48 protein-coding genes and 1 pseudogene (1 of these 49 running past the window's edge) are annotated in these 57,671 nt (G+C 73.9%); 39 read left to right on the forward strand and 10 right to left on the reverse strand.

Annotated elements, in window-relative coordinates; all coding sequences use genetic code 11:
• Positions 1 to 1,351, forward strand: a pseudogene (locus ACFI33_RS06985) (AAA family ATPase); the annotation flags it as partial.
• 174 nt (positions 1,352 to 1,525) lie between these two features.
• Here ACFI33_RS06985 and ACFI33_RS06990 read toward each other — a convergent pair.
• Complete coding sequence (locus ACFI33_RS06990; protein WP_049146961.1) at positions 1,526 to 2,047, reverse strand: adenine phosphoribosyltransferase; 522 nt, start codon at positions 2,045 to 2,047, stop codon at positions 1,526 to 1,528.
• A 100-nt stretch (positions 2,048 to 2,147) separates the two neighbouring features.
• On the opposite strand from ACFI33_RS06990, the gene ACFI33_RS06995 reads away from it, so the two are divergent.
• The 8 genes from ACFI33_RS06995 to ACFI33_RS07030 all read left to right on the forward strand — a co-directional run bounded on the left by ACFI33_RS06995 (position 2,148) and on the right by ACFI33_RS07030 (position 11,897).
• Positions 2,148 to 3,683 carry a peptide MFS transporter gene (locus ACFI33_RS06995; RefSeq protein ID WP_080981706.1) on the forward strand — a complete coding sequence of 512 codons (1,536 nt, stop codon included), beginning with the start codon at positions 2,148 to 2,150 and terminating at the stop codon, positions 3,681 to 3,683.
• 85 nt (positions 3,684 to 3,768) lie between these two features.
• Positions 3,769 to 4,155, forward strand: a complete 387-nt coding sequence (gcvH, locus tag ACFI33_RS07000) for a glycine cleavage system protein GcvH (protein WP_002854607.1) — start codon at positions 3,769 to 3,771, stop codon at positions 4,153 to 4,155.
• 101 nt (positions 4,156 to 4,256) lie between these two features.
• On the forward strand, positions 4,257 to 4,682 hold the full coding sequence (locus ACFI33_RS07005; RefSeq protein WP_049146965.1) for an FHA domain-containing protein: 426 nt from the start codon (positions 4,257 to 4,259) through the stop codon (positions 4,680 to 4,682).
• A 12-nt stretch (positions 4,683 to 4,694) separates the two neighbouring features.
• Positions 4,695 to 5,438 (forward strand): transcriptional regulator FtsR, encoded by a 744-nt coding sequence (gene ftsR / locus ACFI33_RS07010; protein ID WP_049146966.1) that lies wholly within the window; start codon positions 4,695 to 4,697, stop codon positions 5,436 to 5,438.
• Positions 5,431 to 5,946, forward strand: a complete 516-nt coding sequence (locus ACFI33_RS07015; protein ID WP_049146968.1) for a bifunctional nuclease family protein — start codon at positions 5,431 to 5,433, stop codon at positions 5,944 to 5,946. The genes ftsR and ACFI33_RS07015 overlap by 8 nt, the downstream gene beginning before the upstream one ends.
• Positions 5,947 to 6,158: 212 nt before the next feature.
• On the forward strand, positions 6,159 to 6,722 hold the full coding sequence (locus ACFI33_RS07020; RefSeq protein WP_012750924.1) for a MerR family transcriptional regulator: 564 nt from the start codon (positions 6,159 to 6,161) through the stop codon (positions 6,720 to 6,722).
• A gap of 110 nt (positions 6,723 to 6,832) precedes the next feature.
• On the forward strand, positions 6,833 to 10,351 hold the full coding sequence (locus ACFI33_RS07025; protein WP_127445857.1) for a pyruvate carboxylase: 3,519 nt from the start codon (positions 6,833 to 6,835) through the stop codon (positions 10,349 to 10,351).
• Between the two features lie 82 nt (positions 10,352 to 10,433).
• A complete protein-coding gene (locus tag ACFI33_RS07030) occupies positions 10,434 to 11,897 on the forward strand; it encodes a mycothione reductase (protein WP_049146974.1) in 1,464 nt (487 codons plus the stop codon).
• Between the two features lie 61 nt (positions 11,898 to 11,958).
• Here the strand turns inward: ACFI33_RS07030 and ACFI33_RS07035 are convergent, their stop codons facing one another.
• Positions 11,959 to 13,797 (reverse strand): AMP-dependent synthetase/ligase, encoded by a 1,839-nt coding sequence (locus ACFI33_RS07035; protein ID WP_127435373.1) that lies wholly within the window; start codon positions 13,795 to 13,797, stop codon positions 11,959 to 11,961.
• Between the two features lie 114 nt (positions 13,798 to 13,911).
• On the reverse strand, positions 13,912 to 14,682 hold the full coding sequence (locus ACFI33_RS07040) for an alpha/beta hydrolase (RefSeq protein ID WP_363931766.1): 771 nt from the start codon (positions 14,680 to 14,682) through the stop codon (positions 13,912 to 13,914).
• A 68-nt stretch (positions 14,683 to 14,750) separates the two neighbouring features.
• Between ACFI33_RS07040 and ACFI33_RS07045 the strand changes: the two genes are divergently transcribed.
• Both ACFI33_RS07045 and ACFI33_RS07050 read left to right on the forward strand, forming a co-directional pair.
• Positions 14,751 to 15,458: a lysophospholipid acyltransferase family protein gene (locus ACFI33_RS07045; RefSeq protein WP_036316678.1), complete on the forward strand. Its 708-nt coding sequence runs from the start codon at positions 14,751 to 14,753 to the stop codon at positions 15,456 to 15,458.
• A 71-nt stretch (positions 15,459 to 15,529) separates the two neighbouring features.
• The gene (locus tag ACFI33_RS07050) at positions 15,530 to 16,942 is read left to right on the forward strand and encodes a class II 3-deoxy-7-phosphoheptulonate synthase (protein ID WP_002854593.1); all 1,413 of its coding nucleotides are present in this window, start codon (positions 15,530 to 15,532) and stop codon (positions 16,940 to 16,942) included.
• 24 nt (positions 16,943 to 16,966) lie between these two features.
• Here the strand turns inward: ACFI33_RS07050 and pknB are convergent, their stop codons facing one another.
• Together pknB and ACFI33_RS07060 are read right to left on the reverse strand one after the other, a co-directional pair.
• Entirely contained in the window at positions 16,967 to 18,904 is a 1,938-nt protein-coding gene (gene pknB, locus ACFI33_RS07055; protein WP_233569948.1) for a Stk1 family PASTA domain-containing Ser/Thr kinase, read from the reverse strand.
• Between the two features lie 54 nt (positions 18,905 to 18,958).
• Entirely contained in the window at positions 18,959 to 20,131 is a 1,173-nt protein-coding gene (locus tag ACFI33_RS07060) for a LysM peptidoglycan-binding domain-containing protein (RefSeq protein ID WP_127445903.1), read from the reverse strand.
• Positions 20,132 to 20,345: 214 nt separating this feature from the next.
• On the opposite strand from ACFI33_RS07060, the gene ACFI33_RS07065 reads away from it, so the two are divergent.
• Positions 20,346 to 20,744 carry an Rv2175c family DNA-binding protein gene (locus tag ACFI33_RS07065; RefSeq protein ID WP_049158988.1) on the forward strand — a complete coding sequence of 133 codons (399 nt, stop codon included), beginning with the start codon at positions 20,346 to 20,348 and terminating at the stop codon, positions 20,742 to 20,744.
• A 42-nt stretch (positions 20,745 to 20,786) separates the two neighbouring features.
• On the opposite strand, the gene ACFI33_RS07070 is transcribed toward ACFI33_RS07065, so the two are convergent.
• The gene (locus tag ACFI33_RS07070) at positions 20,787 to 21,902 is read right to left on the reverse strand and encodes a polyprenyl synthetase family protein (protein ID WP_041104747.1); all 1,116 of its coding nucleotides are present in this window, start codon (positions 21,900 to 21,902) and stop codon (positions 20,787 to 20,789) included.
• 56 nt (positions 21,903 to 21,958) lie between these two features.
• On the opposite strand from ACFI33_RS07070, the gene dinB reads away from it, so the two are divergent.
• The 24 genes from dinB to nrdR all read left to right on the forward strand — a co-directional run bounded on the left by dinB (position 21,959) and on the right by nrdR (position 49,492).
• Entirely contained in the window at positions 21,959 to 23,254 is a 1,296-nt protein-coding gene (gene dinB, locus ACFI33_RS07075) for a DNA polymerase IV (protein WP_095347341.1), read from the forward strand.
• 133 nt (positions 23,255 to 23,387) lie between these two features.
• Positions 23,388 to 23,774 (forward strand): DUF3040 domain-containing protein, encoded by a 387-nt coding sequence (locus tag ACFI33_RS07080; RefSeq protein WP_012750919.1) that lies wholly within the window; start codon positions 23,388 to 23,390, stop codon positions 23,772 to 23,774.
• 322 nt (positions 23,775 to 24,096) lie between these two features.
• Positions 24,097 to 24,528: a division/cell wall cluster transcriptional repressor MraZ gene (gene mraZ, locus ACFI33_RS07085; protein ID WP_002854575.1), complete on the forward strand. Its 432-nt coding sequence runs from the start codon at positions 24,097 to 24,099 to the stop codon at positions 24,526 to 24,528.
• 142 nt (positions 24,529 to 24,670) lie between these two features.
• On the forward strand, positions 24,671 to 25,666 hold the full coding sequence (gene rsmH / locus ACFI33_RS07090; RefSeq protein WP_036314148.1) for a 16S rRNA (cytosine(1402)-N(4))-methyltransferase RsmH: 996 nt from the start codon (positions 24,671 to 24,673) through the stop codon (positions 25,664 to 25,666).
• Positions 25,663 to 26,256, forward strand: a complete 594-nt coding sequence (gene ftsL, locus ACFI33_RS07095) for a cell division protein FtsL (protein WP_036314150.1) — start codon at positions 25,663 to 25,665, stop codon at positions 26,254 to 26,256. Before rsmH ends, ftsL begins: the two co-directional genes overlap by 4 nt.
• A gap of 68 nt (positions 26,257 to 26,324) precedes the next feature.
• Positions 26,325 to 28,079 (forward strand): peptidoglycan D,D-transpeptidase FtsI family protein, encoded by a 1,755-nt coding sequence (locus tag ACFI33_RS07100; RefSeq protein WP_230594441.1) that lies wholly within the window; start codon positions 26,325 to 26,327, stop codon positions 28,077 to 28,079.
• Between the two features lie 38 nt (positions 28,080 to 28,117).
• On the forward strand, positions 28,118 to 29,875 hold the full coding sequence (locus ACFI33_RS07105; protein WP_036314155.1) for a Mur ligase family protein: 1,758 nt from the start codon (positions 28,118 to 28,120) through the stop codon (positions 29,873 to 29,875).
• The gene (locus tag ACFI33_RS07110; RefSeq protein ID WP_095347343.1) at positions 29,872 to 31,386 is read left to right on the forward strand and encodes a UDP-N-acetylmuramoyl-tripeptide--D-alanyl-D-alanine ligase; all 1,515 of its coding nucleotides are present in this window, start codon (positions 29,872 to 29,874) and stop codon (positions 31,384 to 31,386) included. Before ACFI33_RS07105 ends, ACFI33_RS07110 begins: the two co-directional genes overlap by 4 nt.
• Positions 31,383 to 32,510 carry a phospho-N-acetylmuramoyl-pentapeptide-transferase gene (mraY, locus tag ACFI33_RS07115; RefSeq protein WP_095347344.1) on the forward strand — a complete coding sequence of 376 codons (1,128 nt, stop codon included), beginning with the start codon at positions 31,383 to 31,385 and terminating at the stop codon, positions 32,508 to 32,510. Before ACFI33_RS07110 ends, mraY begins: the two co-directional genes overlap by 4 nt.
• The gene (murD, locus tag ACFI33_RS07120) at positions 32,507 to 34,102 is read left to right on the forward strand and encodes a UDP-N-acetylmuramoyl-L-alanine--D-glutamate ligase (RefSeq protein ID WP_170748249.1); all 1,596 of its coding nucleotides are present in this window, start codon (positions 32,507 to 32,509) and stop codon (positions 34,100 to 34,102) included. Before mraY ends, murD begins: the two co-directional genes overlap by 4 nt.
• 44 nt (positions 34,103 to 34,146) lie before the next feature.
• Positions 34,147 to 35,439 carry a putative lipid II flippase FtsW gene (ftsW, locus tag ACFI33_RS07125; protein ID WP_095347345.1) on the forward strand — a complete coding sequence of 431 codons (1,293 nt, stop codon included), beginning with the start codon at positions 34,147 to 34,149 and terminating at the stop codon, positions 35,437 to 35,439.
• Complete coding sequence (gene murG, locus ACFI33_RS07130; RefSeq protein WP_095347346.1) at positions 35,436 to 36,566, forward strand: undecaprenyldiphospho-muramoylpentapeptide beta-N-acetylglucosaminyltransferase; 1,131 nt, start codon at positions 35,436 to 35,438, stop codon at positions 36,564 to 36,566. Before ftsW ends, murG begins: the two co-directional genes overlap by 4 nt.
• Positions 36,563 to 38,050: a UDP-N-acetylmuramate--L-alanine ligase gene (murC, locus tag ACFI33_RS07135; protein ID WP_462623907.1), complete on the forward strand. Its 1,488-nt coding sequence runs from the start codon at positions 36,563 to 36,565 to the stop codon at positions 38,048 to 38,050. Before murG ends, murC begins: the two co-directional genes overlap by 4 nt.
• Positions 38,047 to 38,826: a cell division protein FtsQ/DivIB gene (locus tag ACFI33_RS07140; RefSeq protein WP_230956237.1), complete on the forward strand. Its 780-nt coding sequence runs from the start codon at positions 38,047 to 38,049 to the stop codon at positions 38,824 to 38,826. Before murC ends, ACFI33_RS07140 begins: the two co-directional genes overlap by 4 nt.
• A gap of 317 nt (positions 38,827 to 39,143) precedes the next feature.
• Positions 39,144 to 40,367 (forward strand): cell division protein FtsZ, encoded by a 1,224-nt coding sequence (gene ftsZ / locus ACFI33_RS07145; protein ID WP_049146932.1) that lies wholly within the window; start codon positions 39,144 to 39,146, stop codon positions 40,365 to 40,367.
• On the forward strand, positions 40,364 to 41,185 hold the full coding sequence (locus ACFI33_RS07150) for a purine nucleoside phosphorylase YfiH/LACC1 family protein (protein WP_060974345.1): 822 nt from the start codon (positions 40,364 to 40,366) through the stop codon (positions 41,183 to 41,185). Before ftsZ ends, ACFI33_RS07150 begins: the two co-directional genes overlap by 4 nt.
• Positions 41,182 to 41,970, forward strand: coding sequence for a YggS family pyridoxal phosphate-dependent enzyme (locus ACFI33_RS07155; protein ID WP_144825524.1), 789 nt, complete (start codon positions 41,182 to 41,184; stop codon positions 41,968 to 41,970). Before ACFI33_RS07150 ends, ACFI33_RS07155 begins: the two co-directional genes overlap by 4 nt.
• Positions 41,971 to 42,080: 110 nt before the next feature.
• The gene (locus ACFI33_RS07160; RefSeq protein WP_144825525.1) at positions 42,081 to 42,713 is read left to right on the forward strand and encodes a cell division protein SepF; all 633 of its coding nucleotides are present in this window, start codon (positions 42,081 to 42,083) and stop codon (positions 42,711 to 42,713) included.
• A 7-nt stretch (positions 42,714 to 42,720) separates the two neighbouring features.
• On the forward strand, positions 42,721 to 43,017 hold the full coding sequence (locus tag ACFI33_RS07165) for a YggT family protein (RefSeq protein ID WP_010078509.1): 297 nt from the start codon (positions 42,721 to 42,723) through the stop codon (positions 43,015 to 43,017).
• Between the two features lie 139 nt (positions 43,018 to 43,156).
• Positions 43,157 to 43,756 (forward strand): DivIVA domain-containing protein, encoded by a 600-nt coding sequence (locus tag ACFI33_RS07170; protein WP_036314182.1) that lies wholly within the window; start codon positions 43,157 to 43,159, stop codon positions 43,754 to 43,756.
• A gap of 56 nt (positions 43,757 to 43,812) precedes the next feature.
• Positions 43,813 to 44,283 carry a signal peptidase II gene (lspA, locus tag ACFI33_RS07175; protein ID WP_036314214.1) on the forward strand — a complete coding sequence of 157 codons (471 nt, stop codon included), beginning with the start codon at positions 43,813 to 43,815 and terminating at the stop codon, positions 44,281 to 44,283.
• Between the two features lie 4 nt (positions 44,284 to 44,287).
• Positions 44,288 to 45,250, forward strand: coding sequence for an RluA family pseudouridine synthase (locus ACFI33_RS07180; protein ID WP_078025836.1), 963 nt, complete (start codon positions 44,288 to 44,290; stop codon positions 45,248 to 45,250).
• A 107-nt stretch (positions 45,251 to 45,357) separates the two neighbouring features.
• The gene (dnaE, locus tag ACFI33_RS07185) at positions 45,358 to 48,954 is read left to right on the forward strand and encodes a DNA polymerase III subunit alpha (protein WP_036383050.1); all 3,597 of its coding nucleotides are present in this window, start codon (positions 45,358 to 45,360) and stop codon (positions 48,952 to 48,954) included.
• A gap of 43 nt (positions 48,955 to 48,997) precedes the next feature.
• Positions 48,998 to 49,492, forward strand: a complete 495-nt coding sequence (nrdR, locus tag ACFI33_RS07190; protein WP_002855838.1) for a transcriptional regulator NrdR — start codon at positions 48,998 to 49,000, stop codon at positions 49,490 to 49,492.
• Between the two features lie 158 nt (positions 49,493 to 49,650).
• Here the strand turns inward: nrdR and ppgK are convergent, their stop codons facing one another.
• A complete protein-coding gene (gene ppgK, locus ACFI33_RS07195) occupies positions 49,651 to 50,475 on the reverse strand; it encodes a polyphosphate--glucose phosphotransferase (RefSeq protein WP_036383052.1) in 825 nt (274 codons plus the stop codon).
• A 21-nt stretch (positions 50,476 to 50,496) separates the two neighbouring features.
• Positions 50,497 to 51,441, reverse strand: a complete 945-nt coding sequence (map, locus tag ACFI33_RS07200) for a type I methionyl aminopeptidase (RefSeq protein ID WP_036383054.1) — start codon at positions 51,439 to 51,441, stop codon at positions 50,497 to 50,499.
• Between the two features lie 36 nt (positions 51,442 to 51,477).
• Between map and ACFI33_RS07205 the strand changes: the two genes are divergently transcribed.
• Positions 51,478 to 51,690 carry an SPOR domain-containing protein gene (locus ACFI33_RS07205; protein ID WP_036314191.1) on the forward strand — a complete coding sequence of 71 codons (213 nt, stop codon included), beginning with the start codon at positions 51,478 to 51,480 and terminating at the stop codon, positions 51,688 to 51,690.
• 67 nt (positions 51,691 to 51,757) lie between these two features.
• On the opposite strand, the gene panB is transcribed toward ACFI33_RS07205, so the two are convergent.
• Positions 51,758 to 52,621, reverse strand: coding sequence for a 3-methyl-2-oxobutanoate hydroxymethyltransferase (gene panB / locus ACFI33_RS07210; protein WP_036383056.1), 864 nt, complete (start codon positions 52,619 to 52,621; stop codon positions 51,758 to 51,760).
• 36 nt (positions 52,622 to 52,657) lie between these two features.
• Between panB and glnA the strand changes: the two genes are divergently transcribed.
• Positions 52,658 to 53,998: a type I glutamate--ammonia ligase gene (glnA, locus tag ACFI33_RS07215; RefSeq protein WP_036383058.1), complete on the forward strand. Its 1,341-nt coding sequence runs from the start codon at positions 52,658 to 52,660 to the stop codon at positions 53,996 to 53,998.
• Between the two features lie 10 nt (positions 53,999 to 54,008).
• Positions 54,009 to 57,131 (forward strand): bifunctional [glutamine synthetase] adenylyltransferase/[glutamine synthetase]-adenylyl-L-tyrosine phosphorylase, encoded by a 3,123-nt coding sequence (locus tag ACFI33_RS07220; RefSeq protein WP_462623908.1) that lies wholly within the window; start codon positions 54,009 to 54,011, stop codon positions 57,129 to 57,131.
• Positions 57,132 to 57,197: 66 nt separating this feature from the next.
• On the opposite strand, the gene ACFI33_RS07225 is transcribed toward ACFI33_RS07220, so the two are convergent.
• A protein-coding gene (locus ACFI33_RS07225) for an LLM class flavin-dependent oxidoreductase (protein ID WP_095347511.1) crosses the window boundary here: on the reverse strand, positions 57,198 to 57,671 show its final stretch. The gene runs 531 nt beyond the window's last position; only the last 474 of its 1,005 coding nucleotides appear in the window; the start codon falls outside the window, past its right edge; the stop codon is at positions 57,198 to 57,200.

The raw sequence follows: 57,671 nt of genomic DNA on the forward strand, positions 1-57,671 counted from the left end.
GCGACTCACAGAACGTCCGGACCGAATGAAGGGGGCGGCTCAGAACCTGATGGCCGAGGCCGCCCGGCAGACCACCGGCTACAGGTTCGCCTCCACCGAAGACCGGGAAGCGATCGTCGGCCTCGTGGTCGACGCCGCCGAGTCCGTGTCGCTGCGGCTGACCCCGCCCGAGCTCGCTTCGAGCCCCGCGGCGTTCCGCCGCCCGGATGGCACATCAGTGTTCCGGCCGAAGCACTCGGCCGTGTTCTCCTCCGAGGTTCTGCTGGCGGCCGAAGACCGCCTCCTCGAGCGCGCCCGCACCACTACCGGCCCGACCGTGCCGTTGGCGACGGTAGAGCGGATCACGGCCCGGCCCGACCGGGAGGGCCGCACCCTCGGCCCGGACCAGGCGGACGCGTTGGCGAGGATCGCGCTGTCAGGCCGGATGATCGACGTGCTCGTAGGGCCGGCCGGGGCTGGGAAGACGACGGCGATGAACGCGCTGCGCCGAGCGTGGGAGCACGAGCACGGCCGAGGCTCTGTCGTCGGCCTCGCTCCGTCCGCGGTCGCGGCGCACGTCCTCGCCGACGACCTCGGGATTGCCGCCGAGAACACGGCGAAGTGGCTGGACACCCACGACCGCACCGGGGCCACGTTCCGCCGGGGGCAGCTCGTCATCGTCGATGAGGCGTCGATGGCCGGCACCCTCGCCCTCGACCGCATCACCGCCCTCGCCACCGCGGCCGGGGCGAAGACGTTGGTCGTCGGGGACTACGCTCAGCTCCAGTTGCCGACCGCGGCCGGCGCCTACGCGATGCTCGTCCACGACCGGGATGACGCCCCCGAGCTCACCGCCGTGCACCGCCTCGCCCACGCCTGGGAGAAGACTGCCTCCCTCGGCCTGCGCCACGGCGACACCAGCGTCATCAACGCCTACGCGGACCACGGCCGCATCGCCGAAGGCGACAGCGAGGCGATGGTCGAAGTCGCCTACCGGGCGTGGCGCGCCGACACGCTGGCCGGGCGGGCGGCGGTGCTCGTGGCCGACTCCAACGAAGCCGTGCTCGCCCTCAACCGGCGAGCCCGCGCCGAGCTGATCCTTGACGGCATCGTGAACGCCCTCCGCGAAGTCGAACTGCACGACGGCACCCGCGCCGCCGCCGGGGACACCGTCATCACCCGACACAACGACCGGCGCCTGCGCTCCGGGCGTGGCTGGGTCAGCAACAGCAACAGGTGGACGGTCACCGACGTCCGCGACGACGACTCCCTCGCCCTCCGCCGTGCTGGCCGGAAGCGAGGTGGCTCCGTCGTGATCCCGGCCGACTACGCGGCCGAGCATCTGGAGCTCGGCTACGCCGTCACGTCGCATTTTCGGAGAAGTATGAACGGTCTGGACGCCTGGGGGTCAAGAGGTCGTGGGTTCAAATCCCGCTAGCCCGACCACGTCGACGAAGCCGGAGTTCAGCAGTTCGGGGCTCCGGCTTCGTCGTACCCGGCGCGGAGCAGCCTGGTCCGCCACTCTCCGTCGGTCGGGCGGGGCGGTTCAGGACGCGAACAGCACGTGCGTGTCCGGCACGACGGCCCGGCCGCCGAGGGCCCTGAGTTCCAGCAGGCAGGCCGCGCCCACCACCTCCGCACCCCGTGCCTCGATGAGCCGTCGGCCGGCGGCGAGGGTGCCGCCCGTGGCGAGGACGTCGTCGAGCAGGAGCACCCGTGACCCGGCCCGCAGGTCCTCGGAGACCTCGATGCTCGCGGTCCCGTACTCCAGCGTGTAGTCCGCGCGGGCTGCGGGCGCCGGGAGGCGCCCGGCCTTGCGCAGCGGCACGAGGCCGGTGCCTGTCAGGACGGCGGCCGCCCCGGCGAGCAGGAACCCGCGGGCCTCGAGGCCGGCCACGAGGTCGAACCGCCCCTCGAACGGCGCCACCAGGGCCTCAACACACTCCCTCAGGGCGCGGGCGTCGGCGAGCAGGGGCGTGATGTCCTGGAAGGCCACGCCCGGGCTGGGATGGTCGGGGACCACACGGATGAGCGAGCGGGCACGGGCGATCTCGGAGGTGACGGACACGGCCTCCACTCTAGGACGTACGCCGCCCGGGCCGCGGATGTGATCGGCGTCATCGGGCGGGGAGTTTGCTCTGGCTCCCTCAGGGGAGGACAGTAGATCGGTGGAAAATCCCCAGAATCCTCTCGCGGGCCGCGTGCCCGACGTCGAGCCGTCCGCCCGCGTGGCGGCGTCGACGGCCACCCGTCCCGACGACGCCACCCCCGACTGGCGCGGCCGCCCGTTCCTCGGCCAGCCCGGCCCGCTGGCGAACCTGTTCTCCGTGGAGCTGTGGGAGCGCTTCTCCTTCTACGGCATGCAGGCGATGCTCGTGTACTACATGTCCTGGACCGCCGCGGAGGGCGGCCTCGGGATCGACCCGGCCGTGGCCACGGGCATCGTCGGCGCCTACGGCGGCATGGTGTACGTGTTCTGCATCCTCGGCGGCTGGGTCGCCGACCGCCTGCTCGGTTCCGAGCGCACCATGTTCGTCAGCGCCGTCGGGATCATGTTGGGCCACATCGCGCTGGCCCTCGTCCCGGGCGTCCCGGGCCTGACCCTGGGCCTCGTGCTCGTCGCCGTCGGTTCGGGCGGCCTCAAGGCCAACGCCACGAACCTCGTCGGCTCCCTGTACTCCCGCGAGGACCCCAAGCGCGATGCCGGCTTCTCCATCTTCTACATGGGCGTGAACATCGGCGCCCTCTTCGGCCCGCTGCTCACCGGCCTGGCACGCGACACGATGGGCTTCCACGTGGGCTTCGGCCTCGCCGCCGCCGGCATGGCCATCGGCCTGACGCAGTACGCCCTGACCCGCAAGAACCTGCCCACGGACGTGCACCGGGTCCCGGATCCGCTGCCGCGGTCGCAGTACGGCCGCTGGGGCCTGATCGGCCTGGGGATGGTCGCCGTCGTCGTGGCCCTGTTCCTCACGGACGTCATCACCCTGGACAACCTCTCCGACGCCGTCGTCGTGCTCGCCGCCGTCGCGGCCATCGCGATCTTCGCGGTCCTGCTGACCTCGACGAAGGTCTCGGAGGAGGAGCGCTCGCGCGTGAAGGCGTTCATCCCGCTGTTCATCGGCACGTCCGTGTTCTTCGCCCTCTTCCAGCAGCAGTTCACCGTGATCGCGCTGTACTCCGAGCACCGCCTCGACCGGAACCTGTTCGGCTGGCTCATGCCCATGGAGTGGGTCAACTCCATCAACCCGATCTTCATCATCGTGTTCGCCCCGGTGTTCGCCGCGCTGTGGACCAAGCTGGGCGCCCGCCAGCCCGCCACCCCGGTGAAGTTCGGCATCGGCATCGTCCTGATCGGCATCGCCTTCCTGCTGTTCATCCCGGTGGCCGACGTCGTCGCCGTGCCGCTGCTGTGGCTGACGCTGATCCTCTTCGTCTGCACCATGGGCGAGCTGCTCGTCTCCCCGGTGGGCCTCTCCCTGGCCACCAAGGTCGCCCCGCGCAGCTACCCGGTGATGATGGTGTCGCTGTACAACCTGTCCGTCGCCCTGGGCACGGCCCTGGCAGGCTCCCTGGCCGGCTCCTACTCGGAGCAGAACGAGGTGGGCTACTTCGGCATGATCGGTGCGGTCACCCTGGGCGTGGGCCTGCTCGTGCTGGCCATCGCCAAGCCGGTGCGTCGCGGCATGCGCGGCGTGCTCTGAGCGCGCCAGTGGCGCGAATCACGCGCCGCTCGGTAGTCTGCGAGACGACGTCATCACTCCCGACCACACAAAGGACGCGCACTCCATGAGCTCCATCCCCGAAGGCCTGAAGTACTCCGCCGAGCACGAGTGGATCGCCGAGGCCGGTGCCGCCGGCACGGTCCGCGTGGGCATCACCGACTTCGCCCAGGATGCGCTGGGTGACGTCGTCTACGTGGACCTGCCGGAGGTCGGCACCGAGGTCACCGCGGGCACCGCGGTGGGCGAGGTCGAGTCCACGAAGTCCGTCTCGGACATCTACGCCCCGGTCTCCGGCACCGTGGCCGCCGTCAACGACGAGCTCGACGGCGAGCCCGGCCTGGTCAACTCTGCCCCCTACGAGGGCGGCTGGCTGTTCGAGATCACCCTCGCGGACGAGGCCCAGCTCGAGGGCCTCATGGACGCCGAGGGCTACGCCTCGCACACCAGCTGAGCCCCGTCCGCCGTCGCCCCGTCGCTGGCCGGCGGGGCGACGGCGTCCCCTTCGTCTCTCCATCCGGCGCCGCGGCGCCGGCCCCCGCACAGGAGCACCCCATGAACCAGCCCGGACGTGAACCGGACCTGTCCACCTCCGCCATCAACCTCACCGAGCTGGCGCCGCTGGTCTCGGCGGACCTCACCCGCGAGGAGTCGGACGCGATCCGCGCCCTCCCGGCCGGTTCCGCGCTGCTGCTCGCCCACGAGGGCCCGGACCAGTCCGCCCGCTTCCTGCTGGACGAGGACGTGGTCTCCGTGGGGCGCCACCCGGACGCGGACATCTTCCTCGACGACGTCACGGTCTCCCGTCGTCACGCGGAGTTCCGGGCCGAGGACGGCGGCCATCGGCTCGTGGACCTGAACTCCCTCAACGGCACCTTCGTGAACCACGACCGCGTGGACGAGATCCTGCTGCGCTCCGGGATGCACGTGCAGATCGGCAAATACCGGCTCACGTACTACGCCGCACCGGCGCGGGGCTGAGCCGTCATCCCCGTGACCGATCCGCGCCCGCGACCCGACGCCGTCCCCGCCGCCCGCCCTGCGGGCCGGCTGGGCATCGGCGAGGTCGTGGCCGCCCTCGAAGCCGAATTCCCCGGCGTCACCGCGTCCAAGGTGCGCTTCCTGGAGGAGCGTGGCCTCGTCCTGCCCGAGCGGACTCCCGCCGGCTACCGGCGCTTCCGGCCCGGGGACGTGGACCGGCTCCGGTTCGTCCTCGCCCTGCAGCGCGACCACTTCCTGCCGCTCAAGGTCATCGCCGACCACCTGGCCGCGCTGGACCGCGGCGAACGCCCCACCGGCCTGCCCGGAACCGCGGCGGTCCCGGCGTCCTCGGACGCGGAGCGGCTCGGCCGCGAGGTCGCCGGGGGTCGCCGGTCGTGGACCCGCGCCGAGCTCGCCGCCGAATCCGGTGCGGGCGAGGAGCTGCTGGCCGAGCTGGATCAGTACTCGCTCCTGCCCGTCGATCCCGACGGCGGCTACCCGAGCCACGCGATGGACGTGGCCCGGGCCGCCGTCGTGCTCGCGGGCCACGGCCTGGAGCCCCGGCACCTCCGCCCGCTGCGGGCCGCGGCCGACCGCGAACTGGGCCTGGTGGAGCGCGCCGTCGCCCCGCTGCAGGCCCGCCGCGACGCCGGCACCCGCCCCCGCGTGGCCCGCTCGGCACGCGAGATCGCGCAGGCCAGCCTGCGGCTGCATGCGGCCCTCGTGGCCGTGGGACTGGAGCAGTGGGATGACTGAGCCGCGCCCCGTGCCCGCCGCCGACGCCGGCGACGTGCCGCTCTCCGTGCTCGGCGTGCGTGTCGAGCTGCCCGAACAGCACCACGTGATCCTGCTGGTGGATCCGCCCGGCCGCACGATGGTCCCGCTGTGGGTGGGCGCGCCCGAGGCCGCCGCCGCCGCGCTCGCGCTCGAGGGCGTCCGCGCGCCCCGGCCCCTCACCCATGAGCTGCTCCTGGCCGCCGTCGACGCCCTGGGCGCCGAGGTCGTGCGGGTGCGCCTCACCGAGGTCCGGGACGAGGTCGTGCACGCCGAGCTCGTGCTCTCCACGGGCGCCCGGGTCGACGCCCGCGCGTCGGACGCCGTCGTGGTCGCCCTGCGCGCCGACGCCCCCGTGCTCGGCAGCCCCGCCGTGCTCGCGGACGCCGGCATGCCGGCGCGGACGGGGGAGGAGGACGCCGGCCAGGAGCGCGCCGTCGAGGACTTCCGCGACTTCCTGGACACGGTGCGCCCCGAGGACTTCGCCTGAGCGGAGCCGGCGCGACACGGCGCGGTCTCGCCGCCGGCTTCGTTGACCGTCCCCGGACCCGCGCGTACCTTCGAGGGGAAGAGGGCCCCGCCACCCGGAGCGCCTCCGTCGCCCTCCCCACGGTCACCGGGGAGCGCCGCCACGGTCACCGGCGGCACACGACGGTCGCGTCCCCCTCCCCGCACCGGGGGCCCCGCACCAGGAGGTTCCCCGTGACACCCACTGCAGGTCCTGGCCGGCCCCCCGCGCTCGGCGCCCAGGGCACGCTCTTCGACGAGGGCAGGACCCAGGGCGACGACGTCGGCTTCCGCGGTCCCACCGCGTGCAAGGCCGCCGGCATCACCTATCGCCAGCTCGACTACTGGGCCCGCACGGATCTCGTGGCCCCCACGGTCCGCAGCGCCTCCGGCTCCGGCTCCCAGCGGCTGTACTCGTTCCGCGACATCCTCGTCCTCAAGGTGGTCAAGCGCCTCCTGGACACCGGCGTCTCGCTCCAGCAGATCCGCACCGCCGTGGGCCACCTGCGCGAGCGGGGTGTCGAGGACCTGGCGCAGATCACCCTGATGAGCGACGGCGCCTCGGTGTACGAGTGCACCTCGGCAGACGAGGTCGTGGACCTCGTCCAGGGCGGCCAGGGCGTCTTCGGGATCGCCGTCGGCCGCGTGTGGCGCGAGGTCGAGGGCAGCCTCGCCGAGCTGCCGCGCGAGAGCGTGGTGGGCGCCCCCGAGCCGGGGGACGAGCTGGCCGGGCGGCGTCGGGCCCGCCGCTCCGCCTGACCCTCCACCGCGGGCGCCCCGGAGGGCCGAGCCAGTCATCTTTCGTCTCGCAACGGTGACTGTGCGCGACATGAGGCGGAACTCCGGCGCGGTGTGACACACTGCCAACCATGACCGCACCTGTCGAGAACTTCACCCCTCCAGAGGACGCGGCCGGGTCGACCGGAGCCGGCGCCGTCTTCTCCAAGGTCTTGGTGGCCAACCGCGGCGAGATCGCCGTCCGCGCCTTCCGCGCCTGCTACGAGCTGGGCGCCCGCACCGTCGCCGTCTTCCCCTACGAGGACCGCAATTCGATCCACCGCCAGAAGGCGGACGAGGCCTACCGCATCGGCGACGAGGGCCACCCCGTGCGCGCCTACCTCGACGTGGACGAGATCATCCGCGTGGCCAAGGACGCCGGGGCCGACGCGATCTACCCGGGCTACGGCTTCCTGTCGGAGAACGCCGGCCTGGCCCGCGCCGCGGCCGAGAACGGGATCACCTTCGTCGGCCCGCCCGCCGACGTCCTCGAGCTGACCGGCAACAAGGTCGAGGCCCTGCGCGCGGCCAAGCGCGCGGGCATCCCCACCCTGGCCTCCTCGGACCCGAGCGCCGACGTCGAGTGGCTCCTGGAGCAGGCCGAGGAGATCGGCTTCCCCATCTTCGTCAAGGCCGTCGCCGGCGGCGGCGGCCGCGGCATGCGCCGCGTCGAGCGCCGCGAGGACCTGCGCGGCTCCCTCGAGGCCGCGATGCGCGAGGCGGACACCGCCTTCGGCGACCCCACCGTGTTCCTCGAGCAGGCCGTCCTGCGGCCGCGGCACATCGAGGTCCAGATCCTCGCCGACGGCGAGGGCAACGTCGTGCACCTCTTCGAGCGGGACTGCTCGCTCCAGCGCCGCCACCAGAAGGTCATCGAGATGGCCCCGGCCCCGAACCTGGACGAGGAGATCCGGCAGGCCCTGCACCGGGACGCCGTCGCCTTCGCCAAGGAGATGGGGTACGTCAACGCGGGCACCGTCGAGTTCCTCGTGGACACGGCGGGCGAGCGTGCGGGCCAGCACGTGTTCATCGAGATGAACCCCCGCATCCAGGTGGAGCACACCGTGACTGAGGAGGTCACGGACGTGGACCTGGTGAGCGCGCAGCTGCGCATCGCCGCCGGCGCCACCCTGCCCGAGCTGGGCATCACCCAGGACGCCCTCCAGGTCCGCGGCTTCGCCATCCAGTGCCGCATCACCACCGAGGACCCGGCCAACGGCTTCCGCCCGGACACCGGCACCATCACCGCCTACCGCTCGGCCGGCGGCTCCGGTGTGCGCCTCGACGGCGGCACCATCTACGCCGGTGCGGAGATCAGCCCCCACTTCGACTCCATGCTGGTCAAGCTCACCTGCCGCGGACGCGACTACGCCACGGCGGTGCGCCGCGTGCGCCGCGCCCTGGCAGAGTTCCGCGTGCGCGGCGTGGCCACCAACATCCCGTTCCTGATGAACGTGATGGACGACCCGCAGTTCCTCAGCGGCGACGTCGCCACGGACTTCATCGACAAGCACCCCGAGCTGGCCACGGTGAACCGCTCCCAGGACCGCGGATCCAAGGCCCTGCAGTATCTCGTGGACGTCACCGTCAACCAGCCGCACGGCCCGCGCGTCGAGGGCATCGACCCTCGCGACCGCCTCCCCGAGCACCCGGGCGACAAGCACCAGGAGCCGGACCGCTCGCCCTTCGACGGCCCGAGCCGGAACGAGGACGCGGTGCCCCCGCGCGGCTGGCGTCAGGTGCTGCTGGAGCAGGGCCCCGAGGGCTTCGCCCGCACCCTGCGTGAGCAGACCGCGCTGGCCGTCACGGACACCACGTTCCGCGACGCCCACCAGTCCCTGCTGGCCACCCGCGTCCGCACGCGCGACCTGCTGGCCGCCGCCCCCGCCGTCGCGCACACCCTGCCGGGGCTGCTCTCCGTGGAGGCCTGGGGCGGGGCGACGTACGACGTCGCGCTGCGCTTCCTCCACGAGGACCCGTGGCAGCGCCTCGAGCTGCTGCGCGCGGAGCTGCCGAACATCCCGATCCAGATGCTGCTGCGCGGCCGCAACACGGTGGGCTACACGCCGTACCCCACCGAGGTGACGGACGCGTTCGTGGCCGAGGCCGCGGCGTCCGGCGTCGACGTGTTCCGCATCTTCGACGCCCTCAACGACGTCGAGCAGATCACCCCGGCCATCGAGGCGGTGCGTGCCACGGGCACCGCCGTGGCCGAGGCGGCCCTGTGCTACACGGGCAACATGACGGACCCGAAGGAGACGCTCTACACGCTCGACTACTACCTGGGCCTCGCCCGCCGGATGGTCGACGCCGGCGCCCACGTCCTGGCGATCAAGGACATGGCGGGCCTGCTGCGGCCCGCGGCCGCGCGCGAGCTCGTCACCGCCCTGCGCGCCGAGTTCGACCTGCCCGTGCACCTGCACACGCACGACACCGCCGGCGGCCAGCTGGCCACCCTGCTCGCGGCGGCGGAGGCCGGCGTGGACGCCGTCGACGCGGCCACCGCGTCCATGGCGGGCACCACCAGCCAGGTGCCGCTGTCCGCCCTGGTCGCGGCGCTCGAGCACACCGAGCGGGACACCGGTCTCGGCCTCGAGGCCGCCACCGCGATGGAGCCCTACTGGGAGTCCGTCCGCTCGGCGTACGCGCCCTTCGAGGCGGGGCTGCCCGCCCCGACCGGCCGCGTGTACCACCACGAGATCCCGGGCGGCCAGCTGTCCAACCTGCGCACGCAGGCGATCGCGCTCGGCCTGGGGGAGCGGTTCGAGGCCATCGAGTCGATGTACGCCGCGGCCGACGACCTGCTCGGCCACCTCGTCAAGGTCACCCCGTCCTCCAAGGTGGTGGGCGATCTGGCGCTGCAGCTGGTCGGCTCCGGCGTGGACCCGAAGGAGTTCGCGGAGCGTCCGCAGGAGTTCGACATCCCGGACTCCGTGATCGGCTTCCTGCGCGGCGAGCTCGGCGACCCGCCCGGCGGCTGGCCGGAGCCCTTCCGGACCAAGGCCCTCCAGGGTCGCCGCGAGGGCGCGGGCATGGTGGAGATCTCCGCGGAGGACTCGAGCGCCCTCGCCGAGGCCGGACAGACCCGCCGCGCGGTGCTGAACCGCCTGCTCTTCCCCGGCCCCACGAAGGAGTTCGAGGCGCACCGCGAGGAGTTCGGGGACACCGTCACCCTGCACACCCGCGACTTCCTCTACGGCCTCGTCCCCGGGCGTGAGCACGTCATCTCGCTCGGACGCGGTGTCCGGCTGCTCGCCACCCTCATGTCCGTCTCCGAGCCGGACGAGAAGGGCATGCGCACGGTGATGGTCACCCTGAACGGCCAGCTGCGCCAGATGACCGTCCGGGACCGCTCGATCGAGTCCACCGTGCGGACCGCGGAGAAGGCGGACCCCGGCACCCCCGGCCACGTCGCCGCCCCGTTCGCGGGCTCGGTCACCGTCCAGGTGGCCGAGGGCGACGCCGTCGAGGTCGGCCAGGCGGTGGCCACGATCGAGGCGATGAAGATGGAGGCCACGATCACGGCCCAGGCCGCGGGCACCGTGCGCCGCGTGGTCACGGAGGGCGTCACGCCCGTCAACGGCGGAGACCTGCTGCTCGTGATCGAGTGAGCCCCGCGTGAGCCCGCCGCCGGCGGGCCGCCCCACGGGCCCGGACGCCACCGCGTCCGGGCCCGTGCCTATCCTGGGAGGCATGGCCACCTCTGCGGAACACCACGACCTGCTCATCATCGGCTCCGGATCGGGGAACTCCCTGATCAGCGAACACTGGAAGGGCCGGAGCGTCGTGATCGCCGACTCCGGCACGTTCGGCGGCACCTGCCTGAACGTCGGCTGCATCCCCACCAAGATGTACGCCTACCCGGCCGGCCTGGCCGCGCTGCCCCCCGAGGCCCGGAGCCTCGGGGTGGGGCTGGAGTTCACGGGCGCCGACTTCCCGGCCATCCGGGACCGCATCTTCACGCGCATCGACGGCATCAGCCGGGACGGGCTGCGCTACCGCCGGGACGATCTGGACTACACGAGCGTGATCCAGGAGGAGGTGCGCTTCGTCGGTCCCCGCCGCGTGCGCACCGCCTCGGGCCGGGAGATCACGGCGGACCAGGTGGTGGTCGCCGCGGGGTCGCGGCCCACCCTCCCGGAGATCCCGGGCCTGGACCTGCCGTCGGTGCACACCTCGGACACCGTGATGCGACTGGATCGGTTGCCGCGGCGGCTGCTCGTGGTGGGCGGCGGGTTCATCGCCTGCGAGTTCGCCTCCGTCTTCGCCGGGCTGGGGACCGAGGTCGTCCAGGTCAACCGCGGCCACCGGCTGCTCAAGCAGCACGACATGTCCGTGTCCACGACGTTCACGAAGATCGCTGCCCGACGGTGGGACCTGCGCACGGGGTGGACCCCGGCCGGGATCGAACCGGTCGAGGACGCCGAGCGGGCCGCGGACGGCTGGGTCCGGGTGCGCCTGGATCGCGCGGAGGGCCAGGAGCAGACCGGCATCGTGGAGGAGGCCATCGAGGCGGACACGGTGCTGATCGCGGTCGGCCGGACGCCGAACACGGACCGCCTCGACCCCGCCGCCGCGGGACTGGACGTCACCGACGACGGCGTCCTGGCCAGCGACGAGCATCAGCGCGCACTCTCCGACGGTGCTCCGGTGGAGGGGGTCTACGTGCTCGGGGACGTCGCCAACACGTGGCAGCTCAAGCACGTAGCCAATCACGAGGCCCGCGTCGTCGCGCACAACCTGGAGCATCCGGACGATCTCCGCGCCAACACGCTCGGCCCCGTGCCGGCGGCCGTGTTCACCCATCCGCAGGTGGCCTCCGTCGGTCTCACGGTGGAGCAGGCGCTCGCCGACTACGGCGCGGACGCGATCACGGTGAAGACCCAGTCCTTCGGGGACGTCGCCTACGGCTGGGCCATGGAGGACACCGAGGGCGTGTGCACCGTCGTCGCGGAGAAGGCCACGGGACGGATCCTGGGCGGGCACATCCTGGGGCACGAGGCCGCGAACCTCATCCAGCCGCTCGTGACCGGCATGGCGTTCGGCATCGACGCCCACCGGCTCGCGCGGGGCCAGTACTGGCCCCACCCGGCCCTCACCGAGGTCGTCGAGAACGCGCTGCTGGGCCTGGACGTGCCGGACTCCGGTCTGCTCTGACCGGAACCGCGGGGACGACGACGCCCGGCCGCGGGGCCGGGCGCCGTCGTCGAGGGGGCGTTCAGTTGTGCGGGGCGGGCTCCCCGTAGATGTCCGCGATCTGCGCGGCGAAGTCCTTCATGATCGCCGACCGGCGCATCTTCAGGGACGGGGTCACATGGCCCTCCTCCAGGGAGAAGTCGCGGTCGAGGATGCGGAACTCCCGGATCCCCTCGGCGCGCGAGACCAGGCTGTTGGCCTTGTCCACGGCCTCCTGGATGTGGCGGCGCACCGCGTCCTCGCGTGCGGCCGCAGCGACGTCGAGGTCCTTCGGCAGCCCGTTCGCGGCGAGCCACGCGGGCAGGGTGTCGGTGTCGAGGGTGACGATCGCCGCGATGAAGGGCTTGCCGTCGCCGACCACCATCACCTGGGAGACGAGCGCGTCGCTGCGGATCGCGTCCTCGAGCATCGCCGGTGCCACGTTCTTGCCGCCGGCCGTCACCAGCAGCTCCTTCTTGCGGCCGGTGATCGTGAGGAAGCCGTCGTCGTCCAGGGCCCCGAGGTCGCCGGTGCGGAACCAGCCGTCCTCGAAGGCCTCCTCGTTCGCCTCCGGCCGGTTGTGGTAGCCGCGCATCAGCGAGGTGCCGCGCGTGAGGATCTCGCCGTCCTCGGCGATCCGCACCTGGTTGCCGCCGAGGGGGTGTCCGACCGTGCCGATCTTCAGCCGGTCCGGCCGGCCCACGGTGATGGGGGCCGTCGTCTCGGTGAGGCCGTAGCCCTCGAGGATGGTCACGCCCACGCCGCGGAAGAAGTGCGCCAGGTCGGTGGAGAGGGGGCCGCCGCCGGAGACCGCGTACGCGAGCCGGCCGCCCATGGCCGTCCGGATCCGGCGGTAGATCAGCGCGGAGTAGAACGCGCGCTGCAGCCGCAGGGGCGCCGTCATCTGGCCCGAGTCCAGCGCCCGGGACCAGCGGATCGCCACGTCCGCGCCACGGCGGAAGATCTTCTCCTTGCCGCCGCTCTGCGCGTTGAGCAGCGCCGCGTTGTAGATCTTCTCGAACACGCGCGGCACGGCCAGCACGAAGCTCGGCTGGAAGGTCTGCAGCGAGACCGAGAGCCGCTTGATGTCCGAGACGTGCCCGCAGCGTGCGCCCGCGGCGACGGTGAGCACCGAGACGAAGCGCGCGAACACGTGCGCCAGGGGGATGAACAGCACGGTGGAGGTGTCCTGGCGGACGACGTCGCCGAGCGAGGAGGACAGGGTCTGGTTGACGAGCTCCGCGAAGTTCTCGTGCGTGAGCTCGCAGCCCTTGGGCCGGCCCGTGGTGCCGGAGGTGTAGATGATGGTCGCCAGGTCGGCCAGGCCGGCGGAGGACCGGCGCGTCTCGAGCTCCTCATCGGTGACGTCCGTGCCCAGGGCGACGAGCGCCTCGAGACCGGAGCCGGGGGCGCCGTCGGCCGGGTCCATCGTCCACAGGCCGATCAGCTCCGGCAGGCCCTCGCGCTGCACCGCGTCCCGCACCGTCTTGGCGAGGTCCTCGTTCCCGGTCACGACGGCGCGCACGTCCGAGTCCTCGATGATCCAGGACACCTGGCTGACGGAGGAGGTCTCGTACACGGGCACGGTGACCGCGCCGGCATACCAGATGGCGAAGTCGACCAGTGTCCACTCCAGGCGGGTGGAGGCCAGGAGACCGACCGTCTCCCCGGGCTGGATCCCGGCGGCGATGAGCCCCTTGGCCAGGGCCCGCACGCGTTCGCGGGCGTCCCGGGCGGAGACGTCCGTCCACTGGTCCTGCGCGTCGGGCACCGCGAAGAGGCCGTGGTCGGGACGCTCCGTGGCCTGGCGTTCCAGGAAGTCCGTGATGTTCGCCTCCGGGGACAGGCGGGGGTGGTGGTACGGCTCGCTGATCTCGTGCATGGGACTCCTCGGGCGTCGGGTCGGTCCCGCCGACCGATGGTCGGCGGAACGGAAGTATGTGTGAGTCGTGTCACGCACACTCTACAACCGGCAGCGGCAGGGTCCGGGCGCGACTCAGTGCGTCGTCATGGCGGCGACCGCGCTCCGGCCGTGGTCGATCAGCAGCGGCAGGTCGTAGTCGAGCGTGGCGACGTGGCGGCTGCGGGGCAGTCCCACCACCTCCACGGGGGCCTGGCGCAGGCCCCGCACCAGGGTCCGGTGGCTCGAGGCGGGCACGACGGCGTCGCGGGCGGACCGGTAGACCGTCACGGGAGCGGTGATCCGCGGCAGGGCGCGGCGGGCGGCCCGCTGGATGCGGCCGAGGGCGGCGACGCCGGCCACCGGCGTGCGGGGGTAGGCGCGCTCGCGCACCGTCGGGTCCGCGATGTCGTCCGCGATCGGGGCGACCGTGGGGACGAACGGGGCCAGCAGCGGGGCGAAGGGGGCGAGCGGGCTGGCGAAGCGCAGCGAGGGGTTCACCACGAGCACCCCGGCCACGGGTCGGTGGGCGGCGGCGTCGAGCGCGAGGGCGCCGCCCATCGAGATGCCCGCCATGACCACGCGGCCGTGTCGGGCGAGCTCGAGGTCCACGACGGCCCGGACGGCGGCGCGGATCTCGTCCGCACCGGTGGCGGCGAGGTCCTCCCACCGGGTGCCGTGCCCCGGCAGCAGGGGCACGCTCACGGGGGAGCCGCCTGCCGCGAGCCCCTCGGCCCAGGCGCGGACGGAGGCCGGAGTCGAGGTGAACCCGTGCAGGAGCACGACGCAGTGGTCGCGCCGGGCGGGAGCGGCGGGCATGAGGCGCAGGGGGAGGTCTTCGGGGGCGACGGCGACGGGGCGGGGCATGGTGCCAGGGTAAGGCAGGCGGACCATACGATGGGCAGGCACCCGACCGCCCCGACCGGAAGGCCCTCGTGTCCACGTTCTACTGGTCCGCCAAGACGTTCGCCGTGGCTCCGGCCACCCGCCTGCTGTTCCGCCCCTGGGTGAAGGGCCTCGGGAACGTGCCGGCCGAGGGCCCGGCGATCCTGGCCAGCAACCACCTGTCCGTCTCGGACTCGGTGTTCATGCCGGCCATGCTCGACCGCCAGGTGCACTTCCTGGCCAAGCACGAGTACTTCACCGGCCCGGGCGTGAAGGGCTGGGTCACCCGCCGGTTCTTCGAGGCGGCGAACCAGCTGCCCATGGACCGCTCCGGCGGAGAGGCGTCCCTGCGCTCGCTGGACGCGGGCCTCGAGGCGCTGCGGGAGGGCCGGCTGCTCGGGATCTACCCGGAGGGCACCCGCAGCCCGGACGGGCGGCTGCACCGCGGCAAGATCGGCGTGGCCAAGCTCGCGCTGGCCTCGGGCGCGCCCGTGGTGCCCATCGCGATGATCGGCACGGACCGGGTGCAGCCGATCGGCCACGTGCTGCCGCGGATCCGGCGCCTGGGCATGATCTTCGGCGAGCCGCTGGACTTCTCCGACCGTGCCGAGGCCGCCGGCGACCCCCGGGTGCTGCGGGAGGTGACGGACGAGATCATGGAGGCCATCCGGCGCCTGTCGGGCCAGGAGTACGTGGACACCTACGCGGCGGACGTGAAGGCGGGCCGTACGGCCGCTCCGCCACGCGCCCGCGACTGAGCGGGGCCCGCGCGTCGTCATCCGGGGACGCTCAGACCGGGGCGCGGCACGCGGCCCCTAGCCTGGTGCACATGACTGAAGACCCCCGCGAGAAGATCCTGGCCTTCGGCACCGCCATCTCGGAGGGCGCCGCCGACATCCCCGGCCTGGACCACTGGCGCTCGCTGCCGATCGCACAGGCGCCGTCCTGGGCGGACGAGGCCGATCACCGCGCCGCCGTCGCCGAGCTGAGCGCCCTGCCCCCGCTCGTCTTCGCGGGCGAGGTCGACCTGCTGCGCGCCCGTCTGGCCGACGTCGCCCAGGGCCGCGCGTTCCTCCTGCAGGGCGGCGACTGCGCCGAGACGTTCGCCGGGTCCACCGCCAACCGGATCAGCGCCCGGGTGAAGACCATCCTGCAGATGGCCGCGGTGCTGACCTACGGCGCCTCCATGCCGGTCGTGAAGATGGGCCGGATCGCCGGCCAGTTCGCCAAGCCGCGGTCCTCGGACACGGAGACCCGCGACGGCGTCACGCTGCCCAGCTTCCGCGGCGAGATCGTGAACGGCTACGAGTTCACCGAGCAGGCACGCCGGCACGACGCCCGACGGATGGTGCAGGCCTACCACACCTCCGCCTCCACCCTGAACCTGGTCCGCGCCTTCACCCAGGGCGGCTTCGCCGATCTGCGCAGCGTGCACCAGTGGAACCAGGGCTTCATGGCCAACCCGGCCTACGCCCAGTACGAGGAGATGGCCGCCGAGATCGACCGCGCGGTCCGCTTCATGAACGCCGCGGGCGTGGACTTCGAGGCCATGCGCCGCACCGAGTTCTACTCGGCCCACGAGGCGCTCCTGCTCGACTACGAGCGCGCCCTGACCCGCGTGGACTCACGCAGCGGCGACCCCTACGCCACGAGCGCCCACTTCCTGTGGATCGGCGAGCGCACCCGCCAGGTGGATGGCGCCCACGTCGACTTCCTCTCCCGGGTCCGCAACCCGATCGGCGTGAAGCTCGGCCCGACCACCACGACCGCGGATGCCCTCGAGCTCGCGGAGCGGCTGGACCCGGAGCGCGAGCCGGGCCGCCTGACCTTCATCACCCGCATGGGCGCGGAGCGGATCCGGGACGTGCTCCCCGGCATCGTCGAGGGCGTCCGGGACGCGGGGCTGGAGCCGGTGTGGGTCACCGACCCCATGCACGGCAACACCGTGACCGCGGCCAACGGCTACAAGACCCGCCGGTTCGAGGACGTGATGGACGAGGTCAGCGGCTTCTTCGAGGTGCACCGCGAGCTCGGCACGCACCCGGGCGGCATGCACGTCGAGCTGACCGGCGACGACGTCGCCGAGTGCCTGGGCGGCTCCGACCCGATCAACGAGGCCGACTTCGACGCCCGCTACGAGACGCTGTGCGACCCGCGGCTGAACCACCAGCAGTCCCTGGAGATGGCGTTCAAGGTCACCGAGGCCCTCTCCCACCCCGAGCGCCGCGCGCCGCGGGCCTGACCGCGCGGCCGGGCACGCCCCGGCTCAGCCGACCCAGACGTGGACCGCGGTGCCCTCGGGCAGGGCGGTCCCGGCGGCGGGGGACTGGTGCAGGACCCGGGACTCGCCCCGGCCGGAGAGCGGCAGCGGCAGGCGATGCACGCGGGCGTCCCAGCCGTCGTCCGCCAGCGTCGTGCCCGCCATCTCCGGATCCTGCCCGGTCGCGTCCGGCACCGGGCGCACGGCGCGGCCTTCGGAGAGCACCACGCGGACCGCGGTGCCCGGCGTCGCCTGCTCGCCGGGGGCCGGGTGCTGCTCGAGCACGGCCCCGGCCGGCACCGCGGGATCGGTGCGGCGCTCCGCGACCTCCACGGTGAATCGGGCGCCCCGGGCCACGCCGTGGGCCCGCCGGATCACGACGCCGGTCAGGTCCGGCACCGGCACCGGCGCGGGGCCGGCGGAGACGGTGAGCTCGACGGGGGTGCCGCGCCCCGCCGGCTCCCCGGCCGCGGGCGAGCTGGCGACGACCGTGCCCTCCGTGCGGAGTTCGTCGTGCCGGGCCGTGACCGCCGCGGTGAAGCCCGCGGCGGTCAGCCGTTCCTCCGCCGCCTCCCGGGCCAGCCCGTCGAGGTCGGGGACCACCGCCACGCCGCCGACTCCGAGGCCGCCGGAGCCCAGCGTCCAGCCCAGCAGCAGGGCGACGCCGGTGAGCAGCAGGGTCACGGCCGCGCCGATCGCGGCGGCCCGGCCGGTGCCCTGGCCGAGGTCGAGCGCGGGACGGCGGGCCGCCCGACGCAGCCGCCGCTGGGAGCTGCGCCCCGGATGCCGGTCCGCCGGAGCGGGGTCGAGCCCGAGCGGGCCGATCGGCTCCGCCGGGTGCGCGGCGGGCCGCGGGTCGCCCCCGTGCGTCGCCACACGGGTGTCGATGACGTCGGTCATGTCCTCGTCGAGGTCGGACTCGGCCAGGGCGGGGAGCAGGCGCGTCGCGTGGTGGTCGCCGGCGTCGAGGGCCCGGGTCTCCAGGTTCCCGTCCGGGGCTGCGTCCTCGGGGCCATCGGCGGCGGGGGCGCCCGCCGCCGGCTCCGCATCCGGGCCCTCGGCGGGGTGGCGGTCCGGTTCGTCGGCGTCCAGGCCCGCCGCCACGGCGTCGATGCGGTGCAGGAGCTCGCCGGCACCGGCGGGCCGGTCGGCCGGGTCCGGCTCGGTGCACCACAGCACGAGGTCGTCGAGGTCCTCGGGGAGCCCGGGGTGCAGCGTGGACGGCACGGGGACCCGCTCGTGGACGTGTCGGTAGGCGACCTGCAGCGCGGTCGCCGCGGTGTACGGCTGGCGGCCCGTGAGCAGCTCGAACAGGATGATGCCCACGGCGTACACGTCGGAGCGGGCGTCGGCGGGCGCCCCGGCGATGTGCTCGGGGGCGAGGTAGGCGGGCGTGCCCACGACGGCCTGCCCGGCCATGGTGTGGGCCGTGGCGGCGCGGGACAGGCCGAAGTCCGCGACCGTCACCCGGCCGTCGTCGCGGACGAGCACGTTCTCGGGCTTCACGTCCCGGTGCACCAGCCCGGCGCGGTGCGCGGCGGCCAGGCCGTCGACGAGCGGACGCAGGAACCGCAGCGCCTCCCGGGGCGAGAGCGGGGCCCGGTCCCGGATGACGGTGCGCAGCGTGCGGCCGGGCACGTGCTCCATCACGAGGTAGGCCAGCACGTCGCCGTCCTCGGCCTCGGTGTGGCCCTGGTCCAGGACCGCGACGACGTGCGGATGGGACAGCCGCGCCGTCGTCTTGGCCTCCTGCTCGAACCGGCCGACGAGGACGGGGTCCTCCGCCAGGTGCGGGTGCATGACCTTGAGCGCCACCTGGCGGTCGAGACGCTCGTCCACGGCCAGGTAGACGGTGGACATGCCGCCCCGGGCCAGCCGCTCGACGACCCGGTAGCGGCCGTCGACGATGCCCCCCACGAGGGGGTCGCGGCGTGCGCTGCTCATCGTCCCAGGGTAGGACAGGCGGCGGACCCCTCGGGGCGGTCCGCCGCCGGCGGATCAGAACATCGCCATCGCGGCGCGCACCTTGGCCACGTAGTCCCGTGCCTCCGGGTTCAGGCCGCTGTCCAGCACCCCGCCGAGGCCCTGGTAGTAGGCCCCGATGCCCTCATCGAGGGTGGGGGTGCGGTCCTGCACGTACTTGATGAACGCGACGCCGGCCACCGCGTTGTCGTGGGGGTCCAGCAGGTTCAGCTCGCGGCCCACCAGCTCCGAGGCGAACTCGCCCGTGATCGGGATGACCTGCATCGCCCCCACGGCGTTGCCGGGGGAGACCGAGGCCATGCGGAAGCGGGACTCGGTGTACGCGTGGCCCAGGGCCAGGCGAGGGTCCACGCCCATCCGCTCGGCGGTCTCGCGGACGATCTGCTGCATCTGCTCGGGGGTGGGCTGCGGGACGGAGCGCAGCAGGCGCAGGTTCTCGTTCGCCGAGGCCGTCACGTGCGGCGCGTAGGTGCGCCCGAGGAAGGTGTCGCCGACCGCCTGGACGGCGGAGACCGGCTCCACCTCGAGGGTGCCGTCGGAGATCACGAGCACGTCGCCGGGGTGCAGCGTCGAGGCCCGCGTCAGGCCGTTGAGCTCGCGCAGACGGGGGATGGAGACCTCGAACCGCTGGGAGATCCCCCAGAGGGAGTCGCCGGAGACCACGGTGTACCGGACCGTCCCGCCGGCCGCCGTCGGGGTCTTCGATGCCGGCGCGGTGGCGGGGGTCGTGGTCGGGGCGGGCGACGCGGGGGCCTTCGGTGCGGCGGCCGTGCGCTGCGTGGTCAGGACCATGCCCGGGTGGAGCATGCTCGACGCGCTCATGCCGTTGAGCCGCTGCAGCTGCGCGGCGGAGACGCCGGTGCGGCGGGCGATGACCCACCACCCGTCGTTCGGCTGCACCGTGTAGGTCCCCGCGGCCGGGGCCGGGGCCGCCGCGCCGGTCAGGCGGAGCTCGTCACCCGGGTAGAGCACGGTCTCCAGGCCCAGGCCGTTGAACCGCAGCAGGTCGGCGACGGAGACGCCGCGGGCGGCCGAGATCCGGGTGAGGGAGTCGCCCGGGCGCACGGTATGCACCGCCGCCTCCTGGGCGTGGGCCTGGGCGGGCAGACCGGTGAGCAGCAGCAGGGGCACCGCGCCGCCGGTCAGGACGGAGCGCAGGCGGCGGGAGCGGACGGGGGTGTGGGGCACGGCAGACCTCGGCATCGGATCGGATGGATGGATGGAACACGACGGGGAAGTGACGGGTGGGACCCGTGGCCCCCGCGGTCGACCGACGACGTCGGCGCCCGGCCATGGAGCCTCGGCGATGTTATCGGAATGTGATCTTCGTGACCATACTGAGATCTATGCCGTCCGGGGCGCGATGGGCCGGGCCCGTCGGCGGCCACGTAGGCTGGCGCCTGTGAGCACCACTTCCTCCGACACCCCGGTCCCCGCTGACGCGATCCCCGCCGAGCTCGACGCCCTCGTGGGCGAGTGGCTCTCCGTGCCCGACGTGGCGGAGCGCCTCGACCAGCGTGTGACCCGCGTCCACAACCTCGTGCATGATCGCCGCCTGCTGGCCGTGCGTCGCCCCGAGCCCGCGGTGCGGTCCGTGCCGGCGCTGTTCCTCACCGAGACCGGCGTGCTCGATTCCCTGCAGGGCACGCTCGTGCTGCTGGCCGACGCCGGCTTCTCCGACGAGGAGGCCCTCCGTTGGCTGTTCACCGAGGACGAGTCGTTGCCCGGCCGGCCCATCGACGCGCTCCGGGACGGTCGGAAGACCGAGATCCGGCGCCGCGCCCAGGCCCTGGCCTGGTGAGCCGACCCGCGGGCGGCCATCCGCCCGCGGGGTTCGTGCGGCTCAGTGGCGGCGCGACGTGTATGCGTCGATCAGCCGCGTGAGCTCGGCGCTCACATCCTCGGGGACGCCGTGCGCGAGCAGGCCCGCCACGGCGCCGGCCGCCTCGTGCGAGAGCACCGCGACCCGCTCTTCGACGGCCTGGCGCGCACCGCATGCTTCGAGGACGGCCTGCCAGTGGGCCACCCGGTCCGCGCCGAGGTCTGGATCGCCGAGGTCCGCGTCGAGCGCGGCGACCTCGTCCGGGGCGAGCAGCTCGACGGCGCGGGCGATGAGCACCGTCTGTTTCCCCTCCCGCAGGTCGTCGCCCGCGGGCTTGCCCGTGGTCGCCGGATCGCCAAACACGCCGAGCAGGTCGTCCCGGTACTGGAACGCCATGCCGAACGGCAGCGACACCCGGGCGAACGCGGTCACCAGCCCGTCGTCCGCCCCCGCCAGCAGCCCGCCCAGGGCCAGCGGGTGCACCGCCGAATAGCGGGCCGACTTGTGCTCCACCACCGCCTCGGCGGCCGCCTCGGCTTCGCGGGCATCGCGCGCCGCCGGGGCCATCTCGGCCACCACGTCGAGGTACTGACCCGCCATCACGCCGAAGCGCATCCGCTCGAGCTCGGCCCGCGCCCGATCCTCCCGGGGCGTGCCGGCGAGGACGCGCGCGAAGGCCGTCTCGCTCATCCCCAGGGCGACGTCGCCGGCGAGGATCGCGGCGGAGACGCCGAAGTGCTCCGCGGCGTGGCGCCAGCCCGCCTCCCGGTGGAGGGACTCGAAGCGGCGGTGCACGCTGGGCATCCCCCGGCGGGTGTCCGAGCGGTCCAGGATGTCGTCGTGGATCAGCGCCGCGGCCTGGAACAGCTCGAACGCCGCGCCCGCCTCGGCGATGCGGGGGTCCTCCGCCTCGCCGCCGGCCGCCCGCCAGCCGAGCCAGGCCAGGACGGCGCGCAGGCGCTTGCCGCCCGCGGTCAGGTCCGCGATCGCGTCCACGAGGGGCGCCGTCAGCGGGTGGACGTCCCGGGCGCGTTCGCGGTGCTCCGCCAGCAGGCGGTCGAGGGCGTCGGCGACGGCGGCGCGGAAGCGGTCCTGGTCGGCGGGACGGGGGCGGGGGACGGCGACGTCGGCGGGCATGGCCCCACCCTAGCCGCGCCGCGCGGCGGCTCGCCGGTCCCGGATAGGCTCGGTCCATGTCCGAGACCGCGCCCGCTGCACCCCGCGATGAGGCGACGATCCTGCACGTGGACATGGACGCGTTCTTCCTGTCCGTCGAGCTGCGCGAACAGCCCGACCTCGAGGGGCGTCCCGCCGCCGTCGCCGCCCCGAGCGGCCGGTCCGTGGTGCTCTCCGCCTCGTACGCGGCGCGGGCCTACGGGGTCCGCTCGGCGATGCCCCTGGCGCACGCCCGCGCCCTGTGCCCGCCCCTCGTGGTCATCCCGCCGCGCCAGCAGCTCTACCGGGCCGTCTCCGCCGAGGTGATGGCCGTGCTCGCGGACGTGACCCCCGTGATGGAGCAGCTCAGCGTGGACGAGGCGTTCCTCGACGTCGCCGGCGCCCGCCGCCGGCTCGGCCCGCCCGAGCACATCGGCCACCTGATCCGGGAGCGCGTCCGCTCCGAGCTGGGGCTGCCGTGCACCGTGGGCGGCTCGGCCGTGAAGTTCGTGGCCAAGACGGCGTCCACCGCGGCCAAGCCAGACGGCCTGCTGATCGTGCCGCCGGAGCGCACCCTGGACTTCCTCCATCCGCTGCCCGTGGGCCGGCTGTGGGGCGTGGGCCCCAAGGCGGCCGAGCGGCTCGCCCGGCGGGGGGTGGCGACCATCGGCGACCTCGCCCGGGTGGACCCCGCGCGGCTGGAGGCGTCGTTCGGGGCCGCCGGCCGGGAGTGGGCGTCGCTCGCCCGGGGCATCGACCCGCGCCCCGTCGCCCCGCGCCCGGCGGCCCGCAGCATCGGCGCGGACCACACCTTCGACGTCGACCCCGTCGACGTCGCGGGCGTCGACCGGGAGGTCCTGCGCCTGTGTCACCGGGTCGCGGCCCGGCTGCGCGCGGAGGGGGTCACCGCCGGCGCGGTCACGGTCCGCCTCAAGGCGCCGGACGGGTCGGTCCGCAGCCGCACCGCCCGCCTCGCCCGGCCGACCGCCACGGGCCACGACCTCCTCGGCCCGGCGCGGCGGCTCGTCCGCGAGCTGCACGCCGAACGGCCGCATCCGATCCGGCTCGTGGGCGTGCGCGCCGAGCGCCTCGGGGGCGAGGCCGATCAGCCCCCGGCCCAGGAGGCGCTCTTCGGCGGTCCCGCCTGGGGGACGGAGGGCGAGGCGTCGGAGGCGGGCGACTGGGCCGGTGCCGAGGCCGCCCTGGACGCCGTCGCCCGGCGCTTCCCGACGGCGGCCGTGCGGCCGGCGTCGCTGCTGGGTCGCCGCGAGGCCCGCGCCGACGCCCGCCGGGACGCGCCGCGGCCGGGCCCCGGAGGCCCGGACCGGGAGTGAGGGGTTCCGGGGCCGGCGACGTCGCCACCTGGCTAGGGTGGGGCGGCAGGTCCTATCCTGGAGGGCAAGTCGGACGCGCGGGCGTCCCCTCCCGGTCCCGGAGGTGTCGGAGGCCGCGTTCGAAGGAGTCGCCATGCCCCTCTCAGAGCATGAGCAGCGGATGCTGGACCAGCTGGAGCAGCAGCTGCGCACCGAGGACCCCCGGCTGGCCACCCAGATGGCGGACACGGGGCGGCATCGGCTGCCCGTGGGTCGCGTCGTGGCCGGGGCCGTCCTCGCAGTGGTCGGGCTGCTCGTCGTGGTCCTCGGGGTCGCCAACCACGCGATCCTCCTGGGCGTGCTCGGCGTCGTCGTCATCGGGGCCGGCATCTTCCTGCTGACCACGCGGCCGCGCGCTGTCGCCTCCGGGGCCTCGGGCCCGGAGGCCCGCCGGTCGGGCGCACCGCGACGGCAGGGAGGCGGCGACTTCATGGGCCGCCTCGAGCGGCGCTGGGACGAGCGGCGCGCCGGAGGCGACTGAGCGCCTGGCCCGCCGGGCCCCCACTATCCTCCACTCCAGGCCCCGATCCGCTCCGGATCGGGGCCTTTCCGCTGCCCGAGGCTCCGTCATCGCCGAGGCCCTCCACCGGGGCCCACCGGTCCTCCACGTCCCTCCACGGCGACGCCGGCCCCGGGACCCGCGGGATGGCGCGCCGGACTCGGGGGGCCTCGACACGCCCGTGGCGCCGGGACCCGCGTCCGGGGTTGATGGTGGAGGGAAGTGGGGTAATGTGGAGGGAAGGAGAGAGCATGGGTCCCGACCTTGGTCGGGAGGGACCGCTTGACGAGCCAGGGGGTCTGCCGTGTTCTTGGGCACGTACACCCCCCGGCTCGACGAGAAGTCCCGGCTGATCCTCCCCGCCAAGTTCCGCGAGGAGCTGGCGGAGGGGCTGGTCCTGACCCGGGGTCAGGAGCGCTGCATCTACGTGTTCAGCGCTCGTGAGTTCGAGCGGGTCCACGAGCAGATGAGGTCGGCTCCACTGTCCTCCCGCCAGGCCCGTGACTACATCCGCGTCTTCCTCTCGGGGGCGTCGGACGAGGTCCCGGACAAGCAGGGTCGGGTGACCGTGCCGGCGCCGCTGCGACAGTACGCGGGGCTGGACCGGGACGTGACCGTGATCGGCGCGGGGACGCGAGTGGAGATCTGGGACTCGGAGTCCTGGAACACCTACCTCGCCGAGCAGGAAGCCGCCTTCTCCGAGACCGACGAGGACGTCCTGCCCGGCGTCTTCTGACCATGACCACCCGACCTCGAGCGAGACCTCCAGCCGACGCCGCCGCACCTGACCCGTCTTCCCCTGGGCCAGGCGCGGCGGCGGACGGATGGGGATCCCGCCCGAGGTCCGCCAGGACCGCGATGTGAGCAGGAGGTCGAGAGTGGACGCAGGCCAGCCGCGCCCCGAGGACCGCCACCTGCCCGTGATGCGGGACCGCGTCGTCGACCTCCTCGCCCCCGCCGTCCAGGCCGCGCTCGAGGCCGGCCGTACGCCCGTCGCCGTCGACGGCACGCTGGGCATGGGCGGGCACACCGAGGCCCTGCTGACCCGGTTCCCCCACCTGCGCGTCATCGGCATCGACCGCGACGTCCACGCCCAGGCCATGGCCGTCGAGCGCCTCGGCCCCCTCGCCGAGCGCCTGATCCCCTTCCACGGCACCTACGACCGGGTGCCCGAGGCCATGGCCGCCGCGGGCGTCACGAAGGTCGACGCCGCGCTCTACGACCTCGGTGTGTCCTCCTACCAGCTGGACGACCGGGAGCGCGGCTTCGCCTACTCCTACGACGCTCCGCTGGACATGCGCATGGACGACACCGCCGAGCGCTCCGCCGCGACGCTCGTGGCGGAGCTGGACGAGCAGGAGCTGCGCCGCATCATCCGTCGCGACGGCGAGGAGCGCTTCGCCGGCCCCATCGCACGGGCCATCGTCCGGGCCCGCGACGAGGCCCCCATCGAGACCACCGGCCGCCTCGTCGAGGTGATCCGCTCGGCCGTCCCCGTCGCCGCGGGGGCAACCGGCGGGCACCCGGCCAAGCGCACCTTCCAGGCCCTGCGCATCGCCGTGAACGAGGAGCTCGACATCCTCGACGCCGCCGTGCCCGCCATCCTCGACGCCCTCCACGTGGGCGGGCGCCTCGTGGTGATGAGCTACCACTCCCTCGAAGACCGCATCACGAAGCGGCACCTGAGCGCGTGGGCCACGTCCACGGCGCCCCCGGGGTTCCCAGTGGTGCTGGAGGAGCACGAACCCGTGGTGCGGGTGCTCACCCGCGGCACCGAGAAGCCCACCGAAGAAGAAATCTCCGAGAACCGTCGCGCCTCCTCCGCGAGAGTGCGTGCGGTTGAGAAGATCAGGACGTCCAGGACCACGGCATGACGCTGCACGAGGAGATGAGCATGGCCGCACACGCACGGATCGCAGAGTCGCTGCGCCCCGGGTCGACCCCCGTCGCCCCTGCGCGGCCGACTCCGCAGGAGCGCACGCCGCTCTCGGTGGTGCCCGCCCCGCTGCCCCGATCCCGCTCCGGGGTGACCGTGCTGTGCGTCCTCGTGGTGCTCGCCGCGCTCGCGGCGGTGCTCGTCATGAACATCACGATGTCCAACCGGCAGTACGCCCTCCTGGACCTGCGCCAGGAGCAGCAGGCCGTCACCGAGACCAATGAGCGGCTGGCCGAACAGGTGGGCCACCTCGAGGCGCCGCAGAACCTGGCCGCGCGCGCCGACGCCCTCGGGATGGTCGCCCCCGCCGGCACCGCCTCCGTGGACGCGGGCACGGGCCAGTTCAGCGGCGAGGCCCAGGCGGCCCAGGACGGCGACATCTCCGCCACCTACGTCGCGCCGCCGGCGGACGCGGACGCGGTCCGCCAGGGGACGGCCGGCGACGGCCAGGACGAGATCGAGGGACCGCGCACCCTCGGCGGCGAGGACGCCTCCGCCGCCCCCGACCAGGACGCCGCCGACCGTTGATCGACCGTCCCGCCTCGCACCTTCCCCGCGGCGGATCGACGGTCGGGCCCGCTCCCGGGCACCCCGCCGTGCGCACCCGCATCCTTCTCCTGCTCGTCTTCGTCCTGCTCGGCGGGCTCGCACTGCGGCTCGTCTACGTGCAGGGCATCGACCCCACGGGGCAGGCCGCGGCGGCCATGGACCAGCGCCTGACACACCAGGAGACCCTGCCGCAGCGCGGGTCCATCCTGGACCGCGACGGCGACGTGCTGGCCGCCAGCGTGCGCCGCTACGACATCGTCGTGGACCAGCGCCTCGTCAAGGACTTCAACGAATGGGACCGCGAGGCCCGGGAGACCGTGCTGGTGGACGTGGACTCCCGCCTGGCCAGCCTGGCCGAGGTGCTCGGCATGTCGGAGGAGGAGGTGCGCGAGGCCACCATCGGCTCCCGCCCGTACGCCGTGGTGCGTCGCTCCGTGACCCCGGAGGTGCGGGATGCGGCCATGGCCCTCAACGTGCCGGGCCTGCTCTCCGAGGCGGTGGACCGCCGCACCTACCCGAACGGGTCGGTCGCCGGCAGCATCATCGGCTTCATGGGTGGCGACGGCACCGCCCTCGAGGGCCTCGAGCTCAGCCAGGACGACGTCATGACCGGCACCCCGGGCACCCGCACGTTCGAGGTGGGCGCAGACGGCATCCGCATCCCCAACGCCCCGCTCGAGGAGGTTCCGGCCGTGGACGGCGCCGACCTGCGCCTGACCGTGGACAAGGACGCCCAGTGGTTCGCGCAGGAGACCCTCGGCGCCCTCGCCGCCGAGTACGAGGCGGAGTGGGCGAACGCCGTCGTGATGGACGTGAAGACGGGCGACGTGATCGTCATGGCGGACTCCACCACGGTGGACCCCGCCGACCCCGACGCCACCGAGGGGAACTTCCGCACCTCCACCGTGATGAGCACGCCGTACGAGCCGGGCTCCACGGGCAAGGCGCTGCCGATCGCGGCCGCCGTCGACGCCGGGAAGGTCACCGCCACGGACGGCTTCACCGTCCCCGGCAGCCAGGACTTCGACGGGCAGACCATCCGGGACTTCTCCCCGCACCCGACGTTCGACATGACCGTGGCAGGCATCTACGCGCGCTCCTACAACACGGGCACGGTGCAGATCGCCGAGAAGATCACGGACGAGCAGCGCTACGAGTACATGCGCTCCTTCGGGGTCGGCCAGCCCATCGACCTCGGCCTGCCGCAGCAGGCGGGCAGCGTCCTCGTCCCGCCCGAACAGTGGGACGGCCGCCAGCGCCTGACCACGGCCTTCGGCCAGGGCTACACCCAGACCACCCTGCACACCGCCCAGATGTACCAGGCCCTCGCCAACGGCGGCGTGCTGATCCCGGCCCGGCTGATCGACGCCACGGTGGACGGCGACGGCGCGGAGAAGCGCTGGGAGTCGTCCGCGGAGCCCCACCGCGTGGTCTCCGAGGAGACGGCGGCGCAGATGCTCCGCATGATGGAGACCGTCGTGACGCAGGGCACCAGCAAGGCCGCCGCGATCCCCGGGTATCGCGTGGGCGGCAAGTCCTCCACCGCCGAGGCCGCGAGCGACACCGGCACGTACGACGGCTACAACCTCGGCTTCACCGCCGTCGCCCCGCTCGACGACCCCCGCTTCGTGGTGTCCGTGTCCATGCATCGGCCGCCGTCGAAGCAGGGCTCCCGAGACGTGTCCGTCGCGGCCGCCACGATCATGGAGTACATGCTCCGCCAGGCGGACGTGCCCGCCACCGGAGCCGAGCCGAACGACTACCGCGTCTTCGTGGACGATCCGCAGGACCGGCCGTGGTGACCCACGCCTCCGGCCCCGAGCACCCCAGGAGCACCCCCATGACCACTCCGAGCGACCCCCCTGCGCCGCTGACCCCGGCCCAGCAGGACGCCGCCTTCCGGCCCTCCCACACCCCCGCCGCGGCCTGGCCCGCCCTCGCACAGGCGCTGGCCGAGGCGGGGATCGCGGCCCACGTCCACGGCGCGGCCCCGGCCGACGGCGTCACGGGGGTCAGCCTCGACTCGCGTGTCGTGCGCCCGGGCGACCTCTACGTCGCCGTTCCGGGGGCGCGCGCCCACGGCGCGGCGTTCGCGGCCACGGCACTGGAGGCCGGCGCCGTCGGCGTCCTGACGGACGCGGCGGGCCGCGCGCTCCTGGCGGAGCAGGGCCTGGCCGACGTCCCGGTGCTCGAGGTCGACGCCGTGCGCACCGCCGCCGGCACCGTGGCGGCCCGCGTCTACGGCGGCGGGGGCGACACCGGCCCGCGCCTGCTCGGCGTGACCGGCACCAACGGCAAGACCACCACGAGCTTCCTCGCCGCCGCCCTGCTCGAGGCCCTGGGGCGCCGGTCGGGCATCGTGGGCACGATCCTGATCCGCGCGGGGGAGCGGGAGGTCCCCTCCACGCTCACCACGCCCGAGGCCACCCAGCTGCACGCCCTCATGGCGCTCATGCGCGAGGAGGAGGTGGACACCGCCGTCATGGAGGTCTCCTCCCACGCCGTGGCGTACCAGCGGATCGCCGGCCTGCGCTACGCGGTGGCCGGGTTCACCAACCTGACCCAGGACCACCTGGACATGCACGGCTCGATGCAGGAGTACTTCGCGGCCAAGGCCGGTCTGTTCGACCCCGCTCGCACCGACCACGCCGTCATCACGCTCGACGGCGGCGAGGGGCCCCGCTGGGGCGTCGCCATGGCCCGGGCCGCCGGCGCTCCCGTCACCACGCTCGCCCTCGGGCCGGCCGCGCCGACGCCGGGCGCCCTGGCCGAACACGACCCCGGCCTCCGGGCGGACTGGGAGGTCGCCGAGCTCGCGCCGGACGGCCTCGGCCACCGCTTCACGCTGCGCCACGCGGCCACGGGCCGGGAGCTGCGGGCCTCCGTCGGTCTGCCGGGCCGCTTCAACGTGGCCAACGCGGCCCTCGCGGTTCTGCTCGTGCTGCACGCCGTGGGGGAGGAGCACCTGGACGCGCTCGCCGCGGTCCTGGACGTGCCCGCGGGGGAGGGCCCTCTGGCTGCCGCCGTCCCGGGGCGGATGGAGGTCGTGGGCCGCGAGCCGGACGCCGTCGTCGACTTCGCGCACAACCCGGACGGCATGGTCCAGGCGCTGCGCTCCCTCGCCGACGCCCGGGCGGCGGCCGGGACGCGCGGCCGCACCCTGATCGTGTTCGGCTCCGCCGGCGACCGTGACCGTGACAAGCGGCCCGTGATGGGCGCGATCGCGGCCCGGGCGGCGGATGTGCTGATCGTCACCGACGACACCCCCCACTCGGAGGACCCGGCCCCGATCCGCGCCCACATCCTCGCCGGCGCCCGCGCCGAGGCCGACCGCATCGCGCGGGAGGAGGGCCGCACGGTCGTGATCGAGGAGGTGGCCGACCGTGCCACGGCCATCCGCCGCGCCGTGGAGCTGGCGGGGCCGCAGGACGGCATCCTCCTGGCCGGCCGCGGGCACGAGACCACGATGGACTACGACGGCGAGCTCGTCCCGCTGGACGACCGGGTGGCCCTGCGCGAGGCCCTGGCCGCCCGTGTCGCGGCGGCCTCCGCCTCGGGCTCCGGCCCCGCCCGCGAGGGTAAGGTCATCGAGTCATGATCGCTCTCACCGCAGCCCAGATCGCCGAGGCCGTGTCCGGCACGCTCTCGGCCACCCTCGACCCCGCCACCGTGCTGGTGCACGTCACCCCCGACTCGCGGGAGGTCACCGCCGAGGGCACGCTCTACGTGGCGAAGCCGGGGGAGCGCGCCGACGGCCACGACTTCATCGACGCCGCGCTGGGTGCCGGCGCCGCCGCCGTGCTCGCCGAGCGCGCCACGCACGCCCCCGACGGCGCCGCGCACCCGGCGATCATCGTCGAGGACGCCGTGCTCGCGATGGGCGCGCTCGCCCGGGAGGTCGTGCGCCGCATCCGGGGGCACTCCCCGACCACCGTCATCGGCATCACCGGCTCGGCCGGCAAGACCACCACCAAGGACCTGCTCGCCGCCCTGATGGCCACCCAGGGCCCCACCGTCGCACCGGTCGGCTCGTACAACGGCGAGGTCGGCGTGCCGCTCACGGTGTTCCGGGCGGAGCTGGACACGCGCTTCCTCGTGGTCGAGATGGGCGCGGACCACGTCGGCAACATCGCGTACCTCTGCGACATCGTGCGCCCGGACATCGGCGTCGTGCTCATGGTGGGCACCGCCCATGCGGGCAGTTTCGGCGGCGTGGCGAACATCGCGCGCACCAAGGGCGAGCTCGTGGAGGCCCTCGGCCCCGACGGCGTCGCCGTCCTCAACCTCGACGACGAGCGTGTCGCCGGCATGGCGGCACGGACCGCCGCCCCGATCACCTGGTTCACCGCGGACGAGCGGGGCGTCGCCCGCGCGGCCGAGGACGTGGCCGCCGGCCGCGCGTCGGGACTCGTCGCCGCACGGGACGTGCGAGCCGACGACCAGGAGCGCCCCGTCTTCGACCTGCAGGTCGGGACGGATGAGGCCGCCGTGCGGCATCCGGTGGCCTCCGGACTGACCGGCCTGCACCACGTGCACAACGTGCTGGCCGCCGCCGCGGCCGCCCACGCCGCCGGCATGGACCCGGCCGAGATCGCCCGTGGTCTCGACGGGCTCGGGCCCGCCAGCCGCTTCCGGATGGAGCGCACCGACCGCGCGGACGGCGTCACGATCATCAACGACGCGTACAACGCCAACCCCGAGTCCATGCGCGCCGCGCTGCGGACGCTGGCCACCCTCGGCCGCTCCAGCGGCCGCCGCACCTGGGCCGTCCTGGGGGAGATGCTCGAGCTCGGCGATGCCCGCGTCCGTGAGCACACCCTCGTGGGCGAGTCCGTGGTGCGCCTGAACATCGCCCAGCTGCTGGTGGTGGGCGCCGGAGCCCGGCCGCTCTACATCGGCGCCCTCAACGAGGGCAGCTGGGGCGAGGAGGCGCACTTCGTCGACGACGCCGCGCAGGCCGAGGCGTTCCTCGCCGAGCACCTGCGCCCCGGCGACCTCGTCCTCGTCAAGTCCTCCAACGGCGTCGGGCTCGCGGCCCTCGGCGAGCGCCTCGCCACGGCCGACGCCGTCGCCGCCCCCTCCGCCTCCCCGAAGGAGTCCCGACCGTGATCGGACTGCTCATCGGCGGCGTGCTCGGCCTGGTCCTCTCGGCCGTCGGCACCCCGCTGTTCATCAGGTTCCTCGTCAAGCGCGGATACGGCCAGTTCGTCCGCGACGACGGCCCGACCACCCACAAGACCAAGCGCGGCACGCCCACGATGGGCGGCGCGGTCATCATCGGCTCCATGGTGCTGGCGTACCTGATCACCCACGGGCTGCTCGCGGTGCTCGGCGTCGACTTCGGCGGGCCCACGGCCTCCGGCCTGATCCTGCTGCTGCTCACCGTGGGCATGGCCTTCGTCGGTTTCGTGGACGACTTCACGAAGATCACGAAGCAGCGCTCGCTCGGCCTGACGCCGCGCGGCAAGATCATCCTCCAGGCCCTGATCGGCACCGCCTTCGCCGTCCTCGCCCTGAACTTCCCGGACGAGCGGGGCCTGACCCCCGCCTCGACGGCGATCTCCTTCGCCCGGGACATCCCGTGGCTCGACCTGGCCTTCGCCGGACCCGCGATCGGCGTCATCCTGTTCGTGATCTGGTCGAACCTCATCACCACCGCCACCACGAACGCCGTGAACCTCACGGACGGCCTCGACGGGCTCGCCACGGGTGCCACCGCCATGATCACGGGCGCCTACGTTCTGATATCGCTCTTCCAGTCGAGCCAGTCCTGCGCGCTCGAGGGCACCCGCGGCTGCTACGAGGTCCGCGACCCCATGGACCTGGCCCTGCTCGCGGCGATCCTCACGGGCAGCCTGCTGGGTTTCCTCTGGTGGAACACCTCGCCGGCCAAGATCTTCATGGGGGACACCGGCTCCCTGGGCCTGGGCGGCGCCCTGGCCGGCTTCGCGATCTTCACGCGCACCGAGATCCTGGTGGCCGTGCTGGCCGGCCTCATGGTCGCGATCACGCTCTCCGTCATCATCCAGGTGGGCTGGTTCAAGGTCTCCGGCGGCAAGCGCGTGTTCCTGATGGCGCCGCTGCAGCACCACTTCGAGCTCAAGGGCTGGGCCGAGGTGACCGTCGTGGTCCGCTTCTGGCTGCTGTCCCTGATGTGCGTCACCGTGGGGCTCGCGATCTTCTACGGCGACTGGCTCATCCGCCAGGGCGGCCTCGCGGGGGTGACCCCGTGACCGGCCCCGCGTCCGACGCCGCGCTCGCACCGGTGCGCCGGCCTCGCGCCGACACCGCCCGCACCGCCGACCTCACGTCCTGGGACGCCCCGGGGTGGGCCGGCCTGCGCGTCGTCGTCACGGGCCTGGGCGTCACCGGCTTCTCCGTGGCCGACACCCTGGCCGAGCTGGGCGCCGCCGTCGTGGTGGTGGACGGCGATGACGGCCCCGAGAACCGGGCGCGTGCGGAGACCCTGCGGATCGTGGGGGTCCGCGAGGTCCTGCTCGACCGGGCGGCCACGCAGGTGCTGCCCGAAGTCGACGGCGCCGCCGCGGACCTCGTCGTGACCTCCCCGGGCTGGCGGCCGGACCAGCCGCTGCTGATGGCCGCCCATGCGGCGGGCCTGCCGATCTGGTCCGACGTCGAACTGGCCTGGCGGCTGCGCGAGCGCGCCGGCCGGAAGACCGCCGACTGGGTGTGCCTGACAGGCACGAACGGCAAGACGACGACCGTGACGATGGTCGAGGCCATCCTGCGGGCGGACGGCCGTCGGGCGGTGGCCTGCGGCAACGTCGGCACCCCCGTGCTCGACGCGATCCGCGACCCGGAGGGCTTCGACGTGCTCGCCCTCGAGCTCTCCAGCTTCCAGCTGCACTGGACGCACGGCCTGGCCCCGGCGTCATCGGCGGTGCTGAACCTGTCCGAGGACCACGTGGACTGGCACGGCTCGATGGAGGAGTACGCCGCCGCCAAGGGCAAGGTGTACGCGAACACGCGGGTGGCCTGCGTGTTCAACGAGCAGGACCCGCTGACCCGCACCCTCGTGGAGCGCGCGGACGTCCAGGAGGGCTGCCGCGCGATCGGCTTCACCACGGACACCCCGGGCCTGTCCGACATCGGCGTCGTGGACGGGATCCTCGTGGACCGTGCGTTCCTGGACAACCGGCGCCACGAGGCGATCGCCCTGGCCGAGCGCGCCGACCTGGGCCCGGTGGCGCCGCGCCACACCATGGCCAACGCGGCCGCCGCGGCGGCGCTGACCCGGGCCGTCGGGGTGAGCCCCGCGGCCGTGGCCGAGGGCCTGCGCTCCTACGACCGCGGGGAGCACCGCATCCAGCTCGTGGCCACCTCCCGCGACATCATGTGGGTCAACGACTCCAAGGCGACGAACCCGCACGCCGCAGACGCGTCGCTGGCGGCGTTCAGCTCCGTGGTGTGGCTGGCCGGCGGCCTGCCCAAGGGCGTGACCTATCACGAGCTGGTGGCCGCGCACGCCCACCGGCTCCGGGCGGTGGTGCTCCTGGGCAGGGACACCTCGGCCCTGCGCGCGGCCCTGGCCGCGCACGCCCCGGACGTCCCCGTCCACGCCCCCCTCGCCGCGGCCGACGGCACCGGCCCCGCCGACGGCGCGGCCGTGATGACCGAGGCGGTGCGCGTGGCCGACGGCCTGGCCCGCCCCGGCGACACCGTGCTCATGGCGCCCGCCGCGGCGTCGATGGACCAGTTCCGCTCCTACGCGGCCCGCGGCGACGCATTCATCGAGGCCGTCGCCGGGCTGATGCGCGAGCACGGCTGGGACGTGCACGACGACGCCGCCCCCGACACCGACTGACCCGCCGCCCACCCGACCGTCTCGCTTCCCCCGTGAGGAGGGCCATGTCCCCGATCGAGCTCCGCCCGGTCCGCCCCCGCGCGGACGACGACGCCCCCGAGCACCGGGAGCGTCTCCTGCACCGGATGTGGCGGGTCCTGGAGGGTCGCCGCGCCCTCGACCTGTCGGTCCTGCTCATCAGCGGCTGCACCGCCCTGCTCACCGTGCTGGGGCTCGTGATGGTGCTCTCCTCGTCCTCCGTCGAGGCGATCGGCACCGGCGGCGGCTCGTACGCCCTGTTCCTGCGCCAGAGCGCCTGGGCGGTGGCGGGCGTGGCGGCCCTGCTCGTGTTCTCGCGCCTGCCGGTGCGCGTCTTCAAGGCGCTCGCCTGGCCGGCGTTCGGCGTGGCCGTGATCCTGCTCGCGCTGGTCGCGTTCTCCCCGCTCGGCGTCACCGTGGGCGGCAATCGCAACTGGCTGGGCATCGGCGGGTTCCGGATGCAGCCCTCCGAGGCCGCCAAGCTCGCCCTGGCCCTGTGGGCGGCGGCGGTCCTGGAGCGCAAGCACCGCCTCGTCACCCAGGTGCGGCACGCGCTGATCCCGGTGCTGCCCGGCGGCCTGCTGCTGCTGATCCTGGTGATGGCGGGCAGCGACCTCGGGACCGCGATCATCCTCGCGATCGTGCTGGCCACGGTGCTGTACGTGGCCGGCACCCACTGGGGGGTCTTCCTCACCTTCCTGGCGCTGAGCATGCTGGGCATCCTGGCCCTGACCCTCCTCGCCCCGCACCGCATGGTCCGGGTGCAGGCCTGGATGGGGGACTGCTCCGACGCCACCGACCCCTGCTTCCAGCCGGCGCACGGGATGTACGCCCTGGCCTCGGGCGGCTGGTGGGGCGCGGGCCTCGGCCAGTCCCGCCAGAAGTGGAGCTACATCCCGGAGGCCGAGAACGACTTCATCTTCACCATCCTCGGCGAGGAGCTCGGGCTCGTGGGCACGCTGGTGGTGCTGCTGGCCTACCTCGGCCTGGCGATCGGCATCTACCGCGTCGCCGCCGGGACCACGTCCACGTTCATCCGCCTGTCCACGTGGGGGATCCTGGCCTGGCTGGTGGGCCAGGCGGCCGTCAACATCGCGATGGTCTCCGGGATCATCCCCGTGGTGGGCGTCCCCCTGCCCTTCATCTCCTATGGTGGTTCCGCGCTCACCCTGTCCTTGAGCGCGGTCGGCATCGTGCTGGCCTTCGCCCGTCACGAGCGCCGCCGTGCCGCGCAGCCGGACGCCCGCCCGCAGGCGGACGAGCCGGACACCGACCCCCTCCCCGTGATCCCCACCCCCGCCCTCCAGGAGCCCCGATGACGCAGACCTCTCATCCCTCCGGACCCCTGCGGGTGGTGCTGGCCGGCGGCGGCACCGCCGGCCACATCTCCCCGATGCTCGCGATCGCCCGCGCCCTGGAGGACGACGGCGGCGGCCCCGTCGAGTGCACCATGGTCGGCACCGCCTCCGGCATGGAGACGCGTCTCGTCCCCGAGGCGGGCTACGAGCTCGACCTGATCGACCGGGTCCCGATGCCGCGCCGCCCGTCGATGGACGTCGTCCGCTTCCCGGCCCGCTTGCGCGCCGCGGTCGCCACGGCGGCCCGGATCCTGCGGGACCGGCGCGCCGACGTCGTCGTGGGCGTGGGCGGCTACGTCGCCACGCCCGTGTACCTCGCCGCGTTCCGGGCCGGTGTGCCCGTGGTGGTCCACGAGGCCAACGCCCGCCCCGGCCTGGCCAACCGCATCGGCGCCCTGCGGGCCGCGCACGTCGGCACCGCCCTGCCGGACACCCGCCTCCGCGGCGCCCGCTGGGTGGGCATGCCGATGCGCCCCGAGATCTCCGGCCTGGACCGGGCGGCCGCCCGCCGTGCCGCCCGTGAGGCCCTCGGCCTCGATCCGGACCGGACCACCGTCGTGGTGACCGGCGGCAGCTCGGGTGCGCTGGCCATGAACCGCACCGTGCGCGCCGCGCTGGGCGACCTCCTGGACGCCGGTCTGCAGGTGTTCCACCTGACCGGTCGGGACAAGGCCCTCACCGAGGACGACGGCGGCCTGCTGGTCCGGGACGGCTACGTCCAGCGGGAGTACCTGGCGGGCATGGAGCAGGCCTACGCCGCCGCCGACCTGATCGTCGCCCGCTCGGGCGCCGGCACGGTCTGCGAGGTGTCCGCGGTCGGCCTGCCCGCCGTCTACGTCCCCCTGCCCATCGGCAACGGCGAGCAGGCGCTCAACGCCCGCCCCGTGGTGGAGGCGGAGGGCGCGCTGCTCGTCCGCGACGACGCCTTCGGGCGCGCGTGGGTGCAGCGTCAGCTGATCCCGCTGGCGACCGACCCTGAGCGTCTCGCGCGCATGGGGGAGGCGGCCGCCCGCTTCGGCGTCCGGGACGCGGACGTCACCATGGCCGGCCTCGTGCGCTCGGCCGCCCAGGAAGGAGCCCGGCGATGAGCCGAGACGAGAGCACCCGTCCCGCGGCCGAGGGCCGCTTCGCCGACCTGGGCCGCGTGCACCTGCTGGGGATCGGCGGCGTCGGCGTGTCGGGGGTCGCCCGCATCCTCCAGGAGCAGGGCGTCGCGGTGTCCGGCTCCGACGCGAAGGACCTGCCCGTGATGCGCGAGCTCGCCGCGGGCGGTGCCCGGATCACGGTCGGCTACGATGCCGCGCATCTCGGCCGGGACGTCACCACGGTGATCGCCTCCTCGATCGCCGGGCCGGGCAACCCGGAGCACGACGCCGCCGTGGCGCGCGGACTGCGCGTGCTGCACCGTTCCGAGGGCCTCGCCCTGGCCATGCGCGGCCACCGGGTGCTGGCCGTCGCCGGCACGCACGGGAAGACCACCACGTCCTCCATGGCCGCCATGGCCTTCTCCGACGCCGGCTGGGACCCCACGTTCGCGGTCGGCGCCGCCGTCGCCGGGCTCGGCACCAACGCCCGGGCGGGCCGGGGCGAGTGGTTCATCGCGGAGGCCGACGAGTCCGACGGCACCCTGGTGAACTACCCGAGCACGATCGGGATCGTCACGACCGTGGAGGCCGACCACCTGGACCACTACGGGACCGAGGAGGCGGTGCACCAGGTCTTCCGGGACTTCGCGGGCGGGCTGCCGGCCGCCGCCCAGGGCGGGGTCCTCGTGGCCTGCCTCGACGACGCCGGCGCGGCGGACCTGGCCGCCTGGGCACGGGAGCACGCGGCCGCCGACGTCGTGACCTACGGCACGGCGCCCCGCGACGGCGTGGTGCCGGACCTGCTGGTCACCGACCTCGCGGTGGAGCCGGGCGAGACCGGAGTGGGCCAGCGCGCCACGTTCCGGATGGCGGACGGGCCGGAGCGCACCCTGCACCTGCAGGTGCCCGGCCGGCACAACGCGCTGAACGCCGCCGCCGTGGTCCTGGCCGCCGTCCGGGCGGGCATGGCCTTCGAGGCCGCCGTGCGGGGCGTCGAGGCCTTCCGGGGCACGGCCCGCCGATTCGAGTTCCGTGGCGCCGCGCGCGGCGTGCGGGTCTTCGACGACTACGCGCACCATCCCACGGAGGTGGCCGCCGCGGTCTCCGCCGGCCGTGCCGTGGCCGGTGACGCCCGCGTGCACGTCCTGTTCCAGCCCCACCTGTTCTCCCGCACCCGGGACTTCGCCGCCGAGTTCGCCGCCGCCCTCTCCGGGGCGGACGTGGTGCGCGTGCTGCCCGTGTACGCGGCCCGGGAGGAGCCGATGCCCGGCGTCGACTCGTCCCTCATCGCCTCCCGCCTCACCACGGGTGCCGCCGAGGACCGTGTCGTCGCCGAGGACCGCGCCGAGGCGGTGCGCTCGCTCGCGGCGGGCGCCACGGCCGGCGACGTCGTCCTGACGATGGGCGCGGGGGACGTCACCGCCCTGGGTCCGGACCTGCTGGCCGAGCTCGGCCGGGACGCGGCGCCCGGCGTCGCCCACCCGTGAGGCGCGGCCGCGGGACGCCGCCGCCGGCCGGAACCGACGCCTCCACCGTCGTCCAGTTCCCGGGCCGCACCGCGCGCCGGCGCCGCGCCACCCGCTGGGGTGTGGCGGCCGCGGTGCTCACGGTGCTGGGCGCCCTGGGCTGGGTCGTGTTCTTCTCGCCCGTGCTCGCGGTGGACCGCGTCGAGGTCACCGGCACCCGCCATGTCTCCGCCACCGCCGTCCAGGAGCGCCTGGAGCCCGTGTACGGCGTGCCGCTGTCCCGCGTCGGGGCCGGCCGTGTGGGCGAGCTGGTCGGCGGTCTGCCCGGGGTGGCCGAGGTCCATACCGTGCCCCGCCTGCCCACCGGCCTGGAGGTCGTGGTCCGGGAGCACGAGGCGCGGGCCCGGCGGGACGGTGACGACGGCGCGCAGCTGCTGCTCGCGGACGGCACCGTCCTGACGAGAGTGCCGGAGGAGCGGCTCGAGGGCGAGGACCTCCCCGCGTTCTCGGAGGAGCTGGCGCAGCGGGCACAGGAGGAGCGCGCCGAGGTGGCCGAGGTGCTGGCCGCCCTGCCGGAGCCTGTGGCCGATCGTGTCGAGACCGCCGACTCCCGGGGCCCGGGCCAGGTCCGTCTGGCGCTCGAGGGCGGGGTGACCCTGGTCTGGGGCGACGCGCAGGACGCCGGCCTCAAGGGGTCCGTGGCCGAGGCGTTCCTGGCGGACGAGCGGCACGGGTCCGCGGCGGGCGGCGTCGCCGAGATCGACGTCTCCGTTCCCACGCGGCCGATCACGCGCTGAACCGGGGCCACAGGAGTCTCCAGTAGAACGTGAAGGTGAAGGTCGGGGCGCCTGGTCTCGTGCGAGTCGGGGTGTCCTCACCGCGGAGGCTCGTCCTTCGAGTCTCACGTGAAAGTTGATGTTGAGGGCGTCTTTTCCGCGTGGACACGCCGTTTTCTTTTGCGCGTGACGCGGGCCTCCCAGTACGGTGGATCCGAACGCGCGCGAGGCTCGCTTCACGCTGTGCTTGAAGGTGTCCACCCCGGGTGGCCGCCGATCACCGGGGCGATGTGCCTCGCGCTGACCTCTCGAGATCTCGAACAAAGGGAACCAACACCGTGGCTGCACCCCAGAACTACCTGGCCGTCATCAAGGTCGTCGGCATCGGCGGCGGCGGCGTGAACGCCGTGAACCGCATGATCGAGGTGGGGCTTCGCGGCGTGGAGTTCATCGCCATCAACACGGACGCCCAGGCGCTGCTGATGTCGGACGCGGACGTGAAGCTGGACGTGGGCCGCGAGCTCACCCGTGGACTCGGCGCGGGCGCGAACCCCGAGGTCGGCCGCCAGGCCGCCGAGGACCACGCGGAGGAGATCGAGGAGGTCCTGCGGGGCGCGGACATGGTGTTCGTGACCGCGGGCGAGGGCGGCGGCACCGGCACCGGCGGAGCGCCCGTCGTGGCCCGCATCGCGCGCTCGCTCGGCGCCCTGACCATCGGCGTCGTGACCCGTCCGTTCACGTTCGAGGGCCGCCGTCGCGCCGGCTCCGCCGAGGCGGGCATCGACGCCCTGCGGGACGAGGTCGACACCCTCATCGTGATCCCGAACGACCGCCTGCTGTCCATCTCGGACCGCAACGTCTCGGTCATGGACGCCTTCCGTCAGGCGGACCAGGTGCTCCTCTCCGGCGTCCAGGGCATCACCGACCTGATCACCACCCCGGGCCTGATCAACCTCGACTTCGCGGACGTGAAGTCCGTGATGCAGGGCGCGGGCTCCGCGCTCATGGGCATCGGCCACGCGCAGGGCGAGGACCGCGCCGTCAAGGCGGCCGAGCTGGCGATCGCCTCGCCGCTGCTCGAGGCCTCCATCGACGGCGCGTACGGCGTGCTGCTCTCCATCCAGGGCGGCTCCGACCTCGGCCTCTTCGAGATCAACGAGGCCGCGCGACTGGTCCAGGAGGTCGCCCACCCGGAGGCCAACATCATCTTCGGCGCGGTCATCGACGACGCCCTCGGCGACGAGGTGCGCGTGACCGTGATCGCCGCGGGCTTCGACAAGGTGGACGTCACCTCCGCCCCGGCCGCCCCGCAGGCCGCGCAGCAGCAGCAGGCGGCCCCGCAGCGGGCCGCGGCCCCCGCGCAGCCGCAGCCCGTCCCCGCCCAGCCGCAGCCGGCCGCCCCGGCCCCGCCGCAGCAGGCCGAGCGCCCCGCCGTGCGCGGCACCGTGCCGCTGGCCCCGCAGGAGCAGCAGCCGCGCCGCCAGCAGGACCTGCCCACCGTGGTGGAGCCGGACCTCGGCGCCGGGTCCTCGGACCTGGACGTCCCGGACTTCCTCAAGTGACGGCCGCGGAGGGGCCGGCCGGGACCACACGGGTCCCCGCCGGCCCCTTCGTGCACCGCGAGACCGTCCGCACCGCGACGGGCGCCGTGCACGTCGCCTGGACCTCCGTGGCCGCCGGCAACCTCGCGCTGCACGTGGTCCCGCCGGACGAGGCCGAGGGGCTCGCTCGCGTCAGCGCCGCCCGTCGCGCCCTGGAGCGCGTGATGGGGGTCCCCGAGGGCGCCACGCTCTATCTGGACCAGGTGCACTCGGCCGACGTCGTGTGGGCGGACGGGCCCGGGCGCGGCGGTGCCCCGGCCCCCGTGGCCGACGCCGCCGTGAGCCGCGACGGGTCCCGGCCGCTGGCCGTCATGGTGGCCGACTGCCTCCCCGTGGTCCTCGTCGACGAGACGACCGGCGCGACCGCCGTGGCCCACGCCGGGCGACGCGGGCTGCTGGAGGGCGTCCTGGAGGCGACCGTCGATCGGCTGCTCTCCCTGCGTCCGGAGGCCGACCGAGCCGGTCCCGGCCTGCGCGCCTGGATCGGCCCCGGCGTGTGCGGCCGCTGCTACGAGGTGCCCGCGGCCATGCGCGACGACGCCGCCGCCCGCCTCCCGGCGACCGCCGCCACCACGTCCTGGGGCACCCCCGCCCTCGACCTGCCCGCCGGCGCCGCGGAGGTCCTCCGTGCCCGCGGGGTGGCCGCCGCGACGATCGACGTGTGCACGCGGGAGGACGAGCGCCTGTTCTCGCACCGTCGGGCGCCCGGTGAGGGCCGGTTCGCCGGCCTCGTCTGGCGCGCCGACCCCGACGCCACCACCCCGAGAGGAGACGCATGACCGCCCCCGCCACCGCCGGGCCGACCCCGACGGACCCCCGCGCCCGGGAGATCGCCGACGCGCTCGCCGCGGTGCACTCCCGCATCGCCGACGCCGCGCGGGACGCCGGGCGCGAGGCGGAGCCCGCGCTCGTCGTCGTGACCAAGACCCACCCCGCCGAGGACGTCGTGCGCCTCGCCGCGCTCGGCGTGACCGACGTGGGGGAGAACCGCGACCAGGAGGCCCGGCCCAAGGCCGAGGCCGTCGCCGCGGCCCTGGGGGCGGACGCCCCGCGCTGGCACTTCGTGGGCCAGCTGCAGACCAACAAGGCCAAGTACGTGGTGCGCTACGCGTCCGTGGTGGAGTCGGTGGACCGACCCGAACTGGCCGAGGCGCTCTCGCGGGCGCTCGTGCTGCGGCGCGAGCGCGAGCCCGAGGCCGCGATCCCCGACCTGGAGTGCCTCGTGCAGGTGGACGTCGACGACCGCGCCGACGAGGACCGTCCCGAGGGGATCGGTCCGCGCGGCGGCGCCCGCCCCGAGGACGTCGCCGCCCTCGCGGCCGTCGTCGCCGGCCTGCCGGGCCTGCGGCTGGGCGGGCTGATGTGCGTGGCACCGCGCGGCCTGGACCCGGAGGAGGCGTTCCGCCGGCTCGCCGCTCTCGGCGCGCGCGTGCGGCAGACGCATCCGGAGGCCACCGCGCTGTCCATGGGGATGAGCGCGGACCTCGAGGCGGCCGTGCGCGCCGGGGCGACACAGGTGCGCATCGGCTCCGACGTTCTGGGGGCCCGGGACGCGGTGGGCTAACGTTGACCCCGCGCGTCCCGGCGGGACGCGACAGGACCGTGCGGACGCATGCGCACCGACGACGAACGACGGCGGCCCCCGGGGCCGGAGGACGTGGTGAAGGAAGACTCATGGCTGGTGCCCTGAAGAAGACGATGATCTACCTCGGCCTGGCCGACGGCGACGAGTACGACGAGCAGCCCCGTGCCACCGAGCGGGAGACCGCGCCCCGACACGAGGTCGTCGAGGCGCGCCGCCCCGCGGAGCCGGACACCGACCCCCACATGGAGGACGTCCGCCCGACTGCGGTCCGCGATCCCGAGCCGGCCGAGCGGCCGGAGCCCGTGACCCCGTCCGGCTCCACCGCGGCCGATCCCGTCGAACCCCGGCGTCCGGCGCGTCCCGAGCCGGCCGACCCGGGCTACCGGGCCCCGGTGACCCCCATCAAGCGAGCCGCAGCGTCGTCTGCCGAAGGAGCCTCCGTGCACACCCTGTCCACCGTCCACCCCCGCTCCTACAACGACGCGAAGGCGATCGGCGAGGCCTTCCGCTCCGGCGTCCCCGTGATCATGAACGTGACCGACCTCGGTGAGAACGAGGCCAAGCGCCTCGTGGACTTCGCGGCCGGCCTCGTCTTCGGCCTGCACGGCTCGATCTCCCGCATCACCAGCAAGGTGTTCCTGCTGACCCCGGCCACCGTGGACGTCGTCGGCGCCGAGCAGGGCGAGTCCGGCGCGGCCGACTCCCCGTTCGACGGCGACTGAGGCGCCCATGCAGCTGCTCCTCGCCCTCGCCTACATCGCCCTGACGGTGGTGCTCGCGGCGCTGACCGTGCGGATCGTCCTGGACGTCACGCAGTCGTTCGCCCGCCACTGGCGCCCCACCGGGGCGGCCCTCGTGCTGGCCAGCGGCGTGTACGGGGCCACCGACCCGTTGCTGCGCCCCGTGCGTCGTGCCGTGCCGCCGGTGAACCTGGGCGGCATCGGCCTGGACGTGGCCTTCCTCATCGTGTTCCTCGGCGTCGTCCTGCTGCGGGTCCTGGTGCTGAGCCTGGCCGGCGTGGCCTGACCCGCGGCCCGGGGCGGCTGTCGGCCCCGGTGGTAGTCTTCGCGGCAGGATCGGCGCCGCCCCTCACCGGCGCGCCGACCGCCGACGCGCCGGGCCGCCCGGCCGTCCCCGAGCACCGAGCAGAGAGCGAGACGGTTCCATGGCGCTGTCCTGGGAAGACGTGGTCAACAAGCAGTTCCAGCCCACGAAGTTCCGCGAGGGCTACGACCAGACCGAGGTGGATGACTTCCTCGACGAGATCGTGGCGGAGTTCAAGCGCCTGATCGCCCTCAACGAGCAGCTCGAGTCCGAGAACGCGGAGCTGCGCGCCGGCGGCGCCGCCCCGGCCGCCGGCCCCGCTGCGGACACCCCGGAGGCCGCCGCGACCCCGGCCTCCGCCGAGGAGTCGGCCCCGGCCGCCGCCCCCGAGTCCGCCGACGCGGCCGCGACCTCCGCCGCCGGCGTCCTGGCCATGGCCCAGCGGCTGCATGACGAGCACGTCGCCGCGGGCGAGCAGCGCAGCACCGAGCTCGTCGCCGAGGCCGAGGCCACCGCGGCCCGGCTCGTCAGCGACGCCGAGGAGCAGAAGGCCCGCACCCTCGAAGCCCTGGCCGAGGAGAAGGCCGGCCTGGAGGGCGAGGTCGAACAGCTGCGCAGCTTCGAGACCGACTACCGCAGCCGCCTCACCTCCTACATCGAGGGCCAGCTGCGCGAGATCCGCGCCCAGAAGCGCGTCGAGCCCCCCACGCCCACGGCGTGAGCCGAGCCGTCGACGCCGCGCCGGCCCCGCGATCCCCTCGCGCGGGCCGGCGAGCCGTGCTCACCGCCCTCATCGTGGCGGTGCTGGCCTACGCCCTCGACCAGCTGACCAAGTACGCGGTCGAGAGCACGATGCAGCTGGGGGACTCCGTCGCGGTGATCCCCGGGGTGCTGCGCTGGCACTACATCCTGAACCCGGGCGCGGCCTTCTCCATCGGCGAGGACCACACCTGGGTGTTCACCATCATCCAAGCCGTGGTGGCGGTCGCCGCCCTCGTCGGGATCGCCCGCGTGCGCTCGACGCCGTGGGCCCTGGCGCTGGGCGGGCTCGCCGGCGGCGTGCTCGGCAACCTCACGGACCGGCTGTTCCGGCCCCCGGCGTTCGGGCGCGGCCACGTGGTCGACATGATCTCCGTGCCGCACTTCGCGATCTTCAACGTGGCGGACTCGTTCATCGTCTGCTCCGTCATCGGCGTCGCCCTGCTCGTGATGACCGGCCGCCGCCTGGACGGCACACGGGAGGCGTGAGGACATGGGCATGAGACCGGGACTGACCGAGCGGCTCGAGGTCACCGAGGCCGAGGCGGGCCGGAGGGTCGACGCGGTGCTCGCCGACGCGTTCGGCGTCTCCCGCTCGCTGCTGGCGGACTGGTTCTCCCGGGGCCTGGTGCGGGCCGAGTCGCGCTCCGGCCGCCGGGACCGTGTCCTGGCCAAGTCCGCGAAGGCCGTGGCGGGGGAGACCCTCGCCGTCGACGTCCCCGACGACCCCGACCCCCTGGAAGTGAGGGCAGAGCGCGTGGACGCGCTGAGCATCCTGTACGAGGACGAGGACCTGGTGGCCGTGGACAAGCCCACCGGCGTGGCCGCGCACCCCTCGCCGGGCTGGGTCGGGCCCACCGTGGTGGGCGCCCTGGCCGCCCTCGGCTACGACATCACCACCTCGGGCGCCCCTGAGCGCCAGGGGATCGTGCACCGGCTCGACGTCGGCACCACCGGGGTCATGGTCGTGGCCAAGACCGAGCGCGCCTACACGGCCATGAAGGACCAGTTCCGCGAGCGCGTGCCGGAGAAGGTCTACCACGCCGTGGTCCAGGGCATCCCGGACCCGCTGAGCGGCACCGTGGACGCGCCCATCGGGCGGCATCCCGGCCACCACTGGAAGTTCGCGGTGCTCGAGGACGGCCGGCCGTCCGTGACCCACTACGAGACGCTCGAGGTGTTCGGCCGGGCCACCCTGCTCGAGGTCCACCTGGAGACCGGGCGCACCCACCAGATCCGCGTGCACACCTCGGCGCTGCGCCACCCGTGCGTCGGCGACCTCACGTACGGGGCGGATCCGCGCCTGGCGGCCGAGCTCGGGCTGACCCGCCAGTGGCTGCACGCCCACCGCCTGGCGTTCCCGCACCCGGTCACGGGGGAGCCGGTGACGATCACCTCCCCGTATCCGGACGACCTCGCCCACGCCCTGGCGGCGCTGCGCGGCGACGAGGACTGAGCCTGCACCGTCGATGTGACCCCCGTCCCGGTCCGGCCCCGCCGCCCGGGCACCACGAGTAGGCTGGTGCGGCCCTGCCGTCCTCCCCGTCGAAAGGCCCACCCCGCATGACCGTGTCCGCCGACGCCCGCCCCGACGCCGTGAAGGACGGCGGCTTCGTCCACCTGCACACGCACACCGAGTACTCCATGCTCGACGGCGCCGCGAAGCTGGACGACCTGTTCGCCGAGGCCCAGCGGCTGGGCATGGACTCGCTGGCCATCACGGACCACGGCTACCTCTTCGGCGCCTACGACTTCTGGTCCAAGGCGAAGGCGGCGGGCGTCAAGCCGATCATCGGGCTCGAGGCCTACGTGGCCCCCGGGCAGCAGCACCGCACGGACAAGGAGAAGACCCGCTGGGGCGAGCCCCACCAGCGGGGGGACGACGTGTCCGGCGGCGGTGCGTACACGCACATGACGCTGCTGAGCGAGACCACCGAGGGGATGCACAACCTGTTCCGGATGGGCTCGATCGCCTCGCTGGACTCGGTGTACGCCAAGTGGCCGCGGCTGGACCGGGAGCTGCTGAGCCAGTACTCGAAGGGCCTGATCGCCACCACGGGCTGCCCCTCCGGCGAGGTGCAGACGCGCCTGCGCCTGGGCCAGTACCGGGAGGCGATGCAGGCGGCCTCGGACTTCCGGGACATCTTCGGCAAGGACAACTACTACTGCGAGATCATGCACCACGGCCTCGACATCGAGCGCCGGGTGATGACGGACCTGCGCCGGCTCGCCAAGGACCTGGGCCTGCCGTTCGTGGCCACGAACGACCTGCACTACACCCACGAGCACGACGCCAAGGCGCACGAGGCGCTGCTGGCCCTGCAGTCGGGCTCGAAGCTCAACGAGCCCAGCTACGACCAGGGCGGCTCCCGCTTCGCGTTCTCCGGCACCGAGTACTACCTGAAGTCCCCGCGGCAGATGCGCGAGCTCTTCGCGGAGCTGCCCGAGGCCTGCGACAACACGCTGCTCATCGCCGAGCGGTGCGAGGTCGAGTTCGACACGAAGGCCAACTACATGCCGGTCTTCCCCACGCCGGAGGGCGAGGACGAGACCAGCTGGCTCATCAAGGAGGTCGCCTCCGGTCTGGCCTACCGCTACCCGGACGGCGTGCCGGACCACGTGCGCAAGCAGGCGGACTACGAGCTGGACGTCATCATCTCGATGGGCTTCCCCGGGTACTTCCTCGTCGTGGCCGACTTCATCAACTGGGCCAAGGAGAACGGCATCCGGGTGGGCCCGGGCCGTGGCTCGGGCGCCGGATCGATGGTGGCGTACGCGCTGCGCATCACGGACCTGGACCCGCTCAAGCACGGGCTGATCTTCGAGCGGTTCCTCAACCCGGACCGCGTGTCCATGCCCGACTTCGACGTCGACTTCGACGACCGCCGTCGCTCCGAGGTGATCGACTACGTCACCCGCAAGTACGGCGACGAGCGCGTCACCATGATCGTCACGTACGGCACCATCAAGACCAAGCAGGCCCTGAAGGACTCGGCCCGCGTGATGGACCAGCCGTTCTCGATGGGCGAGTCCCTCACCAAGGCGCTGCCGCCGGCGGTGATGGCCAAGGACATCCCGCTCAAGGACATCGAGGACCCCGCGGCCCCGCGCTACGGGGAGGCCGCGCCCTTCCGCGAGCTGATCGCCACGGACCCGGTGGCGAAGGAGGTCTTCGAGACCGCCAAGGGTCTCGAGGGTCTGAAGCGGCAGTGGGGCGTGCACGCGGCCGGCGTGATCATGTCCTCGGTGCCGGTGATCGACGTCATCCCGATCATGCGCCGCCTGCAGGACGGCCAGGTCATCACGCAGTTCGACTACCCGATGGCGGAGTCCCTGGGCCTGATCAAGATGGACTTCCTGGGGCTGCGCAACCTCACGATCATCTCGGACGCGCTCGAGAACGTGAAGGCGAACCAGGGCGTGGACCTGGACCTGGAGACCCTCGACGTGGACGACCCGGCGGCCTACGAGCTGCTGGCCCGCGGCGACACCCTCGGCGTGTTCCAGCTCGACGGCGGGCCCATGCGTTCGCTGCTGAAGATGATGCGCCCGGACAACTTCGAGGACATCTCGGCGACCATCGCCCTGTACCGCCCCGGCCCCATGGGCGCGAACTCCCACACCAACTACGCGCTGCGCAAGAACGGGCAGCAGGAGATCACCCCGATCCACCCCGAGCTGGAGGAGCCGCTGCGGGAGATCCTGGACACCACCTACGGCCTGATCGTGTATCAGGAGCAGGTCATGGCGATCGCCCAGAAGGTGGCGGGCTACTCGCTCGGCCAGGCCGACATCCTGCGCCGCGCGATGGGCAAGAAGAAGAAGTCGGAGCTGGACAAGCAGTACGAGGCGTTCCACCAGGGCATGCTGGACCGCGGCTACTCGGAGGCCGCGGTGAAGGCCCTGTGGGACATCCTGCTGCCCTTCTCGGACTACGCGTTCAACAAGGCGCACTCGGCCGCCTACGGCCTGGTCTCCTACTGGACGGCCTACCTCAAGGCGCACTACCCGGCGGAGTACATGGCGGCGCTGCTCACCTCGGTGGGCGACGACAAGGACAAGCTGGCCATGTACCTCAACGAGTGCCGCCACATGGGCATCACGGTGCTGCCCCCGGACGTGAACGAGTCCCACCTGACCTTCACCCCCGTCGGCCGGGACATCCGCTTCGGCATGGGCGCCGTCCGCAACGTGGGCCCCAACGTGGTCAAGGGCATGGTCCAGGGGCGCGAGGACGGGGGTTCGTACACGGGCTTCGGCGACTTCCTGGCGAAGGTGCCGCTCGTGGTGTGCAACAAGCGCACCATCGAGTCCATGATCAAGGCCGGCGCCTTCGACTCCCTCGGCTACGCCCGCCGCGCCCTGCTGGCCGTGCACGAGGAGGCCGTGGACGCCACCGTGGCGCAGAAGCGCAAGGAGGACCACGGCGAGTTCACCTTCGACCTGTTCGCGCTCGGCGGCGGCGACGAGGACGACTCCGACGCCGCGGACGGCGTCGCCGTCCCGGACCTGCCGGAGTGGTCCAAGAAGGAGAAGCTCGCGTTCGAGCGCGAGATGCTGGGCCTGTACGTGTCCGACCATCCGCTGCAGGGCCTCGACGGCGTCCTGGCCCAGCACGCCGACGTCCAGATCAGCCGCGTCCTCGACGACGACGGGCCCGCGGACGGCGCGATCGTCACCATCGCGGGCCTGGTCACCACGCTCGAGCGCCGCATCGCCAAATCCTCGGGCAACGCGTACGCGCGCTGCGAGATCGAGGACCTCGGGGGCTCGATGGACGTCATGTTCTTCGGCCAGGTGTACGCGCCCATCGCGATGATGCTGGCCGAGGACCTCGTCGTCGCCGTCAAGGGCAGGGTCCAGCGCCGCGACGACGGGTCGGTGTCCCTGTCGGCGATGGAGCTGACCATCCCGGAGCTCTCGGACGGCCCCGGCGGCCCCGTGCGGATCACGCTGCCGGCGTTCAAGGCCACGGAGCAGGTCATGGGCCAGCTGGCGGACGTGCTGCGCACCCATGAGGGCTCCTCGGAGGTGCGGCTGTCCCTGGTGGGCCAGCGTGCCACGCAGGAGTTCCAGCTGGGCCCGCAGTTCCGGGTGAGCCCGAACCCGGCGCTGTTCGGTGACCTCAAGATCCTGCTGGGTCCGGCCTGCCTCGGCTGAGCGGACGTAGCATGGGAGTGCCCCGCCCAGGAGGAGAGAGCTGATGCACTGCCCGTTCTGCCGCCATGAGGACTCGCGCGTGGTCGACTCACGCTCCCTCGACGACGGCTCCGCCATCCGTCGGCGTCGGCAGTGTCAGGCCTGCGGGAAGCGGTTCACCACCATGGAGACCACCGCCCTGACCGTCGTCAAGCGCTCCGGGGTGGCGGAGCCGTTCGACCGCTCCAAGGTGATCAACGGCGTCCGGAAGGCGTGCCAGGGGCGGCCGGTGACGAGCGACGACCTGGCCATGCTCGCCCAGGAGGTCGAGGAGACGGTCCGTGCCACGGGCAACGCCGAGGTGGACGCCCACGACGTCGGCCTGGCCATCCTCGATCCGCTGCGCCGTCTCGACCAGGTGGCCTTCCTGCGCTTCGCCTCCGTCTACCGGGACTTCGAGTCCCTCGACGACTTCGAGGAGGCCATCGCGGAGCTCCGGGCCGGTGACGGGGACGACCGCGGCCGTCCCGCCGTGCAGCCGCGGCTGTTCACCCGCTGACCCGGGCCGATGCGACGGCGCCGCCGGGATCGACGGTGCAGTGGTGCGCACGGCCTCCAGGCGCTACAGTGTTCCCCGGGTCGACCTCGGTCGGCCCGGCAAGACTGCCGAGGGCGGTTCCGGAGGGGAAGCCGGAACCGCCCTCGGTGTCTGCGCCCTCAGTTGCCGTCGGCGAGCGAGCCGTGCGCGGCCAGGGCGGCGCCCACGATGCCCGCGTTGTTCTGCAGCTGGGCCGGGACGATCGGGGTGCGCAGGCGCAGCAGCGGCAGGTAGTCGTCCGGCCGCTTGGAGATGCCGCCGCCGACGATGAACAGGTCGGGCGAGAAGATCCGCTCCACGTGGGAGAAGAAGCGCTGCAGTCGCTCGGCGTACTCGGCCCAGCTGAGCTGATCGCGCTCCCGGGCCTTCGCAGAGGCCCGTGACTCGGCCATCACGCCGTCGAGCTCCAGGGAGCCGACCTCGAAGTTCGGGACGAGCATGCCGTCGTGGATCATCGCGCCGCCGATGCCGGTGCCGAGGGTGATCACGTGCACCAGGCCGCGCACGCCCCGCCCGGCCCCGTAGCGGGCCTCCGCGAGGCCGGCCGCGTCGGCGTCGTTGACCACGGTCACGGGGCGGCGCAGGTGCTCCTCGAACGTGCCGCGCAGGTCCGTGCCGATCCACGAGTGGTCGATGTTGTTCGCGGACAGGCACACCCCGTCCTTGACGATCGAGGGGAAGCACACGCCCAGCGGGGCGGAGGGCTTCGGCGCCTTCTCGCGCCCGTCGAGCTCGGCGGTGATGGCCGCCAGGGTCGCCGCCACGGGCTCGGGCATGGCCGGCTGCGGCGTGGGGATGCGGAAGCGTTCCCCGCGCAGGGTGCCCGCCTTCGGCCCCGACCCGAGGCGGACCAGGCCGCCCTTCATGCCGGTCCCCCCGACGTCGATGCCGATCGTCGTGGGGTATTTGGAGGAGCGCTGGGCGGTGCTGGTGTGCGTCGTCACGGCCCCCAGCTTAGTGCCGGGTCACGGCAGCGTGAGAATCTCCGCGCCGTCGTCCGTGACCACGATCGTGTGCTCGAACTGCGCGGTGCGACGGCGGTCGCGGGTCACCACGGTCCAGCCGTCGTCCCACTGGTCCCACTCGATCGTGCCGAGGGTGAGCATCGGCTCGATGGTGAACACCATGCCGGGCACGAGCAGGCGGTCGTGGGCCGGGGCCGCGTCGTAGTGGGGGATCACGAGGCCGGAGTGGAAGTCCACGCCCACGCCGTGGCCGATGAAGTCGCGCACCACGCCGTAGCCGAAGCGCTTGGCGTAGGACTCGATGGCGCGGCCGATCACGTTGACCTGACGGCCGGGCTTCACGGCGCGGATCCCGCGGCGCAGGGCCTCCTCGGTGCGCTCGACGAGCAGACGGGACTCCTCGTCCACGTCGCCGACCAGGTAGGTGCGGTTGTGGTCTCCGTGGACGCCGTCCAGGTACGCGGTGATGTCCAGGTTGACGATGTCCCCGTCCTCCAGGACGGTGCCGTCCGGGATGCCGTGGCAGATGACCTCGTTGATCGAGGTGCAGATGGACCGCGGGAAGCCGCGGTAGCCCAGGCAGGACGGGTAGGCGCCGCGCTCCACGAGGAAGGCGTGCGCGATCCGGTCCAGCTCGTCCGTGGTGACGCCCGGGCGGATGTGGGCGGCGGTGTGCTCCATGGCCTGCGCGGCCAGGCGGCCGGCGGCGCGGATCCGCTCGACGCCGGCGGCGTCGTAGACGTCCGAGGCCTTGCCCTCGTCCGGGGTGGCCTTGCCGACGTACTCGGGGCGCGGGATCGCGGCCGGCACGGGCGGGGCGGGGGACGGGGCCCCGGGCGTCAGCGTGCCGACGGGGGCGAGCGACCCGGGCTCCGGCGCGGTGGGGCCCGCAGGGCGGGGACCGTTGTGGCTGGACGGGGCGACGGGGTTCTGACGCTGGGACATGTCCTCCAGCCTATCGGCCCGGCTACTGTGGCCCCCATGACCGAGACGAGCGAGTTCTGGTACAACGTCAACACGCATCAGGTGGAGGTGGGCGCCCAGTCGGACTGGTCCCAGCTGCTGGGCCCGTTCGGCACCCGTGAGGAGGCCCAGGCCGCGATGGACCGCGTGCGGGCGAACAACGAGACCGCCGACGCCTGGGACGAGCGCGACGACGACTGGGACAGCCGTCCCGTCGACGACGCCTCCTGACCGCGGCGCCGGACGACGCCGGGCCCCCGTCCCTCGGACGGGGGCCCGGTCGTCTCACGGGGCGGGTTCAGCCCTCGAAGCCGTGCTCCGGGGCCGGGAACGCGCCGTCGAGCACGTCCGCGCGATAGGCCCGGACCGCGTCGCCCACGACCTCGTGCAGGCGGGCGTACTGACGGACGAACCGGGGCACCCGTCCCTCGCGCAGGCCGAGCATGTCCTGCCACACGAGCACCTGGCCCGTGGTGCCCGGGCCCGCGCCGATGCCCACGGTGGGCACCCGCAGCGCGGCGTCGACGGCGGCGGCGACGTCCGAGGGGACCATCTCCATCAGGACGGCGAACGCCCCCGCGGCCTCGAGGGCCCGGGCCGACGCCGTCATCCGCTCGGCCGCCCCCGCGCCGCGGCCCTGCACCCGGTAGCCGCCGAGCACGTGCTCGGACTGCGGGGTGAAGCCGATGTGGGCCATGACCGCGACGCCGGCTGCCGTCATCGCGGCCACGTGCTCGGCGAAGCGCTCGTCGCCCTCCACCTTGACGGCGTGCGCGCCGGACTCCTTCACGAGGCGCACGGCCGACTCGACGGCCTGCCGCGGGGAGGCCTCGTACGAGCCGAAGGGCAGGTCCGCGACCACGAGGGCACGCTCGGCACCGCGCACCACGGCCTGGGTGAACAGGATCATCTGGTCCAGGGTGACCGGCAGGGTGGTGGGATGGCCCAGCACGGTGTTGCCCACCGAGTCGCCCACGAGCAGCACCTCGACGCCGGCCTCGTCGAACAGGGCCGCCGTCATCGCGTCGTAGGTGGTGAGCATCGCGAAGCGCCGGCCCTCGTCCTTGGCCCGCTGCAGGTGGACCGTCCGGTACCGGGACGGGGCGGGCGGCCCGTAGGGGGCGGTGTCGTCAGGCTGCCGGGGGGACTGGGGAGCAGACATGGGCCGGAGTCTACGCGGCGCGTCTAGAGTGGCGGCATGGATCGACAGCAGGACTACGTGCTCCGCACCATCGAGGACCGGGACGTCAGGTTCGTCCGGCTCTGGTTCACGGACGTGATCGGTACGCTGAAGTCGGTGGCCCTGTCTCCGGCCGAGGTGGAGAACGCCTTCACGGAGGGCCTGGGCTTCGACGGCTCCTCGATCGACGGATACACCCGCATCTCGGAGTCGGACATGCTGCTGCAGCCCGATCCCTCGACCTTCCAGATCCTGCCCTGGCGCGGCGACCAGGGACAGAGCTCCCGGATGTTCTGCGACGTGCTCACCCCGGACGGCCGACCCGCCCCCGCCGACCCGCGGCACGTGCTGCGCCGCGTGCTGGACCGGGCCGCAGACCGGGGCTTCACGTGCTTCACCCACCCGGAGATCGAGTTCTACCTCCTCCAGTCGGACCAGCCCGGCCCGGACGGGGAGCCGGTGCCCGTGGACCGCGCGGGCTACTTCGACAACGTGCCCGGCTCCGACGCGGCCGACTTCCGCCGCGACGCCGTCAGCCTCCTCGAGGGGATGGGCATCTCCGTCGAGTTCAGCCACCACGAGAACGGCCCCGGCCAGAACGAGATCGACCTGCGCGCGGCGGACGCGCTCACGACGGCGGACAACGTGATGACGTTCCGGACCGTCGTCAAGGAGGTCGCCGCCGCCCAGGGCACGTACGCCACGTTCATGCCCAAGCCGTTCTCCGAGCACCCCGGCTCGGGCATGCACACCCACTTCTCCCTCTTCGAGGGTGACGCGAACGCGTTCTACGACCCGGCGGACGAGTTCCGGCTCTCCGTCACGGGCCGCCGGTTCATCGCGGGCCTGCTGCGCCACTCCGTGGAGATCACCGCGGTGACCCACCAGTTCGTGAACTCCTACAAGCGCCTGTGGGGCGGCGGCGAGGCGCCCTCGTACGTCTCCTGGGGCCACAACAACCGTTCCGCGCTCGTGCGCGTGCCCCTGTACAAGCCGGACAAGGCCGGCTCGGCCCGCATTGAGTACCGCGGCATCGACGCCTCGGCCAACCCGTACCTGGCCTACGCCCTGCTGATCGCGGCCGGGCTCAAGGGCATCGAGGAGGGCTACGAGCTGCCCGAGTCCGCCGCCGAGGACGTCAGCGCGCTGACCACCCACGAGCGGCGCGTGCTCGGCCACGTCCCCCTGCCCGGCACCCTGCACGACGCCCTGCGCGCCGCCGAGGAGTCCGAGTTCGTGGCATCCGTGCTGGGCGAGCACGTCTTCGACGCCCTGCTGCGCAACAAGCGCCAGGAATGGGACGACTACCGGGTGGAGGTCACGCCGTACGAGCTGCGGCGCTACCTCTCCGGCCTCTGAGGCGCCGGCCGTGTCCGCCCTGCCCGACGCGGCGACCGCCGACGCCCCGGACCGCCGCACCCTCGCGCACGCCGGCGTCGCCGACGCCGGCCGCGTGCAGACGCTGCTCACCTCGCCCGAGTTCGAGGGCGTGGACGTGCGTCCCCTCGTCGAGCTCCTCGGCCACGCCGCCGATCCCGACCGGGCCCTGCTGCTGTGGGTGCGCCTGGCCGAGCGCGAGCCCCGCGTCCACCACGCCCTCCGGGACCCCGAGACGACGGCCCGCCTGCTGCGGCTGCTCGGCGCCTCCGAGGCCCTCGGCGAGTTCCTCATCCGCCGTCCCGAGCAACTGGACCTCGTCCTCGACCCGGACGCGGCCGCCGCCACCGCGCCCGCCCTCGCCCAGCCCGACCCGACCGCCGGCGAGCCCTGGGGTGATGCGTCCGCCGCCCTGCGCCGCCTGCTCCTGGACTCGGTGGGCGCCGACCCGGACGCCGACCGCCCCCTCGCGGCCGTCACCGGCAAGGACGCCGCCGTCGCCTTGCGCCGCGCCTACCGCCGCCAGCTGGCCGCGATCGCCCTGCGCGACCTCGACTCCGCCGAGCCCACGGCGGCCATGCCCTCGGTGGGCCGCTGGCTCGCGGACCTGGCCGGCGCCGCCGTGGACGCGGCGCTCGCCGTCTCACGGGCCGTCCTCACCGAGCGGGAGGGCCCCGTGGTGGACCGCGTGGACCTCGCCGTGATCGGCATGGGCAAGTGCGGCGCCGGCGAACTCAACTACGTCTCAGACGTGGACGTCGTGTTCGCCCACGCCGTCCGCGAGGCCGCGGACGGCGCGGACCCCGACGCCGAGGTCCCGGACGGGCCGCGCGCCGCCGCGCTCGCGGCCGAGCTGGCCGCGGGCATCGGCCGCGTGATCCAGGGCGCGGCCCCCGAGCCGGGACTGTGGGAAGTCGACGCCAACCTGCGTCCCGAGGGCAAGGACGGCGCCCTGAGCCGCACCGTGGAGTCCCACGCCGAGTACTACCGCCGCTGGGCCCACGGCTGGGAGTTCCAGGCCCTGCTCAAGGCCCGCCCCATCGCGGGCTCGCCACAGCTCGGCGAGCGCTACATCGCGGAAATCTGGCCCCGGGTGTGGGAGTCCTCCGCGCGCGACGGGTTCGTCGAGTCCGTCCGGGCCATGCGCGCCCGGGTCCTGGACACCCTCGCCCCCGCGGAGCGCGAGCGGGAGATCAAGCTCGGGCCCGGCGGCCTGCGCGACGTCGAGTTCACGGCCCAGCTGCTCCAGCTCGTGCACGGCCGTGCGGACGAGTCGCTGCGGGTGCGCGGCACGCTCGACGCGGTGCGGGCGCTGCACGCCGCCTCCTACGTCACCACGCGAGACGCGCGGGCGTTCGACGAGCACTACCGGTGGCTGCGCACCCTCGAGCACCGCATCCAGCTCGTGCACCTGCGGCGCACCCACCTGATGCCGGTCAAGGAAGAGGCCCGCCGCGTCGTCGCCCGGTCGATGCGCGGCGCCGCCGACCGGGGCCCCGCCACCGGCGAGGACCTCCAGGCCGAGTTCACGCGCGTGCGCCGCGCCGTGCGCGGTCTCCACGAGACCGTGTTCTACCGGCCGCTGCTGTCGACGACGGCCGCCCTGTCCGCCGAGGACGTGCGGCTGTCCGCGGAGGCCGTCCGCGACCGCCTGGCGGCGCTGGGCTACCGCGACCCGCAGGGCGCCCTGCGGCACATCGAGGCCCTCACGCAGGGCGTCTCGCGCCGGGCCGCGGTCCAGCGGCAGCTGCTGCCGGCCATGCTCGGCTGGTTCGCGCGGGGCGCCGACCCCGACGGCGGCCTGCTCGCCTTCCGCCGGCTCTCCGAGTCGCTGGGCGGCACGGCCTGGTATCTGCGGATGCTCCGCGACTCCTCGGACGCCGCCCGACGGCTGTGCCTGGTCCTGTCCGGCTCCCGGTTCGTGGGGGACCTGCTCGAGCACTCGCCCGAGGCCGTGGCCTGGGTGGGCGACGACCGGGAGCTCGACCCCCGGGGCGCGATCCAGCTGTGGCGCCAGGTCGACGCGCGGCTCGACCGCCGCGTGGCCGCGGAGGAGGCCCCCGCGGCCGTGCGCCATGTGCGGCAGGTGCGGCGCAGCGAGACCCTGCGCGTGGCCCTGGCGGACATCTCGGGGCTGCTGGACCTCGAGGCCGTCACCGGGGCCCTGTCGGACATCGACCAGATCACCGTCGTCGGCGCCCTGCGCGTGGCCTCGCGCGCCGTCGTCGGGGACGCCGACCCGCTCACCGACGTGCTCGTGGTGGCCATGGGCCGCCAGGGCGGGCGGGAGATCACCTACGGCTCGGACCTGGACGCCCTGTTCGTGCATCGGCCACGCCCCGGCGTCGACGAGGGGCGGGCGCGCGAGCAGGCCGAGGAGGTCGTGCGGACGCTGATGTCCCTGCTGCACCGCCCCGCGACCCCGCCGCTGCCCGGCGAGCGGCCGCTCGAGGTGGACGCCGACCTGCGCCCCGAGGGACGCCAGGGGCCCCTGGTGCGCACCCTGGACTCGTACCGGGAGTACTACGGCCGCTGGGCCGAGGTGTGGGAGCGGCAGGCGCTGTTGCGCGCCCGCCCCCTGGCCGGCGACGACGACCTCGCCACCGACTTCCGGCGGTGGGCCGACGGGGTCCGCTACGCCGGGGACCTGACCACCGCGGACGCGCGGGAGATCCGGCGCATCAAGGCCCGTGTGGAGGCCGAGCGCCTGCCCCGCGGCGCGGACCCCTCCCGGCACGTCAAGCTCGGCCGCGGCGGGCTCTCGGACGTGGAGTGGCTGGTGCAGTCCCTGCAGCTGCGCCACGCGGGAGAGGTCGAGGACCTGCGGGTCACCGGCACGCTGCCGGCCCTGCGGGCGATCGCCCGGCACGGGCTGCTGCCCGAGGCCGAGGTCGCCGTGCTGGAGGAGGCGTGGCTGCTGGCCACCCGGATCCGCGCCGCCCTGCTGCTGTGGACGGGCAAGGTCTCGGACGTGCTGCCCACGAACATGCGCGACCTCGAGGCCGTGGCCCGCCTCAGCGGGGTGGGCACGACCGGCGGGGAGCTCGAGGAGCGCTACCTGCGGGTGACCCGCCTGGCCCGTCAGGTGTTCGAGACCCGGTTCTACGGGCTCTGAACGACGCCGGCCCGCCACCTCGACGGGGTGGCGGGCCGGCCGTGCTCCGGTGTCGCGAGCGCCGGCTCAGGCGCGCACGACGTGCTCCCCGAGCAGCTCCAGGGTGCGTCGCCGCACGCCGGCGTCCTGGGCCGCCGTCGTGATGATCAGCTCGTCCGCCTGGACCCGCGCCGCGAAGTCGTGCAGCCACGCCGCCGTCGTCGGGCCGGTGCCCACGGCCGTGCACTCGAGCATCCCGAGCACCTGCTGACCGGCGGGGGAGTGCAGCAGCATCTCGACCTCGTCGTCGGTGAGGGTGCGGCCCCGGCCGAGCATCATCCGGATGCGCGCCCGCTGCGCGGCCTGCCACTCCCGCTCGGCCACCTCCTCGGTGTCCGCGGCGATCACGTTGGCCGCCGCGATGAAGTGCGGCTCCGCGAGGGCCTCGGAGGGCTCGAAGTGCTCCCGGTACAGGCGCGCCGCATGCTCGAGCATCTGCGGTGCGAAGTGGCTCGCGAACGCGTAGCCCAGGCCGAGCTGCGCGGCCAGCTGGGCGCCGAA

The sequence above is a fragment of the Micrococcus sp. PSi08 genome (assembly GCF_054960655.1).

Excerpts from the sequence above, each read along its gene's own strand:
- gcvH (WP_002854607.1), top strand. The coding sequence starts at position 3,769 with ATGAGCTCCATCCCCGAAGGCCTGAAGTACTCCGCCGAGCACGAGTGG.
- ACFI33_RS07005 (WP_049146965.1), top strand. The coding sequence starts at position 4,257 with ATGAACCAGCCCGGACGTGAACCGGACCTGTCCACCTCCGCCATCAAC.
- ACFI33_RS07015 (WP_049146968.1), top strand. The coding sequence starts at position 5,431 with ATGACTGAGCCGCGCCCCGTGCCCGCCGCCGACGCCGGCGACGTGCCG.
- ACFI33_RS07025 (WP_127445857.1), top strand. The coding sequence starts at position 6,833 with ATGACCGCACCTGTCGAGAACTTCACCCCTCCAGAGGACGCGGCCGGG.
- ACFI33_RS07030 (WP_049146974.1), top strand. The coding sequence starts at position 10,434 with ATGGCCACCTCTGCGGAACACCACGACCTGCTCATCATCGGCTCCGGA.
- ACFI33_RS07035 (WP_127435373.1), bottom strand. The coding sequence starts at position 13,797 with ATGCACGAGATCAGCGAGCCGTACCACCACCCCCGCCTGTCCCCGGAG.
- ACFI33_RS07040 (WP_363931766.1), bottom strand. The coding sequence starts at position 14,682 with ATGCCCCGCCCCGTCGCCGTCGCCCCCGAAGACCTCCCCCTGCGCCTC.
- ACFI33_RS07050 (WP_002854593.1), top strand. The coding sequence starts at position 15,530 with ATGACTGAAGACCCCCGCGAGAAGATCCTGGCCTTCGGCACCGCCATC.
- pknB (WP_233569948.1), bottom strand. The coding sequence starts at position 18,904 with ATGAGCAGCGCACGCCGCGACCCCCTCGTGGGGGGCATCGTCGACGGC.
- ACFI33_RS07070 (WP_041104747.1), bottom strand. The coding sequence starts at position 21,902 with ATGCCCGCCGACGTCGCCGTCCCCCGCCCCCGTCCCGCCGACCAGGAC.
- dinB (WP_095347341.1), top strand. The coding sequence starts at position 21,959 with ATGTCCGAGACCGCGCCCGCTGCACCCCGCGATGAGGCGACGATCCTG.
- ACFI33_RS07080 (WP_012750919.1), top strand. The coding sequence starts at position 23,388 with ATGCCCCTCTCAGAGCATGAGCAGCGGATGCTGGACCAGCTGGAGCAG.
- ftsL (WP_036314150.1), top strand. The coding sequence starts at position 25,663 with ATGACGCTGCACGAGGAGATGAGCATGGCCGCACACGCACGGATCGCA.
- ACFI33_RS07105 (WP_036314155.1), top strand. The coding sequence starts at position 28,118 with ATGACCACTCCGAGCGACCCCCCTGCGCCGCTGACCCCGGCCCAGCAG.
- ACFI33_RS07110 (WP_095347343.1), top strand. The coding sequence starts at position 29,872 with ATGATCGCTCTCACCGCAGCCCAGATCGCCGAGGCCGTGTCCGGCACG.
- ftsW (WP_095347345.1), top strand. The coding sequence starts at position 34,147 with ATGTCCCCGATCGAGCTCCGCCCGGTCCGCCCCCGCGCGGACGACGAC.
- murG (WP_095347346.1), top strand. The coding sequence starts at position 35,436 with ATGACGCAGACCTCTCATCCCTCCGGACCCCTGCGGGTGGTGCTGGCC.
- murC (WP_462623907.1), top strand. The coding sequence starts at position 36,563 with ATGAGCCGAGACGAGAGCACCCGTCCCGCGGCCGAGGGCCGCTTCGCC.
- ACFI33_RS07155 (WP_144825524.1), top strand. The coding sequence starts at position 41,182 with ATGACCGCCCCCGCCACCGCCGGGCCGACCCCGACGGACCCCCGCGCC.
- ACFI33_RS07160 (WP_144825525.1), top strand. The coding sequence starts at position 42,081 with ATGGCTGGTGCCCTGAAGAAGACGATGATCTACCTCGGCCTGGCCGAC.
- ACFI33_RS07165 (WP_010078509.1), top strand. The coding sequence starts at position 42,721 with ATGCAGCTGCTCCTCGCCCTCGCCTACATCGCCCTGACGGTGGTGCTC.
- ACFI33_RS07170 (WP_036314182.1), top strand. The coding sequence starts at position 43,157 with ATGGCGCTGTCCTGGGAAGACGTGGTCAACAAGCAGTTCCAGCCCACG.
- ACFI33_RS07180 (WP_078025836.1), top strand. The coding sequence starts at position 44,288 with ATGGGCATGAGACCGGGACTGACCGAGCGGCTCGAGGTCACCGAGGCC.
- dnaE (WP_036383050.1), top strand. The coding sequence starts at position 45,358 with ATGACCGTGTCCGCCGACGCCCGCCCCGACGCCGTGAAGGACGGCGGC.
- nrdR (WP_002855838.1), top strand. The coding sequence starts at position 48,998 with ATGCACTGCCCGTTCTGCCGCCATGAGGACTCGCGCGTGGTCGACTCA.
- map (WP_036383054.1), bottom strand. The coding sequence starts at position 51,441 with ATGTCCCAGCGTCAGAACCCCGTCGCCCCGTCCAGCCACAACGGTCCC.
- ACFI33_RS07205 (WP_036314191.1), top strand. The coding sequence starts at position 51,478 with ATGACCGAGACGAGCGAGTTCTGGTACAACGTCAACACGCATCAGGTG.
- panB (WP_036383056.1), bottom strand. The coding sequence starts at position 52,621 with ATGTCTGCTCCCCAGTCCCCCCGGCAGCCTGACGACACCGCCCCCTAC.
- glnA (WP_036383058.1), top strand. The coding sequence starts at position 52,658 with ATGGATCGACAGCAGGACTACGTGCTCCGCACCATCGAGGACCGGGAC.